The organism is Vibrio sp. Hep-1b-8, assembly GCF_006124995.1.
Lineage (GTDB): Bacteria > Pseudomonadota > Gammaproteobacteria > Enterobacterales > Vibrionaceae > Vibrio.
This window is the reverse complement of sequence record NZ_QEWN01000014.1, coordinates 1-50,720: the sequence shown is the minus strand read 5'-3', so window position 1 is coordinate 50,720 and position 50,720 is coordinate 1. Positions and strand designations below refer to the sequence as shown.

40 protein-coding genes and 3 pseudogenes are annotated in these 50,720 nt (G+C 45.6%); 22 read left to right on the top strand and 21 right to left on the bottom strand.

All coding sequences use genetic code 11. The annotated features are described in order from the left end of the window. The coding region (locus DA100_RS04675; protein WP_138971122.1) for an integrase core domain-containing protein at positions 1 to 416 on the top strand (416 nt) is incomplete at its 5' end. Here DA100_RS04675 and DA100_RS04670 read toward each other — a convergent pair. From DA100_RS04670 to DA100_RS04650, 5 genes and pseudogenes are all read right to left on the bottom strand, one after another. Continuing rightward, positions 417 to 608, bottom strand: coding sequence for a hypothetical protein (locus tag DA100_RS04670; RefSeq protein WP_138971121.1), 192 nt, complete (start codon positions 606 to 608; stop codon positions 417 to 419). It lies immediately after the preceding gene. Positions 609 to 1,197: 589 nt separating this feature from the next. After that, complete coding sequence (gene manA, locus DA100_RS04665) at positions 1,198 to 2,388, bottom strand: mannose-6-phosphate isomerase, class I (protein ID WP_138971120.1); 1,191 nt, start codon at positions 2,386 to 2,388, stop codon at positions 1,198 to 1,200. A 1-nt stretch (position 2,389) separates the two neighbouring features. Then, complete coding sequence (locus DA100_RS04660; RefSeq protein WP_138971119.1) at positions 2,390 to 3,538, bottom strand: glycerate kinase; 1,149 nt, start codon at positions 3,536 to 3,538, stop codon at positions 2,390 to 2,392. 63 nt (positions 3,539 to 3,601) lie between these two features. Next, positions 3,602 to 6,241, bottom strand: coding sequence for a mannosylglycerate hydrolase (gene mngB / locus DA100_RS04655; RefSeq protein WP_138971118.1), 2,640 nt, complete (start codon positions 6,239 to 6,241; stop codon positions 3,602 to 3,604). Positions 6,242 to 6,386: 145 nt separating this feature from the next. Next, a pseudogene (locus DA100_RS04650) lies at positions 6,387 to 6,857 on the bottom strand (fructose PTS transporter subunit IIA); the annotation flags it as partial. A gap of 250 nt (positions 6,858 to 7,107) precedes the next feature. Between DA100_RS04650 and DA100_RS04645 the strand changes: the two are divergent. The 4 genes and pseudogenes from DA100_RS04645 to DA100_RS04630 form a co-directional block, all read left to right on the top strand. Then, positions 7,108 to 7,848, top strand: a complete 741-nt coding sequence (locus DA100_RS04645; protein WP_240800877.1) for a GntR family transcriptional regulator — start codon at positions 7,108 to 7,110, stop codon at positions 7,846 to 7,848. 237 nt (positions 7,849 to 8,085) lie between these two features. Next, on the top strand, positions 8,086 to 9,711 hold the full coding sequence (locus DA100_RS04640) for a fructose-specific PTS transporter subunit EIIC (protein ID WP_171052137.1): 1,626 nt from the start codon (positions 8,086 to 8,088) through the stop codon (positions 9,709 to 9,711). Between the two features lie 187 nt (positions 9,712 to 9,898). Next, a complete protein-coding gene (locus DA100_RS04635) occupies positions 9,899 to 10,624 on the top strand; it encodes a GntR family transcriptional regulator (RefSeq protein WP_138971116.1) in 726 nt (241 codons plus the stop codon). Further along, a pseudogene (locus DA100_RS04630) lies at positions 10,625 to 10,837 on the top strand (tyrosine-type recombinase/integrase); the annotation flags it as partial. It lies immediately after the preceding gene. Between the two features lie 146 nt (positions 10,838 to 10,983). Here the strand turns inward: DA100_RS04630 and DA100_RS04625 are convergent. The 4 genes from DA100_RS04625 to DA100_RS04610 all read right to left on the bottom strand — a co-directional run bounded on the left by DA100_RS04625 (position 10,984) and on the right by DA100_RS04610 (position 15,986). Then, entirely contained in the window at positions 10,984 to 12,030 is a 1,047-nt protein-coding gene (locus tag DA100_RS04625) for a GMP reductase (RefSeq protein WP_138971115.1), read from the bottom strand. Positions 12,031 to 12,456: 426 nt separating this feature from the next. Then, complete coding sequence (locus DA100_RS04620; protein WP_138971114.1) at positions 12,457 to 14,085, bottom strand: methyl-accepting chemotaxis protein; 1,629 nt, start codon at positions 14,083 to 14,085, stop codon at positions 12,457 to 12,459. Positions 14,086 to 14,371: 286 nt separating this feature from the next. Then, on the bottom strand, positions 14,372 to 15,367 hold the full coding sequence (locus DA100_RS04615) for a porin (RefSeq protein ID WP_138971113.1): 996 nt from the start codon (positions 15,365 to 15,367) through the stop codon (positions 14,372 to 14,374). A gap of 178 nt (positions 15,368 to 15,545) precedes the next feature. Next, on the bottom strand, positions 15,546 to 15,986 hold the full coding sequence (locus tag DA100_RS04610) for an Lrp/AsnC family transcriptional regulator (protein ID WP_138971112.1): 441 nt from the start codon (positions 15,984 to 15,986) through the stop codon (positions 15,546 to 15,548). A gap of 144 nt (positions 15,987 to 16,130) precedes the next feature. Here DA100_RS04610 and DA100_RS04605 point away from each other — a divergent pair, with 144 nt between their 5' ends. After that, positions 16,131 to 16,715 (top strand): LysE family translocator, encoded by a 585-nt coding sequence (locus DA100_RS04605; RefSeq protein WP_138971111.1) that lies wholly within the window; start codon positions 16,131 to 16,133, stop codon positions 16,713 to 16,715. A 93-nt stretch (positions 16,716 to 16,808) separates the two neighbouring features. Continuing rightward, on the top strand, positions 16,809 to 17,582 hold the full coding sequence (locus DA100_RS04600) for a siderophore-interacting protein (RefSeq protein ID WP_138971110.1): 774 nt from the start codon (positions 16,809 to 16,811) through the stop codon (positions 17,580 to 17,582). Positions 17,583 to 17,634: 52 nt separating this feature from the next. Here the strand turns inward: DA100_RS04600 and DA100_RS04595 are convergent, their stop codons facing one another. After that, a complete protein-coding gene (locus DA100_RS04595) occupies positions 17,635 to 18,504 on the bottom strand; it encodes a LysR family transcriptional regulator (RefSeq protein WP_138971109.1) in 870 nt (289 codons plus the stop codon). A 171-nt stretch (positions 18,505 to 18,675) separates the two neighbouring features. Here DA100_RS04595 and DA100_RS04590 point away from each other — a divergent pair, with 171 nt between their 5' ends. From DA100_RS04590 to DA100_RS04565, 6 genes and pseudogenes are all read left to right on the top strand, one after another. Next, complete coding sequence (locus DA100_RS04590; protein ID WP_138971108.1) at positions 18,676 to 19,077, top strand: hypothetical protein; 402 nt, start codon at positions 18,676 to 18,678, stop codon at positions 19,075 to 19,077. A 76-nt stretch (positions 19,078 to 19,153) separates the two neighbouring features. Beyond that, positions 19,154 to 20,833, top strand: coding sequence for an RluA family pseudouridine synthase (locus DA100_RS04585; protein ID WP_138971107.1), 1,680 nt, complete (start codon positions 19,154 to 19,156; stop codon positions 20,831 to 20,833). Between the two features lie 141 nt (positions 20,834 to 20,974). Beyond that, a complete protein-coding gene (locus DA100_RS04580) occupies positions 20,975 to 21,442 on the top strand; it encodes an OsmC family protein (protein ID WP_138971106.1) in 468 nt (155 codons plus the stop codon). A 109-nt stretch (positions 21,443 to 21,551) separates the two neighbouring features. Beyond that, positions 21,552 to 22,748 (top strand): DEAD/DEAH box helicase, encoded by a 1,197-nt coding sequence (locus DA100_RS04575; protein WP_138971105.1) that lies wholly within the window; start codon positions 21,552 to 21,554, stop codon positions 22,746 to 22,748. Next, the gene (gene yqfB / locus DA100_RS04570; RefSeq protein WP_138971104.1) at positions 22,745 to 23,062 is read left to right on the top strand and encodes a N(4)-acetylcytidine aminohydrolase; all 318 of its coding nucleotides are present in this window, start codon (positions 22,745 to 22,747) and stop codon (positions 23,060 to 23,062) included. Before DA100_RS04575 ends, yqfB begins: the two co-directional genes overlap by 4 nt. 152 nt (positions 23,063 to 23,214) lie before the next feature. Continuing rightward, a pseudogene (locus DA100_RS04565) lies at positions 23,215 to 23,766 on the top strand (hypothetical protein). A 301-nt stretch (positions 23,767 to 24,067) separates the two neighbouring features. Here the strand turns inward: DA100_RS04565 and DA100_RS04560 are convergent. Beyond that, positions 24,068 to 24,943 carry an NAD(P)-dependent oxidoreductase gene (locus DA100_RS04560; protein WP_138971103.1) on the bottom strand — a complete coding sequence of 292 codons (876 nt, stop codon included), beginning with the start codon at positions 24,941 to 24,943 and terminating at the stop codon, positions 24,068 to 24,070. Between the two features lie 285 nt (positions 24,944 to 25,228). On the opposite strand from DA100_RS04560, the gene DA100_RS04555 reads away from it, so the two are divergent. Further along, positions 25,229 to 25,876: an HAD family phosphatase gene (locus DA100_RS04555; protein WP_138971102.1), complete on the top strand. Its 648-nt coding sequence runs from the start codon at positions 25,229 to 25,231 to the stop codon at positions 25,874 to 25,876. 203 nt (positions 25,877 to 26,079) lie between these two features. Next, positions 26,080 to 26,940: a glutathione-dependent disulfide-bond oxidoreductase gene (yghU, locus tag DA100_RS04550; protein ID WP_138971101.1), complete on the top strand. Its 861-nt coding sequence runs from the start codon at positions 26,080 to 26,082 to the stop codon at positions 26,938 to 26,940. A 74-nt stretch (positions 26,941 to 27,014) separates the two neighbouring features. On the opposite strand, the gene DA100_RS20850 is transcribed toward yghU, so the two are convergent. Continuing rightward, positions 27,015 to 27,161, bottom strand: a complete 147-nt coding sequence (locus DA100_RS20850) for a hypothetical protein (protein ID WP_171052136.1) — start codon at positions 27,159 to 27,161, stop codon at positions 27,015 to 27,017. Positions 27,162 to 27,265: 104 nt separating this feature from the next. Then, positions 27,266 to 28,201, bottom strand: coding sequence for an endonuclease/exonuclease/phosphatase family protein (locus DA100_RS04545; protein WP_138971123.1), 936 nt, complete (start codon positions 28,199 to 28,201; stop codon positions 27,266 to 27,268). 292 nt (positions 28,202 to 28,493) lie between these two features. Between DA100_RS04545 and DA100_RS04540 the strand changes: the two genes are divergently transcribed. From DA100_RS04540 to DA100_RS04525, 4 genes are all read left to right on the top strand, one after another. Further along, positions 28,494 to 31,004 (top strand): cache domain-containing protein, encoded by a 2,511-nt coding sequence (locus DA100_RS04540; RefSeq protein ID WP_138971100.1) that lies wholly within the window; start codon positions 28,494 to 28,496, stop codon positions 31,002 to 31,004. 359 nt (positions 31,005 to 31,363) lie between these two features. Continuing rightward, positions 31,364 to 31,891, top strand: a complete 528-nt coding sequence (locus DA100_RS04535; RefSeq protein WP_138971099.1) for a TetR family transcriptional regulator — start codon at positions 31,364 to 31,366, stop codon at positions 31,889 to 31,891. Positions 31,892 to 31,896: 5 nt separating this feature from the next. Next, positions 31,897 to 33,213, top strand: a complete 1,317-nt coding sequence (locus DA100_RS04530; protein ID WP_138971098.1) for an HlyD family secretion protein — start codon at positions 31,897 to 31,899, stop codon at positions 33,211 to 33,213. Continuing rightward, positions 33,210 to 36,311, top strand: coding sequence for an efflux RND transporter permease subunit (locus DA100_RS04525; RefSeq protein ID WP_138971097.1), 3,102 nt, complete (start codon positions 33,210 to 33,212; stop codon positions 36,309 to 36,311). The genes DA100_RS04530 and DA100_RS04525 overlap by 4 nt, the downstream gene beginning before the upstream one ends. Before the next feature lie 72 nt (positions 36,312 to 36,383). On the opposite strand, the gene DA100_RS04520 is transcribed toward DA100_RS04525, so the two are convergent. The 5 genes from DA100_RS04520 to DA100_RS04495 form a co-directional block, all read right to left on the bottom strand. Further along, complete coding sequence (locus DA100_RS04520; RefSeq protein WP_138971096.1) at positions 36,384 to 39,509, bottom strand: efflux RND transporter permease subunit; 3,126 nt, start codon at positions 39,507 to 39,509, stop codon at positions 36,384 to 36,386. A 9-nt stretch (positions 39,510 to 39,518) separates the two neighbouring features. Further along, positions 39,519 to 40,664 carry an efflux RND transporter periplasmic adaptor subunit gene (locus DA100_RS04515; RefSeq protein ID WP_138971095.1) on the bottom strand — a complete coding sequence of 382 codons (1,146 nt, stop codon included), beginning with the start codon at positions 40,662 to 40,664 and terminating at the stop codon, positions 39,519 to 39,521. Between the two features lie 535 nt (positions 40,665 to 41,199). Continuing rightward, complete coding sequence (locus DA100_RS04505) at positions 41,200 to 41,808, bottom strand: YitT family protein (protein WP_138971094.1); 609 nt, start codon at positions 41,806 to 41,808, stop codon at positions 41,200 to 41,202. 189 nt (positions 41,809 to 41,997) lie between these two features. Then, on the bottom strand, positions 41,998 to 43,356 hold the full coding sequence (locus DA100_RS04500) for a GGDEF domain-containing protein (RefSeq protein WP_138971093.1): 1,359 nt from the start codon (positions 43,354 to 43,356) through the stop codon (positions 41,998 to 42,000). Positions 43,357 to 43,360: 4 nt separating this feature from the next. Then, the gene (locus DA100_RS04495) at positions 43,361 to 44,110 is read right to left on the bottom strand and encodes an ABC transporter substrate-binding protein (protein ID WP_240800876.1); all 750 of its coding nucleotides are present in this window, start codon (positions 44,108 to 44,110) and stop codon (positions 43,361 to 43,363) included. Between the two features lie 540 nt (positions 44,111 to 44,650). Between DA100_RS04495 and DA100_RS04490 the strand changes: the two genes are divergently transcribed. Continuing rightward, complete coding sequence (locus tag DA100_RS04490; protein ID WP_138971092.1) at positions 44,651 to 45,127, top strand: peptide-methionine (S)-S-oxide reductase; 477 nt, start codon at positions 44,651 to 44,653, stop codon at positions 45,125 to 45,127. Positions 45,128 to 45,247: 120 nt separating this feature from the next. Beyond that, positions 45,248 to 46,123 carry an AEC family transporter gene (locus DA100_RS04485; protein WP_138971091.1) on the top strand — a complete coding sequence of 292 codons (876 nt, stop codon included), beginning with the start codon at positions 45,248 to 45,250 and terminating at the stop codon, positions 46,121 to 46,123. On the opposite strand, the gene soxR is transcribed toward DA100_RS04485, so the two are convergent. Next, a complete protein-coding gene (soxR, locus tag DA100_RS04480; protein ID WP_138971090.1) occupies positions 46,097 to 46,561 on the bottom strand; it encodes a redox-sensitive transcriptional activator SoxR in 465 nt (154 codons plus the stop codon). The genes DA100_RS04485 and soxR overlap by 27 nt on opposite strands. Positions 46,562 to 46,658: 97 nt before the next feature. Between soxR and DA100_RS04475 the strand changes: the two genes are divergently transcribed. Beyond that, positions 46,659 to 47,864 carry an MFS transporter gene (locus DA100_RS04475; protein ID WP_138971089.1) on the top strand — a complete coding sequence of 402 codons (1,206 nt, stop codon included), beginning with the start codon at positions 46,659 to 46,661 and terminating at the stop codon, positions 47,862 to 47,864. An 80-nt stretch (positions 47,865 to 47,944) separates the two neighbouring features. Here the strand turns inward: DA100_RS04475 and DA100_RS04470 are convergent, their stop codons facing one another. Together DA100_RS04470 and DA100_RS04465 are read right to left on the bottom strand one after the other, a co-directional pair. Then, on the bottom strand, positions 47,945 to 49,855 hold the full coding sequence (locus DA100_RS04470) for a methyl-accepting chemotaxis protein (protein ID WP_138971088.1): 1,911 nt from the start codon (positions 49,853 to 49,855) through the stop codon (positions 47,945 to 47,947). 228 nt (positions 49,856 to 50,083) lie between these two features. Next, positions 50,084 to 50,720: transposase (locus DA100_RS04465; protein WP_138971087.1), on the bottom strand; the 637-nt coding region annotated here is incomplete at its 5' end.

The window sequence follows — 50,720 nt, the reverse complement described above, 5'->3', positions numbered from 1 at the left end:
GTGAAGCACTCGCTATCGAAGTGGATTTAAGCCTCCCAGCGCAACGAGTGGTTCGAGTGCTTGAACGAATCATTGCATGGCGAGGTTATCCAGAAAAGTTGCGAATGGATAATGGCCCAGAGTTCATCTCTGTGACGCTTGCGACTTGGGCTGAGGAGCATGATATCAAGCTGGAATTTATCCAGCCAGGCAAACCGACTCAGAACTCCTATGTCGAACGATTTAACCGTACGTATCGCACAGAGATCCTCGATATGTATGTGTTCAGAACCTTGAATGAAGTGCGTGAGCTAACAGAAAACTGGATACGAGAATACAACGAAGAACGTCCCCATGATGCCCTCAACGATCTGACACCATGGGAATATTTAATGAAGAATGAACAAACCGAAACCTCTAATTATGGGCGCAACTAATTAGGGGAGGTTTACAGGCGCACCCGCAATTTCATGATAAATATGACTAATATGTGCATTTACCGGGCGCTGATTAGCTATTTCGAGTTTAGATTGTCCGCGGAAATTGATTTTTAATCTTGGCTTATTTGAGTATAAAGCAAACAACACAGCACTAAATGCACCAAGTCCTGAAAACCAAGTGCCAAGCATAGTCCAAATTCCTAATGACTCCTGAGTCAAATTCTCCTCCAATTTTCAACGAAAAGCCTAACGCTTATTAGACGACAAATTGTCGTCTTTCATCCATCGGTGATGCAGTCATTTTCATATTAACTCAACTGATAATCAATAATTTATGACACATGAAGGGAAATTAGACTGCAAGATGTCGCCTAATGACGGAAGTGAACAGTTATCAACTCAATCGAATAAGTTTTAGTAGGGTAAACGCACGCCCCCTGAATTGAGTAGAGTATTTAATCTAAGTAATAATTTTGGGGCAGAAGTAAGTTGAGTTTTAGTGAGCAGAGGCATTTCATTGAGGTGATTAGAAACAGCCTTCAACGCAGCTACTAGAGGCCCCGTAACACGTTTCTGGACAAAATGTTACGCAATTTAATAATTTAGTGAGAAATGGATTAGTTTAAGCAAGTTAAATGAGATTAGACTCAAATTGGACACAAAGCACTTAGGGCTGCCAAATACTCAATATTGTTTGCAGTTGCCATTTATTTAGTAGTGTCAACTCTTAAAGCTAGCCCTAGTTGCAAGCCACGTGAAGGGTCAAAGTATATGCAAATTAATTGAATGCTCGGGCTATCCTCCCATGCCCTTGATAATCGTATTTCACTGAGTTGCTGCTAACGAATACTGATTCACCAGCTCTCAAGACAAGGTGATTATTTTGACTTGAAATTGCCACTTCACCTTCAATACAAAACAGTATTTCTGCGCTACGGACAAACTGTACTTGGCTGCTATGTTCGACTGTCATTACATCAAAGCAAAAGTCATCAACTGGGATGGGATAGCTCACTTTATTACCCTCTTTATATATTGGTTTTAGCCGAATCTCCGCTGGATTAATCGGTTCGAATGAGGTGTTATCTATCAACTCAATTACATCAATGTGTTTTGGTGTTAGCCCTGCGCGCAATACATTGTCCGAATTTGCCATGATCTCAAGGCCAGTGCCCTGCACGTAAGCGTGTGGGGTTTCTGCATAGAGGAACATTGCCTCACCTGGAGCCAGTTCAACGGTGTTTAGTATCAGTGGTGAAAATAGACCGATATCTCCCGGATAGTGCTGTTTGAATTCAGCACTGTATTGCAACGCTTCTCGTCCCATCATGGTTTTAGCGGGGCGATTATGGGCGGCTTCCAACTCTGCCAGAGCCACCTCTTTGTGTTTGCCTTCAAGTGACATGATAGTAGTGAAGAATGCCTTTAGTGCGGCGTTATCTGCCTGCTTTTCAAGCTCTGCGACCTCAGGGGCCAAGCTTAGGATATTGGCTTCTTTGAACAGGGCAACTATATCGGCGATCGGACGAAAGCCATTCATCGCTTTGTAGAAAGTTAGCGCATAAACCAACTCAGGCTTATGATTAGGATCTTTGTAGTTTCGGTGAGCAGCATCTAACGGAATCCCTTGTTGGTTTTCTCGCTCAAACCCTTGCTGCGCTTTATGTTTACTTGGGTGTACCTGAATAGAGAGTGGCGTCTCTGCGGCAAGGACTTTGAATAAGAAAGGCAACTCCCCAAAACGTGCGGCGGTGTAACCACCAAGGATATCTTGTTTGTTGTGCTCAATTACCTCAGCAAGAGGCTCTCCGGTATCATCGAGCTTAGAGCTGCCATTTGGGTGAGCACCCATCCAGATCTCTGCCTGCGGCTTGTGCTCTGGATTATTGATACCAAATAGGTTGTGAATGGAGTCTTTACTACCCCATGCATAGTTTTGGATGACGTTATCAAGCTTAAATAGAGACATACTACTTCTCTCCAAATATCTGTGCGCCGACTTTCAAGGTGGCGGCAATATTGCGTGCAGTGCGAGTCAGATTATCGCCCGCCTCTGTCAGAACTTGTTCTAGGGGTTGTGGTGAACGAACCGTGCCAAAGGTGCTATCGACAGCGTTGTAGAGTTCATCAATCTCTTTACCCAATGAGCCTGCAATTCCAATCACGGGAATACCTTGTAGCGTGGCTCGTTTAGCAATACCAAACGGGGTCTTGCCTTGCAGGGTTTGGTTATCCATCTGACCCTCACCAGTGATAACGAGATCCGAGCCTTGCAACACTTGGTCTGCGTTTAAGGTGTCTAAAACCATCTCAATACCTTGCTTGATTTGAATATCAAATAGCAGTGATAAACCAAGAGATGCGCCACCAGCGGCACCAAAGCCAGGTGTCGTTCGGTTGTCTTTTCCAGTGAGACGGCGGCTGATCTCTGCAAAATGATTTAGTGCGTCATCAAGCTGAACAATCAGTTTCGAAGAAGCCCCTTTTTGAGCACCGAAGATATAGCTAGCGCCGTTTTCACCAACTAGTGGATTGTTGACATCACAAGCAATCACAAACTCGACCTGTTGGCATCGAGGATAGATATTGCTCAAGTCGATGCGAGAAAGATGAGAAAGAGCGGCTCCACCCAAGGCAATCTCATTGCCTTGCTCGTCCAACAACTTACCACCCAATGCTTGGACGATACCTGCCCCACCGTCATTGGTGGCACTTCCGCCAAGACCAAGCAGGATTTTATTTACACCTTTCTCAAGTGCTTCTTTGATCAACTCACCAGTACCATAGGTAGTTGCAAGGGCAGGATCGCGATCTTGTGGCGAAACTAGGTCTAATCCCGATGCCGCCGCTATCTCTATCAATGCCGTATTACCCTCATCAAGCAGTGCCCAATGTGCGTCGACGGTCTTACCCTGTGGGTTCATCACTTGGGTAGTTTGCATAATGCCATCTAACCCTTGCATCAATACATCCACCGTTCCCTCACCACCGTCAGCCAGCGGTAGATGCACATACTCCGCTTCTGGGAATACTTGTACAAAACCTGCTTCAATGCGTTGGCATACCTGCTTGGCACTAAGGGACTCTTTAAATGAATCGGGGGCAATTACAATCTTCATCTCAGTTCACCAACTCCGCCCAGTTGGAATCAGAGCGGAGGTTTCTACGTTTAAAAACTAGGATTAAAACTTCACTCGGAATGATTTAGCCTGACACGCTTTAAGGGCACCAAAGCTCTGGCTAGCGACTTCGGTATCACGTACTCGCTCATCCATGCTGGTCTCTTGCCATGAAGCCACTGGTTGAGTGAAGGCAACACCATCTTCAATCTGTCCAGATTCAGCAGGGTTGTAGACGCGTAGAATTAAGGCATCTTCATCTTCTGCTTTCTTTAAGACGCTTAGGACGGCACCTTTCTGCTCTTTAGCTAAGAGCGAGTAAGTCAAAGGTTTGTCTTGTACACCAACGTTTAGCTTCATTGCGTTGTACGGGATCTTGTTGTAACACTCGATTGGCGTTACATAGTCTCGTGCTTGAGCCATTACATTTGCGTCGATATGGTTACCAGCAAAACCAAGTAAGCTGAACTCACACACTAACTTGCCACGCGTTTGCGAATCTGGAGTCGGGATCTTGATCCCTGAAGGACGTCCCGGACGCAGCAACAGCTCTTCTTTACCCAGTACGCCAACACCACGTAGCAAAGTTAGGGCGAAAGTGTCACGATCTTGATTGCTTTGGCTCGAAACCACTTCAAACTCACGCAGGCCATTAGTCATGAGCGCCAAACCACCAGTTTGATTCTCAACAGCAGCAAAGTTCATCAGTTGGTACACCGGCACTGGCGCTTCTTTCCAACCTTCTTGCTCCCATACTTGCATCGCAGGGTCGTTAGTTGGACGTGTGATTAGGCCAAACTGGTTATCTGCCACCACATTTTCAGATACAAATGGCGTTGGGATTAGCACCCGCACACGGTGATCATCAGCTTGGTTATCTAGCTCCAGACGAACTTCAATACGGCGTGAACCTGCTTTCAGTACGACTTGGCAATCGACATCAACAAAGCCATTTTGACCCGTGCGCTCTTCGCGTTCTTGCAGATTAGCTGGCACATCCATTCGCAGTTTGATACTAGCAACCGATTGGAAGCCTTCATGTTTAATATCGGTTTCGACCTTGAACTCATCTGAGTAAAGCAACCACTCTTTGCGAGATGGCGAGTAGTCGTACTCATCACCATCGTCTGAACCATCTTCAATTTTTAGCACTTGGTCGTACGTCATCTCGGTTTCTTTGTCCAAGATGGTTAGAGTGCCGTTGTCATTGACCTTGATGCTGTAGTACTCATTCTCAAGCAGGTAATCTTTTTGCTCAGCAATTTTTTGAGTGCCTTTCTCATTGCCTTGGATATGCAAAGTGGTAAAGCCCATCGCAGGTACAGATTGTTTAATCTGAATATCGTACTCAACAAACGGGTCATAGTTACCGTAGTGAACGATCTGACGGTCAATTTTGCCTGGGTCGATCACTCGCTGATCTTGGATGAAGAACTCTACTGGGTTGCCGTTATCATCGAAGATGTTGAACTGCTCTGCACGGATAGTGATGGTGGTGTTGATCACCTCTTCACGTTCGTATGGCGATAGGTTAAAGAAAGCTAGCTTGTCGCAGCCTTCACGAGTTGGCATATGGTCAACGATTTTTCGCTTGTAGAAGGTAATCAGGTTGCTCGCCATATCGTCGGCTAGGATGTAACGGTTAAGAATCTCAGCGTGCACCTTATCTGAACAGCAACAACCGATAGAGTCGTGGGCATGGTTCTTCATGCTCTCTTTCCACATTTTCTCAATCAGACCGTGGTGATATTCAAAACCTAGCGACCAAGCGATAGAAGCGAGCGGTTCTAGGATGTTGACAATCTTGTTCTCTACCTGAGCGTGAATCAGTTTGATATCCATGCGAGTTGACGAGATAGTGCGATGAACACGCATGTATTTGCCGTCATTAAACTCGCCTTTTACTGTGTCTAGTTGATCGCGCTCTTGGTTGATGCGATCAAAAACCTCTTCAAAGCGGCTCATCACAAACTCACGTTCCGGATAAACCTCACGTAGCTTGTCCATCACCTCGAAGATGTCTTGTTGGATTGGCATCTGATCGTGACCATTCGGCAACAGGATATCTTTGGTCACTGACGGCTTTTCTAACACAGGGAAGTATTTGTCTAGGCGAGCACGCAGCCCTTCTTCGTCTTGAGGTAGGTACTTCCCAATCGCATAACCAAGAGGCAGTACTTGTGCCGCAACTTCTGAACCATCATTAGATTGCCATAAGAACTCAGTTTTGTTGGTACCATGACGCTCAGAGCAACCGCGCCAGAACATCGCAGTATCGATATCAAAACCGTTGTAGATCATTGGCAATTGTGAGCTCATCGAGAATGAATCTGGCAGGTAGCCAATCTTCATTGGCTCGCCCAACTCTAGACAATCGCGTAGGCCGTACAACATATTACGAACGATTGACTCGCCACCAACCTGCATAGTGTCTGTTTGAGAGTACCAAGGACCAACAATCAGTTTGCCCGCCTGAACTAGGTCGCGTACACGCTCTTTGTTTTCAGGCTTGATAGCAAAGTAGTCTTCAAGGACCGCTGTCTGACCATCGAGTACATAGTATTTATAGTCTGGATCGCTCTCCAGACGTTGCATGATCTCTTCCATGTTGTTCACCAAAAGAATACGAGACTCTTCAGTGGTGAAATACCATTCACGATCCCAGTGCATGTGTGGGGTAATATGAACGCGTGATTTAGTCATTGTTTTGTACCTGTAAAGACTGTGCTATGCGACTTAAATGAGTAATGGCTTTTGCGTAAACGCTGAGCTATCCAAATAATTTTGAAGCAATAGAGCCAAACAACCCTTTCTTCTCTTCAACTACTGGTGCTGGTTCTTCTGCTATCTCTTCAACTTGCTCTTCCTCATCGCTAAGAAGTGCAAAAATTTCTTCTACAGTAGTCGCGCTAAGTACCGCTTCACGAACTTCATCATCAATCAAAGTACTTGTAAGCTCGGTCAGCAATTGCATGTGTGTAGAACCCGCTTCAGCATTAGGAATAGCAATCAAAAAAATCAGATTGACATCCTCTTCTTCATCAATTCCCTTCCATTTCAAATCTTGTTTTAGGGTTGCGACAGCAAATGCCGCTTCTTTCACTGCGTCGGTTTTGCCATGTGGAACGGCAAGGCCTTCACCTAGCGCCGTTGCACCATGTTCTTCACGGGCAAACACCGCTTTTAAGTATTCTTCTTTGTCGTGCAGCTTGCCCTGTTGGTCGAGCTGTTCAGCGAGTGCCTTAATTGCAGCATCACGACTCTCGAACGTCGTTTGTAGATTGATCAGTGATGGATTTGTAAGCGTTGTAAGGTTCATAGTTTTAGCCCCGTATTCACGTTCTGTTGGGTTATTCGTTTATACACCAATAATACCAATCAAATACAAATAAACCGTGATACAGATCTCACAAACACCACAATATGTATTAAATTGGATTTAAAATGACATATTTGTATTTTTTTAATTTATTAAACAGGGTGGAATTAGTATTATCTAAGTCTAAAGTCACACACTAAGACCTGTTAGAGCGGTTATGCAGGTTAATAAGCAAGAGGCTATCTAGGATATGACGACAAGATTACCCATGTACCGACAAATCGCTCATGCCATTCGAGATAAGATTAGCACCGGTATTTACAAGGTTGGTGAGACACTGCCTACAGAGGCACAACTACGTGAAGAGTTTTCTGTCAGCCGAGTCACTATACGCCAAGCGCTTAAGCTTCTAATCGAACAAGAAGAGCTAGAAAGTATTCAAGGTAGTGGTACCTATGTAAAAGAGAGCAAAATCAACTACAACATTTACCAACAGAGCAGTTTTGCTGAGAAGTGGGCTCATTTGCAGGGAGTAACGCACAGCGATGTCTTAGCCTTTGAGGTACAAGCTGCCTCACTAACGATGGCAGAACACTTGGAAATCAACGAAGGAGAGCGCGTTTTCTACATCAAGAGGGTGCGTTTCCTAGACGAAACCGCCATTACGGTTGAAGAGACTTGGATGCCAACAGCGATATTCCCAGACCTCAGCTACCAAGTGATGCAAGGGTCGAAATATGACTACATCGAAAAACAGAAGAAGATGGTTATAGATAGAAGTGAGCAAGAAATCATGCCCGTTCTTCCACCAAGTGACGTGGCTGCATTGCTTGGCATCAATCCCACAGAACCCGTTATAGAAAAGCGCACACGCGGATACCTAGAAAATGACACCATCTTCGAGTACAGCCGAAACTATTTCACGACCAACAACTATAAGTTTACCCTCACCTCTAAGCGCCAAAGGGCGAAGACAAGCTATTCTATTTAAATAAGGGTTTTATTACTCAATGTCATCGTGTATCTATTTCATATTATATTTCAATACTATAGCGTCAAAATAAATTTTTGTATTACCTTTATCCAAGATAAACAAAAACAAATTAAATACAAATAATACAAATTGTGAGAATTGTCACAGATGATTAAAACAAATTAGGTAAAAATATAATCATTGAGTGACCTATTTGTCGCTCAAATGACGAGAGACGACGCAAAGGAACATCAGATGAAAATCTTAGCGATTACAGCATGTACGGCCGGTGTAGCGCACACCTACATGGCGGCTAAAAATTTAGAAAAGAAAGCAGCCGCGCGCGGCTGGGAAATAAAGGTCGAGAAACAAGGTGCGAATGGCCTAGATGGAAAACTAACCGCGCAAGATGTCGCGGAAGCCGATGGCATTATCTACGCTGTTGACGTAGGCGTAATTGAAGCTGAACGTTTCGAGGGCCTAACGTCTGTGCAAGGTAAGGTTAAGGATGGCATCAAAGCCGCTGATGAAATGCTTGATGCACTCGAAGAGAAGGTCAAAGCGGGTGGCTCAAAAGCGAAAGCAACCACGACGACCAACAAGTTTGCCGAGAAGGAAGAGAGCAACGACAATATGATCGTTAGCTTCTTGAAACTTTGGTACAAGGGCGCTCTTTCAGGCGTATCTCACATCATTCCTCTTGTTATAATCGGTGGTCTTTGTGTAGGTCTTCTAAATCTATTCTTCGGCTACGATTACACCCACCTTTATGATGAAGCGATACTGGTTGAATACACGGGCAAAACATACGCAGACCTTGGCATTATTAACGCTGCTGAAGGGCTAGCAAACAGTGAAATCGATGCAATTAAGCAAGAAGTTTATGCAGCCATTGCACAGCCAGAAGCCAAAGCGCAGTTTGAGTCTTCGTTCCAAGGTATTATTCATTTCCTATACTACAGCACGTTAAAAGCCTTTAACCCTCTGTTAATCTGTGTGCTTGCGGCATTTACGGCTTACGGTATGGTAGGTAAACCTGGTTTAGCCCCTGGTTTCGTCGGTGGTTTCGTCGCCGTTGGTGGCGGGTTCGGTAAGATCTCGGTCATGACTGGCGGCTTCCTAGGTGGTTTAGTAGCCGGTGCAGCAGCAGCCTTATTTGTTATGCTTGTCCGCCAGATCAAAGTACCAAAAGTACTAGAATCAGTGAAGATGATTATCATCACACCTCTACTAGCCGGTATCGCCACACTGATCTTTATGTATGCAGGCCCTGGTAAGTTCTTCGCGATGCTTAACAGTGGTTTGGTCGATTGGCTAACGTCAATGGGTACGAATAACCTACTTATTCTTGGTTTCATCCTCGGTGCTATGGCTTGTTTCGATATGGGTGGCCCTGTAAACAAAGCCGCGTACCTATTCTGTATCGGTGTCGGTACTAGTGGAGACTTCGCTGGTGATGCATCAATCTTCTACGCAGCCTTTACTGCTGCGAAATGTATCCCAGGTATGTCACTAGGTATTATGTCTGTGGTATTCAAACGTTTCTTCGACGAAGAAGATCGCTTGGCAGGCCCTTCAACCGCTATCTTAGGTTTCTGTGGTATCACTGAAGGCGCTATTCCTTACGCTGTAAAAGATCCAATGCGTATCATACCAGCACATATGATTGGTGGTGGCGTAGCGGCTGCGTTAATTCTATCTTCTAAGATTACGATTGGTACCGTAGCTGGCGGCGCAGTATTCATGCTACCTGTTATCGGTAACCCTGTCGCTTGGTTGACTTATTTCGTCATAGGTATTGCAGTGTCAATGGTCCTAACCATCGCATTAAAAGGAATAGGAAACCAAAAAGAAAAGAAGTTAGCTGAAGCGAAAGTTTAGTTACCCTCAACTAAATATGCTCCAAAACTCCAAGTCGATCCCCCCTCGCTTGGAGTTTTTTTGTATTACCCGCTAGCTCTTTATCAACCGTATCTTGTATTCAGCGCTTTAATTCGTATCATTAAGCTTCTTGTGGGAAGCATCATCTGTTGCCCCCCATCTCTTTTGTATTACTTTCGAGGTTTACATGGCAAGACTGCCCCTGTATCGCAAAATAGCTGACGCCATTCGAGAAAAGATAATCAGCAAGGATTACAAAGTAGGTGAGGCACTTCCCACCGAGGCTCAACTTTGCAAAGAGTTCTCTGCCAGTCGAGTCACCGTTCGCCAAGCATTAAAGCTGCTCATCGAGAACGAAGAGTTAGAGAGTATTCAAGGCAGTGGCACCTACGTTAAAGAGACCAAAGTCAATTATGATATCTATCAGCAGAGTAGTTTCGCTGAAAAATGGGCACATTTGGAAGGTGTCACGCATAGCGATGTATTGGCCTTTGAAATTCAATCTGCGTCTCTCACTATGGCTGAACATTTAGATATCAACGAAGGTGAACGCATTTTCTATGTTAAGCGTGTACGTTTCCTTGATGAGAATCCAATCACGGTTGAAGAGACTTGGATGCCAGTAGAAATGTTTCCTGATTTGACCTACCAGGTAATGCAGGGATCAAAGTATGAGTTTATCGAGAATCAAAAAAAGCTAGTGATAGATCGAAGCGAACAAGAATTAGTGCCAATCCTACCTCCTGATGAAATAGCGAAGTTGTTAGGTATTAGCACTACCGACCCGATCATTGAGAAACGCACTCGCAGTTACTTACACGACGATACGGTATTCGAATATAGTCGTAACTTCTTTAAATCAAGTGACTATAAGTTCACCTTGGTAGCAAAAAGACATAAACCTAACAGTTAACTTGGCATTACCCTCCCCTCGGGCCAGGCTTCACACGTTCTGCGCCATTCTTTCGCCAGCCACTTTATGATGAATGGTGGCAACATTCTGGTACTGCGGGATGTCCTTGGCCATGCCGATATCAGTATGACGATGCGTTACGCTCACTTTGCCCCAGACCACCTTTCAGAAACTTTAGAAATGAACCCACTTGCTGCCCTTGAACTTGAATAACTCGTGCGGTTTTATGCAAATCCGATAAATCTCGCAAAGCAAAAATGTCACAGGTGTAGACACTTTGTAGACACTTACCAATTTTCAGGTAAAAAAAGAGCCGCAAAATGCGGCTCTCGATTATTCGTCTTTTTCGAAGTATTGGCTTACTTCTCTTTACCGAATACGTTGTTCTCTTGCTCTTGTACGCGGATGAACGTGGTACGCTTGGTTAGCTCTTTAAGCTTTGCTGCGCCTACGTAGGTACAGGTTGAACGTACACCGCCAAGGATGTCTGAAATAGTGCCGTGAACGCTACCACGGTATGGCAATAGTACGGTTTTTCCTTCAGCTGCGCGGTACTTAGCGACACCACCTGAGTGCTTGTCCATCGCCGACTGAGAAGACATGCCGTAGAATTTCATGAAGGTTTCGCCATCTTTCTCGATGATTTCGCCGCCTGACTCTTCATGACCTGCAAGCATACCGCCTAACATAACGAAGTCTGCGCCGCCGCCGAATGCTTTCGCCACATCACCCGCACATGAACAGCCACCGTCACCGATGATCATACCGCCAAGGCCGTGCGCCGCATCACCACACTCAATGATTGCTGAAAGTTGTGGGTAGCCAACACCCGTTTTCACGCGTGTTGTACATACTGAACCAGGGCCGATACCCACTTTCACAATGTCCGCGCCAGCAAGAATCAACTCTTCACACATATCACCTGTCACAACGTTACCAGCAGAGATCACTTTGTTTGGGAATGCCGCACGTACTCTTTCTACGTACTCAACTAAATGCTCTGAGTAACCATTTGCGATGTCGATACAGATGAAGATAAGTTCTTCTGAAAGTGCCATGATCTCTTTGGTTTTTTCGAAATCAGCATCAGAAGTACCAGTAGAAACAAACACATTGTTTAATGTTTTTTGGTCCGCAGATTCTACAAACTCAGCCCACTGTTCTACTGAGTAGTGTTTATGAACAGCTGTCATAACACCGTGTTCAGCGAGCGCCTTTGCCATTTCGAAGCTACCTACCGAGTCCATATTGGCAGCAATGACTGGAGTACCAGACCATTGACGACCGCTATGCTTGAATGTAAACTCGCGGGTTAACTCAACTTGAGAACGACTTTTAAGAGTAGAACGCTTCGGGCGGAATAGTACATCTTTAAAGCCTAACTTAAGTTCTTGTTCGATACGCATGATAAATTTTCCTGTAAGCAAATTTACGTGTCGTGCGTTTTCGGTAAACGTTGGCAGACGTTTTACTGAGTTTCGGACACAAAAAAACCGGAGCGTTGGCAGACGCTCCGGTTTTCAGCATTATAGGTCGCGATTTATTTCTCGCAAGACTGATATTTTCAAAATTTTTATGCTACAGTTCGGCTAAGTTGCACACCTAGCCGACTGCAACTCACGCCTAAAACACCAATTATCTTTTCAAAACAAACACTTAACAACAGCCACACAAACGTTTGCGCAATCCTTTACTTAGGCAATTAAACCAACCTTTAAACTAAATGTTCGACTCGATGTCTCGTTTTGGTTAAAAACAGTGGTGTAGAGCTCAACGATTTTTCGCCTCTTGAGTAAAAAAATACGTGATTATTTACTTAGAAAGTCCAAAAACTACAGCTTGAAGAACGACAAATGTTGTTTTTGTTTCTCTGCGAGATCAGAAAGCGCTTCACTTGCGGTGGCACTTTGAGAAATCCCTAACACGTTTTGATTCACCAACTGGGACATATTCGCCATGTTGCCATTGATTTCTTGGGTAACGTGAGACTGTTGTTCCGCCGCTGTTGCCACCTGCGCATTGACGGCATTAATACTGGTGATAGTTTGCGTAATACCATGCAATGCACCGTTAGCCTGATTAGTAAGTTGGCTACTTTTGTCCAGCATATCCAAGCTTTTTTGCATGCTTTCATTGGCAAGATTCGACTGTTTCTGTAGTTCTTCAATGATGGTTTGAATCTCTACCGTGGAGTCTTGTGTTGTCGCCGCCAATTTTCGTACTTCATCTGCGACAACAGCAAAACCACGCCCAGTTTCTCCTGCTCGCGCCGCTTCTATCGCTGCATTCAACGCCAGTAAGTTGGTCTGCTCGGAGACACCGCGAATCACTTCAATCACGTCATTGACGCGCTCAGATTGAGACTTCAGAGTCATGATAACGTTCGCTGCGTCATTGAGTACTTTGCCCATTTTCAAACCTTCCGCATGACTCAGCTCAAATACTTGTTGCCCAGACTTTGCCAACGTATCGGCTTCTTGGGCCGTTAGACCAGCCTGCTGAGCATTAGCACTGACATTGTCGGCAGCACTTGATAGCTCTTTGACAGCAGAAACAATTTGTTCGATTTCTGCCAGTTCTTTCTCTGCATTGGATTCTGATTGGGTCATAACCTTAGCCAATACTGTCGAGGCACTGGCAACTTCGTCACTAATGTTCGTTAAGGTACCGACGATCGAATGGAATTGCTTCGCCGTTAGATTAACGTCATTGATTAGCTTTGAGATTTCGTTTTTACCCTTTGCCTCAGCTCGAATTGTTAAGTCACCTTGTGCTAACTGGCGCATGACATTTTGCAGGTTGAGTATTGGGCGAACGATCATGCCTGACAGAACCCATGCGACATAAAGCGATAAGCCGAATACCGAAGGCACCAAAATAAACGTCAGTCGTTTTACTTTTACATTCTGCGCCGCTCTCATCTCGACAAACTCACTTGCGAAGGTCGCAATTTGTTGGGAAAGCTGATCAGCCACAATCACCATCTCATCGCCTGCTTGACGATAATTGCTAAGAAAGTCGTTATACTCCTCTCTACTCACCTGCCCTAACTCTTTCGCGTTTGTAAATTCCAACACTCGCTCAGACTGCGCAATATAGTTTTTCAGCGCATCGCGAACCGGTTTCACCTGTTCGATAAATGTTCCCCGTTGATCAATCAGGGTTAGTTTAGCCTCAATAGCGGACCTTCCATGGTCCAATTTGATAGGGAAATCGCTCTGATCTTCACTACCATAGATAACGTTTAACACATTGAGTCTGAGTGTGTATACCTCTTCGTCAAGCTCGTCCAACGTTTCGGTATAAAACATCAGTGATTCGATGATTTCATTGACCACGGCTTCTTCCGCTAGAATGCTTCTCTTGGTGACAAATAACGCAATAATCAGTGCTAGGGCGGTAAAAAGAACAGGTAACAAAACCTGAGTTCGGATCGAAAAATTATTTAATGATGGCTGCATAATTCACTCTTTGTCAGTCTAAGCTCGCCCTTGTTTGTTATAAGCTCGCGTTGGCTAAAAAGGGACTTAAAGCATTTCAAGTAATAGTGTCTGACTGGAGTGAGGTGCTTTTTCGGCAGCAGTATGTCCTGACCAATACTCTAGGTTCAGACGCCATTATATGCAAACCGACTATAGTGCATATACATTCAGATGACTTTAAACGTTGTATTAAACTAGGATACTTAGCCAAAAAAGGCCAAGCTGAGCTTGGCCATTACCACAGAATCTTCAGGCAATTCTGCGATTAAAAATCGTAGCGAACACCAAGGCGTAAGGTATCTTCACCCGTATCCTTGAATCCGTCGGCGTTCGTATCCGTCGACGTTACGCCATTTGAGTAGTAAGAAACATAGGTACGGAAATTACTGTTGAATTTGTAATAACCGACCAGCTCTACACCATCAGTATCATCATATTTACTACCATTTGCTTGCTTGTTTTCCTGATTGGTATAAAGCAACGCAGCGGAAAGCTGCTTGGTAAACTTGTATTGAGCCACCACTTCTAAGGCGGTGAACTCTTTGTCGTCCGTCCCTGTCGCTTTATCATCAAGATCACCAATAGAGTAAGTGGCACCAAGATAAAGATTGTCGAGCGTATAACCGAGACCACCAAGCACTTGTGATTGGCTGCCTAGCCCTTTACCTAGATCTGCGGCCGAAAATGCCAAACCAATATCCAACCCAAACGGCGCAGAATAGATCCCGGAAATACCATAGCCATCAGTGTCTTCTTCACTATTGGCTTGGTAGGTCGCCTGTAGTTTGAAAGATTCAAATGCTCCGCGATACGCAACCACACTGTCCTGCTTGTCGCTTGATGAATTATTGACTTGCTGGATCCCAGAGAATTCCGTGATGTCCGTTAGATCAGAGACAATGACAGACGCCATATCTTGACGACCGAACGATAAGGCATGACCATCAAAATCGACTCCTGCGTACATATAGCGGTTTTCAAATTCGTCTTTACCTGTGTCTTGCTCTGCTTCGTACACGCCAAATGCTGTCATGCCTTGGGCTATTTCAGACTTCCCTTTTAAATTCAGACGAGCACGGGTACTGTCATCCATCGTGCCCTGAATTTCAGCCCCCTTTGAGGTACCGATAAAGTCACCTCTAAACTCAACACGGCCACCGACTTGAAATTCGGTACCCTCTGCCTTGTAAACGGTCGCTGCCAATGAAGATCCTGATACCAATGCTGCACATACTGCAGACGCTGCCACTGCTAATTTCATCTTACGTTACCTTTTAGTTTTCAATGAGCTTCATGCTCGAATGGGTTAATGCGAGATAAATTAATGTGCCAGCGTGACGCTTTGATGGCTGAACCATGACGGTTAAGTGGCGAAATAATGGAAGTAATGTGACAGGGCATGCCAAAGAAGACCTGCCCTATCGAGATGAAACTGATTGCTAACGTTTGTCTTTAGGCGAGTCCATCACTACCATGGTGGTAATCGACTGAACGTGCCTACACTCACCTAATACATCGGCGTGAAACTTTTTATAACTTGGTAAATCCTTGGTTTCTACACGGAGTAAATACTCGTTGGCCCCCGTAATGTTGTGGCATTCCACCACTTCATCGACAAAACGCACATGCTGTTCAAACTCTTGCTGAGCCTGTTTTCTGTGGCTGGCTAAGCCTATTGAAACATAAGCAATAAATCCGATACCAAGGCGGCTGTTATCCAGAATCACACGGTAACCTTTGATGACTCGCTGCTTCTCCAACTCCTGGACCCGTCGCAGCGTCGCTGATGGCGATAAACCAATACGCTCCGCGAGTTCAACATTGGAGATTCTTCCGTCTAACTTGAGCTCGTGCAATATCCTTTCGTCAAAACGATCCATTCCATCTCTTTATTGTGCAAATAACCAATTAGATTCGAATAAAAACACAAAATTGCTCACTTTTCCACCTAATATAGCCATTGACCGGTCAAGAGAAGCTCATCACGCAACTTTGTTGCGATCACTTTGCAATTAGGAACTCTCATGGAATTTGAACAACTTAGTGCTCTCATTTTATTTGCTTTTGTCTCGACCTTTACCCCAGGCCCCAATAACATCATGTTGATGACTTCTGGAGCCAATGTGGGTTATATGCGCACGCTTCCGCACATGTGTGGGATAGCAGTTGGCTTTGCGTTTATGGTATTGCTTGTTGGCCTAGGCTTGACCAAGGTATTTGAAGCTTATCCAACAGCGCATGTCGTACTAAAATACGTCAGCTTGGCCTATCTGGCTTATTTGGCGCTTAAGATTGCGTTAAGTGGTAGAGCCTCAACAGTTGATGAATTTAGACCAATGAGCTTTCTTGCCGCAGCAAGCTTTCAGTGGGTCAACCCCAAAGGCTGGTCAATGGCTCTCAGTTCCGTCACCTTGTATAGCAATGGTGGAAGTTGGTTTGAGCTAATGATCATATCAAGTACCTTTTTAATCGTGAACTTTCCCTCTGGTACTTTTTGGATACTGGCGGGACGTGAGCTACAACGTTGGCTAACCAGTACACTTCGTATTCGAAGCTTTAATATCGCGATGGCTACACTGCTCGTCGCCTCAACCCTGCCGATGATCTAGCTGGGCTGAATGTAAATTTACTTAAAGATGCTATCTAACTTGAAATTGTGCTGCTAATCTTAAACGCGAATACGAACAATTATCGGGTAAGAAATGAAAAAGCCATCTCCAAGACAAGTAACCATCTCAGCGACTGAATCCATCACTCCCAACATGCAGCGCATTACTCTTCAGAGTGATGCGCTTGTTGAATTCCCTGCCGATTGTGAAGGTAGCTACATCAAGTTACTGTTTACACCATCAGGTGGCACTGATCTCACCACGATGAGCGAAGGCGATCGCCCTATCATGCGCACTTACACCATCCGCCGCTTTGACGCCGATAACGGATTGATTGAAGTCGATTTTGTTAAACATATTACTGAGGATCTACAGTGCGGATTTGCCGCTCGATGGGCAATGAGTGCCAAAGTGGGTGAACGCATTTCTATTGCGGGTCCAGGTTCGATTCAAGATATGAATACAGAAGCGGACTGGTTTTTTATGACCGCCGATATGACCGCACTGCCAGCACTATCCGCTAAGATCCGCCGTTTGCCGCACGATGCAAAAGGCTATGCTGTGATCAAGGTTATTTCAGAGCTCGATATTCAGCCTATTGAGACGCCAAGTCACTTTGACGTTAAATGGATTTTCGAAAATGAATCGTTAGTCGACACAGTACGTTCTTTACCTTGGCATGCAGGTAAAACTTCCGTTTGGTGCGCGTGTGAGTTTGACTCTATGCGAGGGCTACGCCAGTACTTTAGAAATGAAAGACAGGTAGAAAGAGAAAATATCTACATCAGTAGTTATTGGAAACAAGGCGTTGCAGAAGACGGTCACAAAGTGATTAAACGTCAAGATGCGGAACAGCATGACAACTAACTGGGATATAGATTGAGGGAATTTCTCCCTCAATCTGTTCATTAGTGAATCGTCAGACCAACTTCTCAGCGAGAAAATCAATCAACAACCGAACTTTAGGCGATAGGTTTCTGTTTTGCGGATAAAGCGCCCAAATACCTTCGCGTTCATCTCGATACTCCGTCAATACTTCGATCAAATCACCCTCGTCCAAAGCGTGTTGAACATAGTGGTCGGGCAGTTGAACTAAACCTAGCCCTCGTTTCGCCGCATCAAGCAGCACATAGCCTGAATTGCAGTGAATTCGGCCTGTAACGCGTATTGATTTTTCGCTCTTTTCATCCCTAAAGCGCCAGTAGTCTACTGACCCCACAAGGCACTGATGGCGAGCTAACTCAGATAATGTATAAGGCTCTCCATATCTGTCTAGGTAGCTCGGGCTAGCACAAACGTATAACTGCCGACTTGAGAGACGTTTTGCGATCAAACTCGAATCTTGTAAACGACCAAGGCGAATCGCAACATCAAAGCCCATCTCAATAAGATCCAGCTTCTGGTTGGTCAACATAAGCTCCAGATCGACCTGTGGGTACTGTTCCAGAAACTGATGCAACAAAGGCGCTAAATTTTGCTCACCGAAGGTGACTGGGGCGGTCACTTTTAACAATCCCTTCGGCGTTGACTGCATCTGAGTGACCGCCAGTTCAGCCAATTCTAACCCCTCAACAAGATGCTTACATTGCTGGAAGTAAACATGCCCAGCTTCGGTGAGGGTGACTTTGCGAGTCGTCCTGTTAAATAGCTTAACGGCCAAACGTTCCTCTAGCGTAGAAATGCGACGGCTGACCTGCGCAACTGAAGTCGCCAGTTTGTTTGCCGCCGCCGTAAATGAGTGTGTCTCCGCCACCGCGACAAACTCACTGACTCCTTCCCAATTCGCCATCTTCTCACTCTGTAATATTCTAGGTCATCTAACGGTTAATTATTGCAAAAAAGACAATAATCTCACAAGAATCGAAGTCGTGAATTGTTTAGCCAGATAGGTTCAAAGCAAAAAACCGCGCTTCGATTGTGATAACATGACCTCCTGTTCCGATTCCAAAAGCGACTGAAAATGTCTAAAGTCAAACTGTCACTGAGTATACTCATCATCACGATCGCACTCGTACTAGCATGGGTGTTCATTCCTACCCATGTTCGTCTCGGCAACGAAATCCTTAATCAATCAATTGGTGGTGGCTACAAATTGGTCGGTCACAAAGCGATATCAACCGATCCTCAAGCCGGTAAATTGAACCACTTCTTCCTCATCGATCAATCAGCCAGCGTCTCAGACTCAGAACCTTTTTTGATCACATCTGACCCATTTATTACTGTGACTAAGGTTGATGACAACAAATTATCGCTCTCGGTCAATGGTCGAGTTAAGTTCCTTGATAATGACGTTTGGATCGAAAGCCCCGACGGTACAGTGCAACATTGGTACGTCAGTGCGAATATCAATTACATCCGCTAGCCTCTCACTGCGCTAGCATTCCAGACACAAACAGGTAAAATCACGCCAGTTGTTTTTACCTGTAGTGAATACCCTAATGCACCACCCTCAAGATCTATTTACCCGTTTCTCCACTGATATCGCACATTATTCACTACCAGAGAAATTTACCTTTCCGTTTTATTATCAACCGCACCCATTGTGCGTGTTAGCGGCTGAGCAACTGCAACAACACTTGACGACCCAGAAGCAATGGCAACATAACTTTGGCATCGACGGTGATGCAGCAGGAACGGGTAAAATGTTTGGCGTTCTACTGGTTAAGTCTCCTCAAGGTGAAATTGGTTATCTCTCTGCTTTTTCTGGCAAGATCGCAGATCAAAACCTACTACCAGGCTTTGTACCACCGGTGTTTGATATGCTGGCAGAGGAAAGTTTCTTTCGTTCAGATCTGGCTAATATAACTGAGATCAATAGTGCGGTTACCCAGCAGCAATCCAACCCCCGCCTTATAGAGCTTAAACAGACGTTAAGTCAATTACAGCAAGACTATCAGAGCGAAGAACATCAGCAGCGTCAAGCCATTATTGCTGGCCGAGCAGCGCGTAAAATGCAACGCGAACGCGGCGAACAAACATTAAGTAAAGCGGAGCTCGATGCGCTGTTAGTAGCGTTAGGCAAAGAGAGTGTCGCTGAAAAAAACAAACTCAAATACCTCAAGTTAGAGTGGGAAGAAAGAATCGCGGCGATCACAGCAGAGCTTGATGTCTTGCAGACGTCACTAGAACAGCTCAAGCAACAGAGAAAACAGTTGTCCAATACCCTGCAAAATAAACTGTTCAATCAATACCGTTTTCTTAATGCACATGGACAACAACAGTCTCTATCTGCAATCTTTGCACCGACGACGAGCCCGACCCCACCCGCAGGAGCAGGCGAATGTGCGGCACCAAAGTTGTTACATTACGCCTTTAAGCACAACTTTAAACCATTAGCGCTGGCGGAATTCTGGTGGGGAGTCTCTCCAAAATCGGAAATTCGACAGCACGCAAAGTTCTATCCATCATGCAATAGCAAGTGCCAGCCAATATTAGGCCACATGTTGCAAGGCTTGCTGGTTTACGACAACCCACTGGAAGAGAGCTGGGCACAAGACAAAGAGTTGGAAATCTTATACGAAGACGAAGCATTAGTCGTCGTAAACAAACCTTCGGGCCTACTATCAGTGCCAGGCAAGACCATCTCAGACTCTGCCTATACACGCTTACAAATGCGTTATCCCGACGCAGAAGGACCATTTGTCATCCATCGATTGGATATGGCCACATCGGGATTGCTGGTTTTTGCACTCACTAAACGCGCCAACAAAAGCCTCCAGAAACAGTTTATCTCCCGCAGCGTACACAAGCGCTATGTCGCTTTGCTCGAGGGTAGTGTTGACCAAGAGAGCGGCCAGATTACTCTACCAATGCGAGGAGATCCCGTTGACCGCCCTCGCCAACTGGTCTGTTTTGAGCATGGCAAACCCACTGAAACTTACTGGGAAAAAATTAACACCACTGACGGACGAAGCAAGCTCTACCTCTATCCGAAAACTGGACGCACGCACCAACTTAGGGTTCACTGTGCACACCATCTCGGACTAAACCTGCCTATGGTCGGTGATGGATTGTATGGTGAGAAAGCAGATCGCTTACATCTACACGCAGAGCGGTTGGAGTTTGACCACCCTTATAGCAAAGAGAGACTAACCTTTTCAGCACCGGCCGAGTTTTAACTCGCAGACAGGACTCACTGCGCGGACTAGAAACCGTCAATGCTGTGAGTCTAGTCAGGCTTTTGTTATCTAAGGGTTCAGACCTCAACCTAATCAGTGTAAGACAATGTCTTAAAGCCAGCCTACAAGGAATGTTCAAATATGTCTGATTACACTGCTACGGTTAAATGGCAACGTGGCGAGCAAGAGCCCTTTAACGACAATCAATACAGCCGTGGCCACACTTGGGAGTTTGATGGCGGAATCGTTGTTCCCGCCTCGTCTTCACCTCATGTTGTCCCCCTACCCTTTTCAGTGGCGGAAAATGTTGATCCTGAAGAGGCGTATATCGCTGCGATCTCCAGCTGTCACATGCTAACTTTCCTTGGCATAGCCGCCAAACAGCGCTACGTGATCGACCAGTACATCGATCACGCTGTTGGTTATATGGAAGAAGACTCTCAAGGAAGAAGCTCCGTGACACAAGTGATTCTGCGGCCCGACATCATTTTCGTTGGCGACAAGCAACCAACGTTTGAGCAGTTGCAAAAACTCCATCACCTTGCTCATCAACACTGCTTCATCGCGAATTCAGTCAAAACAGAGATAACCACTGAAATCCTTGCTTAGAAGCGGTAAAGCGAGAGAAACAAAGCTAATCAAAATAACTCACTTCATGCTACACTCAGCGTCAATTATGGGGTAAACGCCCACTACGACAAAAAACCTGAGTGTAACCATGCCATTCTCCAAACTTGGCCTGAGCCAACCGATCACCGACGTGATTTCTCAACTTGGCTACAGCAAGCCAACTACAATTCAACAACAAGCGATTCCAGTGATCTTACGTGGTGATGACCTTATCGCTGCGGCACAGACGGGAACCGGTAAAACCGCCAGCTTTGTTCTGCCAATTTTACAAAAGCTCAGTCAAGGGCAAACCCAGCGTAAGAAACGCATTCGCGCTCTCATCCTTGCTCCTACCCGTGAGCTTGCAATGCAAGTTGAGCAAAAGGTACAAGATTATAGTAAGAATCTGTCTCTCACCTCTCTCGCTATGTACGGTGGCGTCGATGAGAGTAGCCAGAAACAAGCATTAATCGATGGTGTCGATATTCTGGTTGCAACACCAGGCCGCCTAATTGATATGTATGGCAAACGCGCAGTGCATTTCGATGAAGTCGAAGTGCTGGTACTCGATGAAGCAGACCGAATGCTCGACATGGGCTTCATTGAAGACATCAACAAGATTCTCGATCGTTTGCCTACCGATATTCAGCATCTTCTGTTTTCGGCAACCCTGTCGAACAAGGTGCGCGATCTGGCTAAAACCGCGGTTCATGACCCATATGAAATCTCTATTGCAGCCAACCAAGCATCAAAGAAAAACATTGAGCAATGGCTGATAACGGTAGACAAAGACAGAAAATCAGCGCTGCTGAGTCATCTGATCAATGAGAATGACTGGGATCAGGCGCTGATTTTTATCGAAACTAAACATGGCGCAGCCAAGCTGGCGTCGCAGCTTGAAAAGCGCGGCATCATTGCTGAAGCGTTTCACAGTGGCCGAAGTCAGGCGGTGCGTTCACAACTACTCGCTGACTTCAAAGCAGGCAAAATTAAATACATGATTGCGACAGGCGTCGGCGCTCGCGGTATTGATATTGAAGGGCTATCGAGAGTCATTAACTATGATCTGCCATTCCCAGCAGACGAGTATGTTCATCGCATTGGTCGTACGGGTCGTGCGGATGCGCAAGGTGAAGCGATTTCATTTGTCTCGAAAGATAACTTCAAGAACCTTTGCATGATCGAATCTCGTTTAGGTCACTTGATTGAGCGCCGTGAAATTGAAGGTTTTGAACCTCGTAAGCCAGTGCCGATTTCTATCTTAAACTATGTGCCAAAACACAAACGCCAACAAAAGGATAATTGATGAACGCACCAACTAAAATTACCTTTTTTGAGTTTCTGACTCCGTTGATCACGGCGGGAAAAAAGACCATTACCATCCGTGATGAGTCTGAGTCCCATTATGTTCCAGGAACGGAAGTGGAGGTGTACACCTTAGAAACTGACCAAAAAGTCTGCAACATTAAGATACTGTCGGTTAACCCCCTCCACTTTGATGATATCAACGAGTTCCATGCCGAGCAGGAATCGATTGAACTACCAAAACTCAAAGCACTGATTAGGGAGATTTACCCTAATACAGACACCCTTTTCGAAATCAGTTACGAGCTCGTTTAAGTGGCTTAACGCAGGCTACCAACGGTAGCCTGTGTCTTCTCATCAAGTTAATCTAGGTTCCGCCTGTTCGTTCGATCATTCTCTTAGCCAGTCCATGGTTATGTCACGAAAAACAAAAACTAGACGACTGGTCTAATAATAAGGAACTACCCATGACTAATTCAACGAATCGCCGCATTGTCCTCGCTTCAAGACCGGTAGGTGCTCCGGTCGACAGTAACTTCCGTCTTGAGAATGTCGATAAACCAACACCTGCCCAAGGAGAAATGCTACTTCGCAGTGTTTACCTTTCTCTTGATCCCTACATGCGTGGACGTATGAGCGATGCTAAATCTTACGCCGATCCTGTCGCTTTGGGTGAAGTGATGGTTGGCGGTAGCGTTTGTCAGGTAGAGCAATCCAACCACCCTGACTTTGAAGTCGGTTAATGGGTTCTCGCCTTTACCGGTTGGCAGGACTACGGCATTTCAAATGGAGAAGGTCTCATTAAGATGGGTAAAGCACCTTCTCATCCATCTTATGCGTTAGGCGTTATGGGCATGCCAGACTTCACCGCTTACATGGGGCAATGGCTAGCTGAAGGCAAAATTCACTACCGCGAGCATCTGGTTGAAGGTCTAGAAAACGCACCACAAGCCTTTATCGGCCTGCTGGAAGGAAAAAACTTCGGTAAACTCGTTGTTCAAACCAACGCTGCCCTTTGATCTAAACGTAGTGATCGAACACTAAAACATCATGCCAAAGAGGGCTCACTGTGGTGAGCCCTCTTTGCTGTTTCGAATCCAACCCAACCGTCCTCAACGTCTTTTCCAATCCGCGCTATTTGCTGAAGATAAAATTTGGCAATCGTGCAAAACCTACACTAAATTTATTGATGAAACCAAATAGGAAAAGAGGTGCATATATCACCTCTCTATTGGCTTAGCTCTGTAGGAACAATGAGGGGTGAACCATGAAAAGCTTCGATTTTTTTAGACTGTTTGACACCAAAGAGCTGTTTATTTTTTACTGATTTTTGCCTAGCGCTTTAATCAATACAGAGGTATCCATACGGCCATAGCCATCTTTTTGCAGTTGAGCGTATCGTTGGTCAATATCTTTAGTCAGAGGCAACTCGATACCAACTCGTTTTGCTTCTTTAAGACAGAATCCAAGATCTTTACGCATCCAATCGATGGCGAAGCCGAAATCAAACAGATCGTTAGCCATAGTGACTGCGCGATTCTCCATTTGCCATGATCCTGCGGCACCATGCTTTAAAGTATCAACGACTTTTTCAACATCAAGACCCGTTTTCTGCGCAAGCAAAATGGCTTCGCTGAGGCCTTGCAATACCGCACCCACACAAATCTGGTTAACCATCTTACAGCGTTGACCCTGCCCGTTTTCACCAAACAAGCTGACTTGTTTCGCATAGGCATCCATCACGGGAGATACGGCATCAAATACACTCTGATCACCACCGCACATGATGGTCAACACGCCATTTTCTGCGCCTGCTTGTCCACCAGAAACAGGGGCGTCAATAAAGGCATTTCCATTCTCTTTCGCCGCATCTGCCAACTCAATCGCCAACTCTGCCGACGTCGTCGTATGATCAACCAATACTGCTCCTGGTTTTAGCCCTGCCAAGACACCATCTTCACCGTAAACAACGCTGCGCACGTCATCATCGTTACCAACACAGACAAAAACCACATCGCAATCTTGCGCGGCTTCTCTCGGTGTTGCACATGCTGTTCCTTGATACTCTTCAGCCCAACGCTCTGCCTTAGCCGATGTGCGGTTATACACCTTAGTCTCGTTTCCCGCTTTGCTAAGATAACCCGCCATTGGATAGCCCATCACTCCTAATCCGATGAAGGCGACTTTGTTGTTCATGACTCTATCTCTCTGTTATAGATTGTTGTGTTGCCAGTGTACTAAATAATGGCGGACAAATTAACTTCTCAAACGAACTGTTGTTCACATTCGAAAAGTACGCAAACTTAGCATTGTTTGTCACCGATAAGGGCAGATTAACCAACCACCTCTACCCATTTACAAAACAAATCGCCCCAGCGAAGACGATTAAAATTGTCGAGATATCATTGATATGCTCTTTTACTCACTTGGCTAATTGTGCCAGAATCAACGCAGTTACTTCCATGTTAAATAAGTTGTCACATGAATTATCAAGCCGCTATCTTCGATATGGATGGCCTTCTACTCGACACTGAACGTGTCTGTATGCGCGTCTTCAAACAGGCCTGCGCTACAACCCATCAACCTTTCCATGAAGAGGTTTACCGATCGATTATTGGTTGTAACTCTGCAACGATTGAGAAGATCTTTCGTCACGCTTATGGGGAGCACTACCAAACCGTACACGATGAGTGGCGAGTCAACTACAACGCTATCGTCAAGCATCAGGCAATACCTGTCAAAGATGGCGTTATAGAGCTACTGGAGTGGCTAAAAAGCCACAAGATTCCAACGGCTGTCGCCACTTCAACACATAAGGATGTCGCCACTTTTAAGCTTCAACTGGCAGGTCTCGATAAGTATTTTGATAGCCTGACTTGTGGTTGCGAAGTGTCACATGGCAAACCTGATCCAGAGATTTACCTACTCGCCGCAACGCGTTTGGGAGTAGACCCGACTAGGTGTCTCGCGTTTGAAGACTCAAACAATGGTGTACGTAGTGCAGTGGCAGCGCGAATGAATACCTATCAAATCCCAGATCTGCTTGAACCTAGTGAGGATGTGATCGCCCTTGGCCACCAGATCCTGCCATCATTGCATGATGCCCTAGCCGATTTAAAACAGCAGTAATCTCGACAGCGAGTAAGCATTTCTCATCATTGGTTTACTCGCTACTTCTTCGCCGACCATCTTGTCGAACACGGCACCTCGCCCTTATACCCTTTACCAATTTTCAATAACTAAGCGTTCTATAGGCAGTTTGTTACTTAGGGTTTTTATCGCCTAAAGTGACCCAATAATAGTATTGAACGCAATCCGAATAAGGAACGACAATGACAACTCAATACGTACCACCTAAAGTTTGGAAGAACGAACCTAGCTCAGGCAACCAATGGGCAAATATTAATCGCCCAGAAGCAGGGGCTCGATTTGAAAGGGATCTACCTGTTGGCGAACATCCCCTTCAGCTCTACTCTTTAGGCACTCCGAATGGCCAAAAAGTCACCATTTTATTGGAAGAGTTACTCGCCCTTGGTATTAAGGAGGCGGAGTATGATGCGCACCTAATTAAAATTGGGGATTCCGATCAGTTCTCTTCAGGATTCGTTGCCGTAAACCCGAACTCTAAGATACCTGCGTTGGTCGACAATTCAGGCGAAACACCTGAGAACGTGTTTGAATCGGCGTCAATTTTGGTTCACTTAGCAGAAAAATTTGGCAAGTTCTTACCACAAAGTGGGCCTGCCCGTACCCAAACCTTCAACTGGTTGTTCTGGGCTCAAGGTTCCGCACCATTCTTGGGTGGAGGCTTTGGCCACTTCTACGCGTATGCCGATGAGAAGCAAGAATACCCGATTAACCGCTTTGCGATGGAAGCCAAACGTCAGTTAGATGTACTGGACAAGCAGTTGGCAAACAACACCTTCGTCGCTGGTGAAGAGTACACGATTGCGGATATGGCGATCTGGCCATGGTATGGAAACCTAGTACTAGGCAAATTGTATAACGCAGCTGAGTTCTTACAGGTAGAGAGTTACACCCATGTGGTCCGTTGGGCAAAACAGATTGAGTCTCGTCAAGCCGTACAGCGAGGACGTATTGTGAACCGACCATTTGGTGAAGAGTGGGAACAGGTGCTCGAACGCCATAGCGCAGAGGATATCGATAAAGTCATGGCGTTAAAGCCAGAGTAAGGATGACCGGTGCTGAAAGAGGATGATGTCAGGAAGGCTAGAAAGTACACATCCTTGTGTCGTATTGCTCTGAGTTAAATCCAAACCAGAGACAACAGCAAAAATGGTAAGGCAATTGCCGACGCCATTTTTGCTAACGCCAAAAATTCTCGCATCATCACTTCACGCATAGGTGAAACAATCGCTGTAGAATATGACGCCGCAACTTGTGCACTGTTCATAAACCCTCAAACGGATAGAGTGTTAAGGAGCGGCGATTCTACAGACTGCCTACTGCGAGTTCAACCATAGTAACAGTTGAATCTGTTTCGTCCGGCTAGCGCCATTAAAGAAACCCAATCTTAGTGATCACCATTTTATGGTCAGAGCCGTTTGGATGATTGATACTTCGTCGTTCACATATCCGCCTTCCTTCCAAGGATGACTTTAACCATAAGTGATCAATCGCAATCATTGAAAAATCGGGGGTCGCAACCTCTTGAGCCCAATTAGGCCAACTCGCCACTGGCACCGTTTGAAAACTTGGCAAAATCTGACCAAACCTCAGACTGACCGCGGATAGGTTGAAATCTCCAACCACCAGCATTTCATCGCTCGGATAAAGTTCAATGATAGACTCTATCGTCCTTATCAAGGCATTACGTCGATACCAGAGCTCTTTAGTCCTTGGTGAAGGAGGATGTGCAGCAATAAAGGTCACCGCACTATGCTTATTTGGCATCCACACACCGTGGATGATGGCTTGCTGATCTGGCGTCATGTACACGGAGACGTCTCGCAGTGGCGCTCGACTTAAAATCATCTGGCTAGAAGGGTAACCAATTCCCTCTTGTCCGCCGTAGTAATAGGGATACACATCATCGAGTGTCTTGAGTTTTTCACCTATCTCAGGCGCAACCTCTTGCAGCACGACTAAATCAGTGGGATTCGATAGCAGGCGGTTTATAAATTGATTGATGTTTCTGTTGCCGTAGTAAAGATTAAACTGACTCACTGTGATCGGATTAACGCAGTTGGTGACTAAAGTGTGCTGAGAGTTTGGAGCGAGGAGCAAGAACACACCCGATAACAAAACAGACACGACACCCTGCGCCCAACACTTCTTCAATATCAAGGCCAACGCGAGTCCCCAGTAGATCAATAGAAAGACCGCCGGAAAAGCGACAATGTTTTCAATCCACCAAGTCGATTCATAAAATGAGAATCCGACCCATGTCAATGTTGGACTGAAGATCAATAACCAGACTAAGCTGCGCTTTATCAATCGGCTCTCCTTATGCACGATATCAACCAAGTATGCGTCAAGCTGTCACATTTCTCCGCTACACTATGAAATATAGCTCAACTCAAGTGACTAACAGTCAGCTACCCCTGCGCACAAATGCATAATTATGCAATTTTAATCTTAAAATCCTGATTCGTAATGCAATTCAATACATACCGTGAGATCTCAAAGTGTTAAGATTTAGAACAATTAACACTGATATTTTTAACATTTCATTAAACGATTGCTATAATCTAAGTTCTTATTTTTAGGCAACTTACGGTATTACATGACCAAGCTTACGGATAAAAAACTGCTGAACTTAATTACTTATGCTCCAGCTTCCATCGTTGCTGTCTTCACTCTATTCTGGATAATCCTTACCGCAAGAGACGTCATTCTAAACTCAGAAGAGCAATTACGCGCATTACGCCAAGAACATCAACAACAGCAACTGGCAACCCTAACCAGCCGAGTCGAATATGTTGAGCAGCAAATCCGCTACGCACGCACTCAAACAGAAGCCGAATTAGAAAGCACGATCAAAGAGCAGATATATCAAGCTCACAACATCGCGACACGCCTATACGAAAGCAACAAATCTTTGCCCGAGGCTGAAGTCACCAAACTCATTACCGATGCCCTCCGCGATATACGTTTCAATAACGGTCGTGGTTACTTCTTTATTTACAAAACCGATGGTTTGAGCATCATGCATCCCCTACTTCCTCGTGTCGAAGGAACCTCTTTGTGGGATTTTAAAGATGTTCGCGGCAGCTACATCGTCCGCGAGATGGGAGAAGAGGTGAAAAAGCATGGCGAAGCATTCTATCGCTGGTGGTTTGTTAAGCCAGATAACAAAAATAAAGAGTTTGAAAAAGTTGGCTTTGGTAAGTACTTCGAACCCTATGACTGGTTTATCGGTACGGGCGACTATGTCGTCGATGTAGAAAATGATATCAAGAAAAGGGTTCTTCACTGGTTGATAAATCTTAGATTTGATCAATTTGGCTATGTGTTCGTCATCGAAAATGACGGGACGATTCTTTCGCACATTGAGTCTGACTTGATTGGCAAGAATGCGTATAACCTCGACAGTTCCGAATCTTTACAAGGCGCTTCAGCCCTCATGGACGCCAATAGAGAATTTGTACACTACAAAGCCACCTTTGGACCTGAAGATATCTCAGATTACTCTAAAACCAGTTACGTCGTTCAAGATGAAAGCTGGCAATGGACAATCGGCGCCGGTGTGTATGATGAAATCAATATGCGCTATCTCGCCTCTGTCGAGCAGCAGGCTAAACTTGAACAACGCAGCACCTTACAGCAGCTGTTAGTCATTGGGCTAAGCACAACCGCCATCGTGGCTCTTTTCTCCATTGCTTTAAGCCGTCTCATCGCCAAACGCTTTAAGCGATTTGAAAAACGAATCAACAACGACTTCGAGTATTTGCAGTCCACCAAGGATCAATTGGAGTACATTGCTTCCCATGATGAACTCACTGGCCTACCCAACCGTTCTCAGTTACATCAACGTATTAGAGAAGGCATCAAGCAATCGGAGCAAGCATGTTGTCAGTTAGCGGTGATGTTTGTAGACCTTGATGACTTTAAGAAAGTGAACGATTTATATGGCCACACCGCAGGAGACCGTCTACTCAGTGAAATCGGTAAGAAGTTTGAAGCATTTCTTGGGCCCAACGATTTTGTAGCGCGTTTCGGTGGCGATGAGTTTATCTTCTGTTTCTCCGGCTTAACTAATCTCGCTGAAACCGAAGCAAAAGTTGACAGTATTAAGCAAGTCTTTAAGCAGCAATTTGTCATCGATGGCAAGGTGCTATTTGCCAGTTGCTCTATCGGTGTCTCTATGTACCCTTCCGATGGTGATGAACCCGAAGAGCTCATTTCCAAAGCTGATATCGTGCTCTACAAGTCGAAGGCTCGTCAAAAAGGTGATGTACTGTTTTTCGATAGCAGTATTAACAAACAAGTTCAGTATGACTTCCTACTCGAACGCGAATTACGCGGTGCGGTTGAGCGCGGTGAGCTTTCCGTGGTTTATCAGCCACAGATTTGTGCAGACAGCGGTAAACTGTACGGAGTTGAAAGCTTGCTACGCTGGAGCAATACTCAACTTGGCCATGTCTCTCCACTGGAGTTTATTTCTCTGGCAGAAGAGATTGGTCTGATACATCAGTTAGGCGACTTTGTAATTAATAAGGCGTGCGAGGAGTTTAGCCAACTGTTCCCTTCTCCTCAATTTGATTTGGTTCTTTCAATCAACATCTCACCGATGCAGTTGATGAACGAACAGCTTATTCCTAACTTGCTGGCGGCAACCGATAGGCACCAGTTGCCTAATCATCGAGTGACATTAGAAATCACCGAAAATGTCCTTATTAGCGATCTCCCTAAAGTCGCACCTGTCATTAGCAAACTGAAGGAACTTGGGTTCACTATATCACTAGATGATTTTGGTACAGGCTATTCATCGTTAAGCTATCTGAGCAACCTACCACTCGACGAGCTCAAAATTGATCGAGTCTTCGTCGACAAGATGCTGAGTTCGGAGCAGAGTGATTCGCTCGTTAAAGCGATCCTTGCGATTGCCAAGTCTGCGGAAATGCGTGTCGTTGCTGAAGGGGTCGAAACGGAAGCCCAGAGAAGGATTTTGATCGAATACGGATGTGATGTGCTGCAAGGCTATTTAATTGAACGCCCTATCAGTATCGATCAATTAGCAGAAAGGTACGCGTCGACCATACAAGAAAACTCGACGTCGAAGACAAATCTGTAGCCCGAAGATTTCATATTTGGAATTTATCTTTGCGTTTTTACTGTTTAACCAATCGTGACAAAAGTGTTACTTTAAACGTCATTGGTTACACTGATATAAAGAAATTCCAAAGACCGAACACTCTTTATAACAGTTTAAATAAGGATATGGACCAACAATCTCCAAACAAACAATATGAATTGTTGCCCTTTTTAGCCCGTGCAGTTGCCCACTGTACGGGCATTTTCTTTTCTAGCATGTCCACTTACGCGATACGTCACAAATTAATCACTTGTTTAAATATTGATTAATTTTTGTCGTGTCGAACAAATCATAGCCACACTATAATTAATCGTCTGTTTAATATAAGAGATTTTGGTGTGACGACTAAGCCACGTAAAGCAGGACGTCCCAGTGACAGTATCGATGCTCGACAACAACTGATCCATCAAGCCAGAGAGCTGTTTACTGTCATGGCTTACGATAAGGTATCGACTCGACTTATCGCCAACCGCGCAGGCGTCAATGTTGCCATGATCCGCTATTACTTCGGTAACAAAGAAGGATTATTTGAAACCATGTTGCGTGAAACCTTGGAGCCAATGCGACGGCAAATGCAGGTACTGTTAAAAGAGAGTTCTCAGAAGAACTTTCTCGATATCAGCCAACCCATGCAACAGGTTATGTTTATGAAACTCGTTGAGGGCAAAATCCTCAGGCCAGATGCTGACCCGAAACTGTGTAAAGTCTCCTACATCAGTCTGATGGTCTTTCCGTTTATTGCACCGCCTGCTTTGCTCGCGATTCATGGCATTGAACTGAATGAAGCCTTCTTAGACCGACTGCTCGAACACAACATCAAACTCATGACTCACGGATTTCTGCAATCCAACCACCAGCAGGATTAACATCAATGAAAATTAACAAGAAACTACTGTTCTTCCCCGCACTCGCTGTTGGCGTGATCACCCTGATTATCGCGGTAAAAATGAAACCTGATCTGCCCGTTAAACCCGCTGGCGATCGCGCCCGTTTAGTCGAAACCGCAACGTTAGAACTCAAGTCAATGGCTCCGCAGGCTATCGGGTTTGGTAAAATTGCCCCTAAATTAGAGTGGAAAGCGATCGCCGAGGTCACAGGTAAAATCGTCTTCCGCCATCCGAGACTTGAAAAAGGGCAGGTTCTTCAAGCCGGAACAGAAATCCTGCGTATCGACCCACTCGATTATGAACTAAAACTGGTTCAAGCTCAGGCTGATCTCAAATCTGCTCAAACCTCTTTCGCTAAGCTGAATCAAGAAGAAGATAACCTTAAACAAACCTTAAAGATCGAACGTAACCGACTTGAGATTGCGAACAAAGAGTTACAACGGAAACAGAATCTGCGCACTAAAGGGCTGACATCTCAGTCAGATGTCGATCAACAAGAGCAAAGTGCGTTATCACAACGCAAACTGGTTCTGGACATCGAAAACCAAATTGGACTGATGCCAGATGAAAAACGTGTCGCGCAAGCCTTAGTTAAAGTCAATGCATCGAAAGTTGATGAAGCACAGCGTTCCCTTGAGAAAACCATTATTACTCTTCCGTATGATCTGCGAATTGCCTCAGTCGATGTCGAGCAAAATCAAGTTGTGAACCTCCAGCAAACGATGGTCACCGCACATGGTATGGGCGTGATGGAAGTTGAAGCGCAGTTATCGATTCACGACATGCAGACCCTTGCATCTAGTCTTGGAGAGTTTGGCCGTGATGCGAATGGGATTCCTCAGCCTGACATGACCTTCATTGATGCCTATATCGAACTAAGTAGCGGAAGCTTGAAGGCAACATGGCCTGCCAAAGTTGCCCGTATCAGTGAAACGGTTGACCCAAATCAGGCAACAGCGGGCGTGATTCTAGAAATCGAGCAAGACTACCGCAACCTCAACCCGACGTCCGCACCGCCACTGGTCAACGGTATGTTTGTCCGAGCGGTCATTGAAGGTCAGGCCAATCCAAGTTGGGTCATCCCTGAACGCGCTTTGCACGGTGACAAAATCTATCTGATGAATCAGGAAAACCAGTTGGAAATCCATGCTGTCGAAGTACTGTATCGCCGAGACAACCAAGTAGTCATCGATGGTGATTTTAGCCAAGGGGATCAACTGATTGTTAATGATCTTCTTCCTGCCATTGAAGGGATGCTGCTTAAAACAGCGAACAGTAGCGATCAGGAGTCAACGCAATGATCCGATTCTTTGCCAAGCATCCGACAGCCGCCAACCTGATGATGCTCGCCCTATTAGTACTCGGCCTTACCTCATTACCCAACATCAAAAGGGAGACTTTCCCCGAGTTTGATCCACCCTATATTATGGCCGGCGTCGTCTACCCGGGTGCATCTCCTCAAGAAGTCGAGGAGAGCATCTGTGTAAGAATGGAAGATGCCGTCGATGGATTAGCCAATATTGAAGAGACCCAATGTGAAGCCGTTGAAGGTTCAGCGCGCCTGATCCTCAAGCTCAATGAGAAAGCCGATATTGGTCGGATGCTGGTTGATGTTCAGACTCAAATTAACTCTATCAATGACTTCCCTCAACAGATTGAGTCCCCTGTCGTTCAAGAACTAGACTGGAACGAGCCTGTCGTTGATGTCGCGATTACTGCCGATACCACTTGGCCTGAGCTAAAAGCGTATGCCGAACAGCTTAAACGAACGTTAAAGCTCGATTATGATGTTTCGTTGGTCGATGTAGCAGGCTTTTCGGATCACCAGTTTAGAGTCGAGCTTGATGGGCAAGCGATGCGTCAATTGGGTCTCAGTGTTGGCGATATCGCTGATCAGATTGGTCGTCAGAATATCAAGCTACCAAGCGGAAACGTTGAAACTCCCGACAAAAACTTCCTGATCCGTTTTGATGAGCGACGCATCACTCCACAAGAAATGGAAAGCATTGTTGTCGGTTCAGGCCCCAATGTATCGCTCATACGTCTTAGAGACATCGCTACCATCACTGATCGCTTCGAACTGGACGAACAAAAAGTGCTATTCGATGGCCATCCTTCTGCACTGCTTAAAGTCAGTAAAAACAAAGAAGATGATGCGCTGCGTATCAAAGAGCGTGTCGCCCAGTTTGTGGAAGAACAACAGGCTATTGCGCCCATGGGTGTCAAACTTGAGCTGACCAATGATCTCTCATCCGTACTCTGGGATCGCTTAACTATGATGGTACGCAACGGCTGGCAAGGTATTGTCTTAGTGTTTGCTACCATGTGGTTGTTCTTCACTCTTCGTTACTCATTTTGGGTTGCCGCCGGTTTGCCAGTCGCGTTTCTTGGCGGTCTGTTCTTAATGGCACAACTCGGACTGTCAATCAACATCATGTCGCTGGTGGGTCTTCTGATGGCAATAGGCATCATGATGGATGATGCTATCGTGATCGCCGAGTCTATCGCATCACACCTAGATCGTGGTGAAGAGGTGGATGACGCTGTGATAAAAGGGGTGAAAAAGGTTCTGCCCGGCGTTATCTCTTCGTTCCTAACCACTGTGTGTATCTTTGGCAGTCTATTGTTTCTCGAAGGAGAGATGGGGGCGGTTCTGAAAGCCGTTCCGCAAGTGCTCATTTTGGTTCTAACGTTAAGCTTGGTGGAAGCATTTTTAATCCTGCCTAACCACTTATCCCATTCGTTACACCGAGAAAAAAACGATCAACCACCTGCTAAGTTCAAACAAAAGCTCCTCGATAAGTTTGAGAACTTCCGTAACACCACCCTAGTCTATGGTGTCGAAAAAGTGGTCGAATACCGCTACGCCTTCCTCGGTAGTATCGTCGCGTTACTTCTGATTTCAATAGCCACCATTGCTGGTGGACTACTTAAATTCCAACCATTTCCAGAATTAGATGGCGATATCGCTGAAGCTCGTATCATTTTACCTCCCGGCTCGTCTCTCTCCCAGACCGAAGCTGTGGTCGATAAAATCGTCGCTTCCGCTCGTAAGCTTGATAAAGAGTGGAGTGAAACTGTCGAAAATGGCACACCGCTGATCGAGCATATTACCAGTCAGTTTAACGCCAACGCGGACGCCAACGAGTCTGGCCCTCATATCGCGACCGTCAGGCTTGACTTGCTCGGGGCAGAAAGCCGCAACACAGTCATCGATGAGTTTATTGCCGCATGGAGAAAAGATATTGGAGAGCTCGCCGATCCTATCTCTCTGGTATTTAAACAACCCACTATGGGACCAGGAGGACGAGCCATTGAAATCCGCGCCGAACATGATGATCTTAACGCCTTAAAAGCGGCCTCGATCGATATTCAGCAGTACTTAAAAGAGTTTGATGGCGTTCACGGCGTACTCGATGACATGCGCATGGGCAAGGAAGAGGTGCTCGTCAAACTAAGACCGGGCGCTGAAACCTACGGAGTCAATGGTCAGCTTATCGCCAACCAACTGAGAGCCGCTTTCTTTGGTCAAACGGCCGATGAGATTCAGGTTGGCGTCGAAAACATCTCCGTTGAGGTGCGATTAAATAAGGTTCAAGCGGGCGATCTACAGCAGTTAGCTAACTTCCCGATCATTGTCGCTGACGGTAGCCAAATTCCCTTGGCAACCATCGCGACGCTCGATTTCCAGAGAAACTATGTACGCATACAGCGCATTGACGGATTGAGAACCATCAGTGTTTTTGGTGACACAGACAATACCAAAGTCAACTCAACCGCTATCATCAATCAGTTCCAGAAAGATGAAGCGCCTAAGTTAATGGCTAAGTATCCGGGGCTACGCTTTGATTTTGAAGGGGAAGCAAAAGACACCGCAGAAACCAGTTCTTCGATGGCGAAAGGCTTCTTGCTCGGACTGTTCGGTGTATTCACCATCTTGAGCTATCAGTTCCGCAGCTACTTAGAACCGTTTGTGGTTATGCTCGCCATTCCACTCGCTTTTATCGGTGTAGTATGGGGACATATTCTGCTTGGTCACTCACTCAGCATGCCAAGTATGATGGGATTTGTTTCTTTGGCGGGGATAGTGGTCAATGACTCTATCCTGCTGGTGCAGTATATCCGTCACCATGTGGATGAAGGAGACAATGTCCATAACTCGGTTGTAAAAGCGAGCAGAGAGAGGTTCCGCGCGGTTTTCTTAACGTCGATGACTACGGCTGCGGGTTTGCTACCACTGCTCACTGAAACCAGCTTGCAGGCGCAAGTGATTCAACCACTAGTGATCTCTATCGTCTTTGGTATTTTTGCCTCCACACTTCTAGTGTTGTTTATGATCCCCGCCGCCTACGCCGTATTGGCTGACTTCGGTTTGGTTCATAAACATCAAGAAATCTGATGGTCGAAACATTAAAATAAAAATAAGCCAGACAAGATGCCTGGCTTATTTTTTATCTACCGAGAACATTGCTCAAGACGTGGTTTGTGCCTTCGCTTTCGCTCGTGGAAACAGGCGTTTTAGCTTGCCAAACACGCCTTTGATATCCTCCAACATCAAATAGAGACATGGGACGAGAACCAGCGTCAGCAGTGTTGCAAACAAAACGGCGAAACCGAGTGCGACCGCCATAGGTATGACAAACCTTGCCTGAAGACTGGTTTCAAACATAATCGGCAGTACACCTACAAAGGTAGTAATGGAAGTTAGTATGATGGCTCGGAATCGAGCACAGCCAGCTTCTATCACGGCTTCTTTGATCGTCACGCCTTGCGCTCGAACCTGATTGACATAATCTGTCATCACCAAGGAGTCGTTAACCACCACCCCCGCGGCAGCGATAAGACCAAATGTCGACATCATGCTCAGATCGAGTCCAAACCAATAGTGTCCCCAGATCGCCCCAGTTAGACTAAACGGAATGACAGACATAATGATCAGCGGCTGAGTGTAGCTCTTGAGCGGCACAGCCAGCAGGATATAAACAATGATCATGCCAGCAACAAAGAAGATTTTTTGCTCATTTTGCTGAGCTTGTTGCTCTTCTATCGAGCCACCAAGTTGGCTCTTAACGCCGGGATAAGATGTCAAAATGTCTGGAATGATTTCATCGGAGATCTGACCAACAACCTGATTCGGCTCAACCAGTTCCTCATCAATAGAACCATAGACATACACACTGCGATAGCCACCTTCTCGTCGAATACTGCTCACGCCAGGTTGCTGATTAATTTCGACCACATCCCCCAGCATCACCTTTTTGCCTTCTGGAGTCGTAATGACGGCATATCGAAGTGAAGAGAACGCTTCACGAGTCAACTGTGGGTAGCGAACCATTACTTTAATTTCTTCACCATCGCGTAGCACTCGTTGTGCTTCGCCACCGTAAAAACTCCCACCGACCTGAGTGGCAATATCGAAGAGATCCAGACCGAGATCGTAGGCAACTGGTGCGAGAGAGAGCAGAACTTCCTGACTACCCGCATCAATAGATGAAGAGATATCAAACAAGCCTTTCTGCTGTTGCAGAGTCAAAATCAGATCGCGTCCAGCCGCATTCAGACTTTCAATATCCGACCCATAAAGCAAGAATCCGAACTCATCCCCTTTCTCATCATCGTTAACGTTGTCGGATACATTCAGCATCTTGAGCCCTGGGATATCTGGCAGACGTTCGCGCCATCTTCGCGCCAACTCAAATGTGGTAAATGGTCTCAGTTCCTCATCAACCAAAGGAATCACCAAGCGCCCCTCTTTTCTACCCTGACTAAAGGTGAGGATGTCACGAATCATTTTCTGACCCGTCTCTTGTTCGATCTCTTTATCAATCGTCAGAACCGTCGATTCGATGAGTTTCAACGCGTCTATCGTCTGTTCGCTAGAAACATTGTCGTTCATCACCAACTTAATACTTGGGAAATCATGAGGTACCTTAGGTGACGGGACGATTCGAACGTAACTCGCCATCACCATCGCGATACTGATAACGAGTATCGCGACAAAGCCAGCAAACACACTCCAACGCCAGTAGGTACAGGTTGTGACAAAACGTTTGTACGGCCCATTGATGAATGCAAAGAAACGAGTATTGAATCGATCTCGCCAACTGCCTTTCTTGATTGGAGTGAAATTAGAATGTGCCAAGTGCGCCGGAAGAATCAACTTCGACTCAATCAAACTAAAGAACAAACACAGAATAACAATCGACGCGATACCAAAGAAGAAGGCGCGTTCAATACCTTTAGACATCAAGAACGGAGCGAATACTGCCATGGTGGTAAGAACACCAAAGGTCGCAGGAGTCGCGACGCGTTTTACGCCTCGAACCACATTTTCAACCCCGCCACCTTTTTTCTCGATTTCACTATAAGCACTCTCGCCAATCACTATCGCGTCATCGACAACAATACCCAGCACCATAATGAAGGCAAACAGTGAAATAATATTGATACTGACACCAATCGCAGGCATCACCATCACCGCGCCGAGGAAACAGACAGGCAGACCGATCATCACCCACATTGCTAACTTAACGCGCAAGAATAGACTAAGCATGAGTGCGACCAAAACCGCACCTTGCAGTAGGTTCTTCAACATCATGTCTAAACGCGCATTCAGATAATAGGTCATATCAACCAGAGTTTTGATCTTCAGATCGGCTGGCAACGTTTGATTCTTTTGCTCAATATACGCTTTGACTGACTCCGCAACGGCGACCATGTTTTGATCTTTTGTCGCCTTAACCGAAAGGTACATCGCGTTTTGACCCGAATACTTGAAGTATCGATCATCTTCGGTAAAGCCATCTTTAATCGTGGCGATATCTTGTAAAAGAACCTTGCCACCATTGTTACCAATTTTGACTGGAATATCGCGGAACTCTTCACCGCTGTAATACTGATTCTCTATTCGTACCGAGATCATTCCCGCATTGGTGCGCACTTCACCCGCAGAATAGTTCGCTGAGTAACGCTTAATCGCGTTGCTAACGTCATTGAGCGTTAAACTGTACTTTTGCAGCACTTGAGGTTCGATTTCTATGGCGATCTCGTAATCAGGCGCCCCTAAATCAACCAAAGCCACATTCCCCAGTTGTAGCAACTCATCTTCAATCTGTTTAGCAATCGGCTTTAGCTCAAGTAAACTGCGATCACCGACCAGAGCCATCTCAATGACATCTTGACGCCACTCGTATTGGTAAACCTGAATCGGCTCCATGGCATCTGGGAAGTTCGAAGTGGCATCGACCTTCTGCTTAACCTTATCGAGAACATCATCGATATTCTCATTAACGTTCACTTCCAGCTCAATGTTACCGCTACCACGATATGCCGTGGATACCGCTTTTTTAATTCCCGTGACATCCTTCAACGACTCTTCAAGTTTGATTAGGATGCTCTCTTCAATTTCTTGTGGTGACGCCCCCGGATACTGTGCGCTGACATTGATGTAGTTGACCTCAATGTTGGGGAACATTTGTCTTTGTATGAAGAAAAAACTCACCGTCCCGACGATAAGAATGAACACCATCAGCAAGTTTGCCGCCACAGGGTTGTTGGCGAAATAGGCAATCAGCCCTGTTTGTTTCGTCTCTTCCATGCTCAAACCCTACATGCTTGATTGGTTAGTTTTCGCAGCAACTTCGACCTGTAACCCTTGCTGCGGATACTCAGGCACAGTGAGGACTAACATGTCATCATCATTTAATCCCTGATTGATCAGCATGAACTCTTTTTCTGCACGCAACACATTAACGGTTCTTGGTTCTAACTGATTGTTGTCGTTAACCACCCAAACCTGACGATTGTTAACCAGTTCTTGCGGCAGACGGTAAATATGCTTCAGCTCTTTGCCTGCGAACTGCACCTCGACATAAGAACCGAATTTCATCGCGGGCTGATCACTATCAATGGCGTAAGGATTCTCGACGCGAACCACCATATTGATCATCCTTGTGCTGCTATCTACTACACCGAGGTCACGGTCGATAACACCTTCACGGAAGGTATTTTCGATACCGCGCTGAATGATCTGAGCTGATGTTCCTGCGTAGTCTTGTGGCAAGAAAGCACTGTCAAAGCCTGCGATTGGAATATGCACTTCACCCGCTTCGACGTTATTTAACGTTGCGACGTGAGCACCCGGAGTGATGAATTGACCAACACCAATATCCCTCGACACTACCAGTGCATCGTAAGGTGCGATGATCTGGCAGTTTTCTAAATCACGTTTCGCTCTTTTTAGCTCGGCCTGTGCAGATTTCACTTGGGCATTGGCACTGAGCAGTTGCGGTTTACGGAGATATAAATCTGTGACCTGTTTTTCAGGCATACTCTTCGCTTGACGCTTTGCGACTTCGGCTTTTGCTTTCTCCTCGATAAGCGCTGCTTGTGCACTCGCTAACTGAGCTTCAGCCTGCAATACCGCCGCTTGGTAGTTGTCGTTTTCAATACTGAATAGGACCTCGCCTCGTTTTACAATACCACCAACGACAAAGTTGGCGTGCCAGCTGATTACCTCACCTGACACCTGGGCTGAAAGTTGAGTGACTTCCACAGGTCGAAGCTCGCCGTGGCTAGTAATCACGACCTTGTGGTCACTCGATTGAACTTTAGAAACGGTGACGACTGGTGGTGCTTTGGGTAGCTTACTCTCTAGTGACTCTGGTGCACTTGAAGCGATAGCTGAGTAGCCCGCATAAGCAGCCCCTAACGTGATAAATGGCAGTAACCAACGTAACGGCTTAGTTGTCATTTGAATTCCTTATCCGCTTGTAATAATACATTTGTGCAATCTCGGCTGACTTCACCGAGCAATAGAATTTATATACGTATGTAGAGAGGTTTTGCACCAATTCAGCCCACACTATACACCCAATAAATGACGTTCATAATAAATCCTTATCAATTCTCATTTTTGTTCATACATTGAATACCTAATTAGGCGATAGCAATTGCAGTGCCAAAATTAAGTCCCTGATAAATAAAAGCTTCCACAGGAGTAATTAATACTTACTAACTATGCAGTTGGTGAATGTAATCACTAGTAGGTGAAATTTACCTACTAGTGATTACAATAAAACCTGATGAGGCAAATATGCCCGATATTTCATGGGCTGTTTCACGGTCTATTTGATTATTTTAATATGGAGTTTACTGCGACTCTGCACGCCGCTTGCAATGATGGCTACTCTTTGTCTGACCAGGATTTTCAGCACTTCACTAACGCCTTGAGTCATAGCCAATCCCATTGCTAAATAAAAAAGGCTTAGCCGAAGCTAAGCCTTTTTCTATGCTGTTGTTGCTTGGGGTTGATAACGACCCGGCTTGTGGTTCATTGCCAGAATCAAGTTGGTCGCGACTGCGCCCATTACCGACAGAGCAATCAACGAAATATCGACAATAAACAAAGACATGATCACAATCGTACAGTCTAATGCCATTTGCACTTTACCCGCACGAATACCAAATCGCTCCTGCAGAAACAGCGCTAAAATATTGAATCCACCTAAGCTCATCTTGTGGCGGAATATCACCAGCATCCCAATACCGATCATCCCTCCGCCAAGAAGCGCCGCATAAAATGGGTCAATGCGGGCAATCTCTATGACATGGTGTAAGTGGTCAACCGCGAATGAAACAATAGTAACGGCAATGAAGGTATTGAGCGTGAATCGCCATCCCATTCGGGTGACGGATAAAATGTAAAACGGCAAGTTGAGCGCAAAGAAGATTTGGCCGAAACTGAAATCACTCACCTTAGTCAGGAAAATTGCCAATCCCGCAGTACCGCCTGTCAGCAGACCGACTTTATTGAAAAAGATAACGCCCAGTGAGACCAGAGCACTACCCAAAACAAGCGCAAGTAAGTTTTCGCGCAAACTATGTTCTTTATCCATTTAGACTTCCTATCCATTAGTACCAAAATCGAAATAGGCATCACGGCGACGTATTTCGATGGGCAATCAGATTCACAAACTGGTGAATCAAACCCGCATAAGATGTCGATTAATGACAAAAATGTCGAGATCTGACAGGAAATCACTTGTAAGGGCTGTGTTAAACAAAATGTACACTAGAGGTTAAGGTTACTTAGAGCGTTGTGATAAATTGACCACATTTGACTCTGAAGAGGTCGTTGGCTTACTGGCCTTCTCCTCGCTCCCACTGCGACCTTTCGCGCTATACATCGCTTCGTCAGCTAAGCTGAGCAATGAATCTTTATCTTTGGTCTGTTCAGGATAATGGCTAACACCAACACTCGCCCCAATCACGAGCGTGTGGCCGTCAAATACAATCGGCTGACTGATGACGTCTATGATTTGCTGAACTTTTTTATCGACAATGGACAGATCGTGAAGCAAGTCTAAGCAGATAACAAACTCATCCCCACCTAAACGACCAACAAAGTCCGACTCGCGTACACTCTCTTCTAATCGCTGCGCAATGTTGACTAACACCACATCACCAGCATCATGACCATAGGTGTCATTAACTTGTTTGAACTCGTCGAGATCAATAAACAGCAACGCCAATTTACAGCCACTGCGATTAGCTTTGATCATCGCATTCTCAAGTTGTTTATCAAATGCGCGGCGGTTCATTAGGTTGGTGAGTGGATCATGTTCGGATAAGAACAGCAGTTGCTCCTGCTTATGTTTGAGCTGTCGAGTCTGTCTGAGCACTTCTTCTTCAAGCTCTTTACGCGTGACCGTCGAACGACACAACGAGACGGTCATTTGATTAAAAAAGCTGGCGATAACACGAAACTCACTGTCCATTTTTACCGCTTCAACCTTGGTGTCCAATTTCCCCTTAGCAAGATCGATGATCGCTGCTTTCATTGCTTCTGCACCCGATTTAAAACGGAACAAAATTAGCCAAGCGGTGACGCTCACTAAAATGGAACAGATGATCAGCCACGCAGCAGCTGTCGCCATAACACTCTGTAGATTGGTGACGTTACGATTCAAGACAAGCTGATGAACGTAAGCAAGCTCCTCTGTCATGTTTTGCACGATCATGTTGTAGCGCGAATGCAGCAGGTTACGTGCATTGATATCGTCAGAATCCGTTTCTTTGCGTCTACCAGAACCATCAAAATAGAGCTCTTTTTCTTGCAGTAGCAAAATATGAAGGCTTCGGTTCATGTGTTGAATGTTGTCGAGGAGAATGTTGCTACTCTTATAAGCGGTGAGTTTAGTGTCCAACTCAGCGTGTGCGATCTCGACCTGATGCAAACTTGGCTGGTCACCAAACTGTTTAAACACCCATAATTGGCTGCGTAATAAATCGACGCACAGTTGTAGCTCAATAAGCTGATCCAGCTCGAATTTCGTTAGCTTCTGTTCGGCATGTATCTTTGAGAAAGAGATAACAATGAATAACGTCAACATCATCGTTGTCGTTGAAAGGATAAACATTTTCTTGAACAGAGAATCCAACATAGCGTCAATCCCTCAGTTCCATCGCTTGCTGATACGGATAAGGGTAAAGTAGCTCTCTGAAATCCGGCGGCGAGTTTTCGACTAACCCCATTTCAATCGCCCAGCGAGATTGTAATTGCAAGTTTGAGAGTAGCGAATTACCCAAGGATAAGCGAAACAGGTAGTCCTGCCATGTCCACTTGACTTGGCTAGGCGGAAGGTCAAGTCGTGTCGCGATCATCGCAATCGCCTCCTCTGGGTTGCTGTTTATCCATTCAATCGCCTTATCAAGAGCCTGTAGTAAGCGGGTCGGCTCATCACCAACAAACTCTAGATAAGGTGAGCGAGCAGTCAGGTTAAATGACAATTGATAGATCCCTTTAACCCCTAGATTCGCGACATCCGCAACAGAGAATAAATCCGCTTCAAAGCCCATTGGTTCCCATGCCGATATTGCATCAACTCGATACGAAAGCAGTGCCGGTACCATCTCGTGTGGTTGCAAATAGACTTTCTCTACGGGCATATGCTTGAGATTGTTGCTGATAAGTACCGAGTCGAAATAGAACTCACTAGCCGTGCCCTTGATGATGCCTACCCTACGACCTTCCAACTCGTTAACGCTATGAATACTGGCAGGCACGAGTGTGAGAAGTTTGAGGTCGTTGTCTGATTCAACAAAGCTGACAAGCAAAGAAAGATCATCACTCTGAAAGCTTTGGAACATCACAACAGACTCCGATGCCGTTGCATAGTCAACATTGCGATCTAGCATCAGGTTTGTACAAGCGGCACCACTCGAACAAGGGTGTTAGCTGACATCTAGATTAAAGGATTTAAAAAAGCCCAGTTGGTCAGCAACCAAAAAAGGCGATGATAAGGGTGTTAGAGAAACCCCTATTCTTATTTTTGAAGAGGTCGTCATCTGACTCATCTTCACTTCGTTTATCACGCCCCAAGCTACCGCGCACAACATAAGCACAGAAACACTAAGCGCCAATTTATTATTCTTTATAAACGGTATCATTGGCAGATCCATTTGCATAAGAAACCTAGCACATATAAATTTAGCCTATGAATTAAAAAAGTGAATCAAGAGCTCAAGTTTTTCAGATTGTCATGAATAATTTCTTTAAAACTTAACGCCAGTTCACAAAAACCAGCCCTTCCGATCCGCCAGTTCGTCTTACCTGTTCTCTTTTTCTCCATGCTTCCTGTTATATCTGTGTACAGATTCACTTGACGAATGATCACTATTCCTAGGCAGCGGAATTTGTTTTAATTGCCAGTCTATATCGACCAACGGAGCCATGTTTTGTTACACGAGATCTATATTGCAGGCGGATGTTTATGGGGTGTGCAAGAGTTTATGCGCCATTTACCCGGCGTTGTCACCACTGAAGCTGGTAGAGCCAATGGCACCTCAAGCACAACCTCGGGGCAATATGATGGCTACGCAGAATGTGTTCGTACTGAGTTCGATCCTAAATTGCTCTCTGTTGAACAGTTAATGGATTATCTGTTCGAAATTATCGACCCCTATAGCGTTAACCAGCAAGGAGAAGACATCGGTAAGAAGTATCGTACCGGTGTTTACAGCCGAGATGAGCAGCACTTAAATCAAGCCCGCCAGTACATTGCTGCGCGTCCTGACAGCAAGAAAATTGCAGTTGAAGTGATGCTGCTGACCAATTACGTCAAGAGCGATGACGAGCACCAAGATCGATTAACTCGATTTCCAAATGACTACTGTCACATTCCCGTCAATGTGCTGCATAAATATCGTAAGTAGTCAGCAGAGCAACCGCGCGTAAATCAACTGACATTGACGTTAAAAGCGACATTACCCTGTTTTAATGATTTAAGATCCAGTAAGTTAGTCAAAGTTGTATAACGCTATTCAAGGATTGAAATGTTTCAACAAGTGGTCGGGATTCTCTTCCCTGTGTTCGCGCTGATTGCCGTTGGCTTTTCCGTTGGCAGATGGCTTAAACCCGACTTTAGGCCGATTAACCGTATAAATATGGATGCGTTCACCCCTGCGTTGGTATTTTCATCGCTGGTCGCTATGCCTCTGGATACTGAGCAAGTGCCCCTTTTAAGCGCTGCCGCCATCGCGGTGCTGTTACCTGGCATCCTCATGCTTCCCGTGTGCAAACTCACCAAGCTAAACTATAAAGCTTGGGCGCCTCCACACATGTTTCGTAACAGTGGCAACCTCGCTATCCCGTTGTTCACTTACACTTTCGGAGACAGTGCGCTCGGGTCAGCGGTTTTACTGTTTGTGGTTTCGGCTTGCCTACATATTAGCCTCGGTTTAGCACTCCTCAGTGAAGGTAACCCTTTCAAACAGATCGTAAAGATGCCGATCTTTATCGCGGCAAGCTTAGCGCTAATCCTTAACGTTTCCGATATCGGTGTATGGACACCACTCTATGAAGCGACCTCGTTACTCGGTCAGGCGGCTGTTCCTGTCATGCTGCTTTCGCTTGGAGCACAGATGTGTAACCTAAGGTTGAGCGGCATAAAAGTGGGAATCTTATGTACGTTGCAATCACTGGCAACCGGTGCAGCTGCTTTCACGGTGATCTATCTATTCATTCCTCTACCGCCGATGCAACTACAAATGATGGTGCTCTTTACCATGCTACCACCAGCGGTGATGAACTATCTGTTTGCTGAACGCTTTCAGATTGAGCCAACGAAAGTCGCGTCAATGGTATTGTTCAGTAACTTCTTTAGTGTGCTGACACTGCCAATGTTACTCGGGTTCGCCCTCTCCTTGTGACCACTCTTCAGGGTTGGTGAGCATGGTTTTACCTTTGAACGTTTCAGCACGAATATCTTGAGGGTTGTAGATAGCACAGGATTCCATAGACAAACAACCACAGCCGATACAGCTACCTAGATCATCTTGAAGAGCTTTAAGCTGCTGAATTCTGTGCTCCAAACGCTCTTTCCATCCGGATGCCATCTGCTCCCATTCCTGACGGCTAGGAGCCTGATGCTTAGGCAAATGACCCAGTGACTCCGCAATTTCCTCCAGCGTTAGTCCGACTTCCTGAGCGGCTTTAATCACTGCGATACGCCTCAGTACGCTGCGATGATAGCGACGTTGATTGCCCTGATTTCTCCAACTGAAGATCAATCCCTTTTGCTCATAGAAGTGTAACGCTGAGACTTTGACTTGCGCTCTTTTCGCCACTTCTCCCACACTCATTTCCATATTGCACTCCAAATAAATTAAAATTCGCGCTTTACCTCAAGTTAACTTGAGGTTTTACAGTAGCACTAACTCAGTCAGATTACATAAGGATATTTCGATGAGACTAGTGACGAAAAATAGAACTTTGCCTTATCTTTCAGGACGCTTTTTTGATGGTATTTCATCCGGTCTTTTCATGATGGCTTTGCCGTGGGTCATGTTAAGCACACCCGACATGGGAACATTCATTGCCTTGGTTGCGCTTACCTGTACCGCAACATCATTTGTCCTCACGCCATTTTTTGCGACCTTAATTGATCGTCACTCACGCAAATTATTGCTGATCCTTGTTCAAGTGGTTCAGTCTCTCACCGCAACCATCGTATTGGTCGCATATCTTATTAATCTCGACTCTCACTGGCTCCTCGCCGGTGCTCAATTGGTGTTTTGGGTCAGTAGCAATTTAGCCTGGTCGACGAACAACGCGTTTACCCAAGAGAACTATCAGCGTCATGAATATGCTTCGATTTCAGGTAAGCAAGAGATTGTAATGCAGGCGACAACCCTTGGTGCTGGTGCATTAGGCGTCGTGTTACTGCAAAGATGGGGAATGGTCGAATTTGCAACGTTTGCCGCCATTGCATCGGCTATCGCTGCTGTGAGTTACATTGTCACACCATATCAACAGCAACTGCGTAGCAACAACCAAAACTCTTTTGTCGAACAGATGAAAGAGAGTCGTACCATCTTTGCTCAACAGCCACACTTCTATGCTTTTCTGCTGATGTCATGCCTTTCTTATCCAATTCTCACTTTCTTAGGAAAACTTGTCCCCATTTGGTTTGCTGAGAATGACATTTCCGGAGACTGGTATGCGGGCTATAACATCACCTTTGGTTTTGGTTCTTTGCTGACGGGTATATTTGTCAGCAGACTGCTCTCACTCAGCTCACATCAAACGACCATGCAATACTCAATGGCGCTCGTAGCGGCGTCCTTAGTGGGTATGAGCATCGCGACACACCCAATGTACATCCTTATGATGACGTTAGTGTTTGGATTTTTTAATGCCTTAAATCGTATCGCTCGCACTAATTGGATGCATCATACGATTGATGTCAGTCAGCGGGGCAGAGTCGAGGGTGGATTGGTGCTATTCTCCACATCTGTACAAAGTGTCAGTTACATCCTGATTGCGTATTTGGCGCGATACGATATGACTCAATGGGGCTTTGCTATTGCAGCGTTTACTATGTTTTTCGCGGTATTGGTCATGTCTCAACTCAACCGCTCTCGCGCTTTACAAGCTCAAATTGCCAACTGAACCCATATTGTCTCTCTCCAATTAAAAACCAAAGAGGTACACGGAGGTACCTCTTATATTCTCAGCCAATAGCAAATGAACTACGAGAGTTTAAAGCGAGCGACGATATCACTCAGTGTCTGATTCATATCTGAAATTCTCTGCGCCTCTTCTAATGCTTGTTGTCCATTGGCATCCAACTCACCAACAATGTCATTGATTGCGCTCATATTGCGGCTTAACTCTTGAGTAACGCTACTTTGCTCTTCTGCGGCTGTCGCAATTTGGGTACTGAGGTCGTTTATATCCGTCACAAATTGACTCATCACATCGAGACTTTCTGCCACTTCACCAGCCCCTTGCGCAGTTTGGGCGCACTTCTGTTTGGTCGATTCCATCGAATCCACCACGGATTGGCTGCCACGTAACAAGCTTGCTAGCGCCGCTTCAATTTCTTCAGTACTGGTTTTGGTTCGGCTAGCAAGGTTGCGGACCTCGTCGGCCACCACAGCAAAACCACGTCCCTGCTCCCCTGCGCGTGCCGCCTCAATGGCTGCATTTAGCGCCAATAAATTGGTCTGTTCAGCGATATCGCCAATCACACCAAGGATGGTATTAATTCCATCCGTCTCGGCCGCCATATTATTTACGTTTCCGGATGCCGTGCTTACGTCTTCGACTAACTCTTGAACATTTTTCTGCGCTTGTGTCACGGTATTCTTAGAAGCGCTACTCGCCTCACTCGCTTTATGAGTCAATTGCGCCGTATTCGCCGCATCCGTTGCCATCGAATCAGCCGTAGAGTTCATTTCCTCAATGGCTGTCACCACTTGCTCTGTCTCTTGAACATGATTTTGGAGAATAACGCTATTCCTCTGACTCTGATCTTTCATCCGATCGACATTCTCATTGAGATTTTCCGTCATCTGGCGAATCTCTAACATCATGCTCTGCAGGCTACCGATAAACGAATTAACACTTTCCGAGATCTCTCCCAAGTCGTCTTTCGTTTTGACTTCGATGCGCTGAGTGAGATCACCGTTTCCTTGGCTCAAACCAAGCATGGTCTGTTTCAATACTAAAATGGGTCGGTAAAGAACCTGCATAATTAGCATTGCTAGTATGACACTCACCATGGTTGCTATGGATGCCGTGGCGATCGCGGCTTGTTTCGCCGACACCAAATCAGAGAAAACAACTTCTTTCTCCAGCCCAGTAACGAAGTACCAACTTTTACCTGCAACATTGATTTTGTGCGAAAAAAATAGTTTTTCGACGGAGTCAATCTGACCTTCAAATACCGCCTCATTCACTCCGATTGACTGGCGAGCAACGTTTGCCAACCAAGCGTATTTGTCTGCCTTCTCTCCTGCTTTAACCAGAGAGAGAGAAGAAGCCAGAACGGTATTATCGTGATTAAGGATCATCGCGAATGCACCAGGAATATCGTTGGCACTTTTAACGATTTCGTTGAGAAACCCTAGCTGCATATCGACTGAGATCATGCCACTCAGTGTCTTGCGCACTATCGACACCCAGTAGGTGTCCCCGTCACTGCTTAAATAGGGCTCCGTCATTGCGGCCGTTGGACTTTGTCTTCCGAGCTGATACCAACTTCGAGTTGTAACGTCACCATTGTATTTGTGATTCGGCCACGTGTTTGCTGTCTGGTTCCAGTAGGCATCACCATTGGTAAATGCCACCACAGAACTGTTAAGGTTCATTCCACCCGCTATCAAGTGAGTCAAATCAATGAACTCTTGTTCACTGCCTGTGATGGGTTGATTCGCAAACAACGCCCCAACTTTGTCCAAACCCGCCACTTTTTCATTCAGTTTGCCACCGACCTGCTCAGCTTGAGCTTTGACATACTCCTGATTGCTTCTAGTGATCAGATCAACCAATGTCTCTTTCTGCTTAATGTATGAAACATAGCTCGACACCGTCACAGAAAACACCACCAGTGCGATGATCGATATAAGCAGTAACTTCCTAAATCCTAAATTTCTCATTACAAATTCCTTATTCACTCTATTGCCATAACGACTACAGAGCAGAGCCAATCACTCGAATTTATTATTAAATCTGTAAGTAAATTGTGGTAGGAATATGGTAAAGATCCAGCCTAGAACGCGAGTTCATGATGGATGATTGTCATTTCTTGGTTTGACACGCATAAAATCGCCATCAGGCACAAAAAAAGCAGCCCCTAGAGCTAATGCTTGTCAGTTAAGAAGCATTTAATACCTTTTTGAAGGCCTAGTCGCGTAGCGACTGGGCCTTCTTTTTACCACTCTTGGGTAGCTCCTATCTCGCCTTTCTGGCAGCGTAAAACTCTCAGCCATATCGAGTATGTAGTTCATTACCTCAGGGATTCTACCTGGCGCAACAGCAGGAAGGAGTTGTAACTGACCTATTAAGAACAACGACGCTTGCTTAAAGCCTATTTGATAAGGCATTACTTTATTCTGGTCGTAAGCCATTTGGCACATTAAGAAGCGAAGTAAGTTGTAGGCTAGCAACATCCCCCACAACTCTTGTATAACGAGTTCTGGTTTTTTGCTTCGTAGAGTAAGGCTGTTTTGAAGCATATATTGCTTCATCTCTCGATAGCCTAACTCTATCTCCCACCGATGACTGTAAAGCTCCGCAATATCTTTTCCTGGGTAACGTAAAGGGTCTGTCATTGACGTTAACAGTCGTATTTCTTTCCCCTTAACTACCTTAGTTATTAGGCGAGCCTCTAGTATTTCCGGGGCATCACACCATTTCTTTTTTGCTTGTGGAGAGAGCTTCAGCTCAACTAATTCTTCTCCACGTCCCAGTTTGCGAACCGTTGTATATTGAGCCCCTTTGCGCATAGGAATAAGCCAATGC

Coding starts and splice junctions, on each gene's coding strand:
- DA100_RS04670 (WP_138971121.1), bottom strand. CDS start 608: ATGCTTGGCACTTGGTTTTCAGGACTTGGTGCATTTAGTGCTGTGTTG.
- manA (WP_138971120.1), bottom strand. CDS start 2,388: ATGTCTCTATTTAAGCTTGATAACGTCATCCAAAACTATGCATGGGGT.
- DA100_RS04660 (WP_138971119.1), bottom strand. CDS start 3,538: ATGAAGATTGTAATTGCCCCCGATTCATTTAAAGAGTCCCTTAGTGCC.
- mngB (WP_138971118.1), bottom strand. CDS start 6,241: ATGACTAAATCACGCGTTCATATTACCCCACACATGCACTGGGATCGT.
- DA100_RS04645 (WP_240800877.1), top strand. CDS start 7,108: ATGACGACAAGATTACCCATGTACCGACAAATCGCTCATGCCATTCGA.
- DA100_RS04640 (WP_171052137.1), top strand. CDS start 8,086: ATGAAAATCTTAGCGATTACAGCATGTACGGCCGGTGTAGCGCACACC.
- DA100_RS04635 (WP_138971116.1), top strand. CDS start 9,899: ATGGCAAGACTGCCCCTGTATCGCAAAATAGCTGACGCCATTCGAGAA.
- DA100_RS04625 (WP_138971115.1), bottom strand. CDS start 12,030: ATGCGTATCGAACAAGAACTTAAGTTAGGCTTTAAAGATGTACTATTC.
- DA100_RS04620 (WP_138971114.1), bottom strand. CDS start 14,085: ATGCAGCCATCATTAAATAATTTTTCGATCCGAACTCAGGTTTTGTTA.
- DA100_RS04615 (WP_138971113.1), bottom strand. CDS start 15,367: ATGAAATTAGCAGTGGCAGCGTCTGCAGTATGTGCAGCATTGGTATCA.
- DA100_RS04610 (WP_138971112.1), bottom strand. CDS start 15,986: ATGGATCGTTTTGACGAAAGGATATTGCACGAGCTCAAGTTAGACGGA.
- DA100_RS04605 (WP_138971111.1), top strand. CDS start 16,131: ATGGAATTTGAACAACTTAGTGCTCTCATTTTATTTGCTTTTGTCTCG.
- DA100_RS04600 (WP_138971110.1), top strand. CDS start 16,809: ATGAAAAAGCCATCTCCAAGACAAGTAACCATCTCAGCGACTGAATCC.
- DA100_RS04595 (WP_138971109.1), bottom strand. CDS start 18,504: ATGGCGAATTGGGAAGGAGTCAGTGAGTTTGTCGCGGTGGCGGAGACA.
- DA100_RS04590 (WP_138971108.1), top strand. CDS start 18,676: ATGTCTAAAGTCAAACTGTCACTGAGTATACTCATCATCACGATCGCA.
- DA100_RS04585 (WP_138971107.1), top strand. CDS start 19,154: ATGCACCACCCTCAAGATCTATTTACCCGTTTCTCCACTGATATCGCA.
- DA100_RS04580 (WP_138971106.1), top strand. CDS start 20,975: ATGTCTGATTACACTGCTACGGTTAAATGGCAACGTGGCGAGCAAGAG.
- DA100_RS04575 (WP_138971105.1), top strand. CDS start 21,552: ATGCCATTCTCCAAACTTGGCCTGAGCCAACCGATCACCGACGTGATT.
- DA100_RS04560 (WP_138971103.1), bottom strand. CDS start 24,943: ATGAACAACAAAGTCGCCTTCATCGGATTAGGAGTGATGGGCTATCCA.
- DA100_RS04555 (WP_138971102.1), top strand. CDS start 25,229: ATGAATTATCAAGCCGCTATCTTCGATATGGATGGCCTTCTACTCGAC.
- yghU (WP_138971101.1), top strand. CDS start 26,080: ATGACAACTCAATACGTACCACCTAAAGTTTGGAAGAACGAACCTAGC.
- DA100_RS20850 (WP_171052136.1), bottom strand. CDS start 27,161: ATGAACAGTGCACAAGTTGCGGCGTCATATTCTACAGCGATTGTTTCA.
- DA100_RS04540 (WP_138971100.1), top strand. CDS start 28,494: ATGACCAAGCTTACGGATAAAAAACTGCTGAACTTAATTACTTATGCT.
- DA100_RS04530 (WP_138971098.1), top strand. CDS start 31,897: ATGAAAATTAACAAGAAACTACTGTTCTTCCCCGCACTCGCTGTTGGC.
- DA100_RS04525 (WP_138971097.1), top strand. CDS start 33,210: ATGATCCGATTCTTTGCCAAGCATCCGACAGCCGCCAACCTGATGATG.
- DA100_RS04520 (WP_138971096.1), bottom strand. CDS start 39,509: ATGGAAGAGACGAAACAAACAGGGCTGATTGCCTATTTCGCCAACAAC.
- DA100_RS04515 (WP_138971095.1), bottom strand. CDS start 40,664: ATGACAACTAAGCCGTTACGTTGGTTACTGCCATTTATCACGTTAGGG.
- DA100_RS04505 (WP_138971094.1), bottom strand. CDS start 41,808: ATGGATAAAGAACATAGTTTGCGCGAAAACTTACTTGCGCTTGTTTTG.
- DA100_RS04500 (WP_138971093.1), bottom strand. CDS start 43,356: ATGTTGGATTCTCTGTTCAAGAAAATGTTTATCCTTTCAACGACAACG.
- DA100_RS04495 (WP_240800876.1), bottom strand. CDS start 44,110: ATGCTAGATCGCAATGTTGACTATGCAACGGCATCGGAGTCTGTTGTG.
- DA100_RS04485 (WP_138971091.1), top strand. CDS start 45,248: ATGTTTCAACAAGTGGTCGGGATTCTCTTCCCTGTGTTCGCGCTGATT.
- soxR (WP_138971090.1), bottom strand. CDS start 46,561: ATGGAAATGAGTGTGGGAGAAGTGGCGAAAAGAGCGCAAGTCAAAGTC.
- DA100_RS04475 (WP_138971089.1), top strand. CDS start 46,659: ATGAGACTAGTGACGAAAAATAGAACTTTGCCTTATCTTTCAGGACGC.
- DA100_RS04470 (WP_138971088.1), bottom strand. CDS start 49,855: ATGAGAAATTTAGGATTTAGGAAGTTACTGCTTATATCGATCATCGCA.